The sequence below is a fragment of the Clostridium omnivorum genome (genome assembly GCF_026012015.1).
Taxonomy (GTDB): domain Bacteria; phylum Bacillota; class Clostridia; order Clostridiales; family Clostridiaceae; genus Clostridium_AX; species Clostridium_AX omnivorum.
In genome coordinates, this window is sequence record NZ_BRXR01000001.1 from 1715344 (window position 1) to 1771564 (window position 56221).

73 protein-coding genes (2 of these 73 running past the window's edge) are annotated in these 56221 nt (G+C 31.5%); 60 read left to right on the plus strand and 13 right to left on the minus strand.

Annotated elements, in window-relative coordinates; all coding sequences use genetic code 11:
* Together bsdE14_RS07910 and bsdE14_RS07915 are read left to right on the plus strand one after the other, a co-directional pair.
* Positions 1 to 993 carry the 3' portion of a metallophosphoesterase family protein gene (locus tag bsdE14_RS07910; protein WP_264849388.1) on the plus strand. 24 nt of this gene lie to the left of the window's left edge, so the window shows 993 of its 1017 coding nt (coding positions 25–1017); its start codon lies off the left edge, out of view; the stop codon is at positions 991 to 993.
* Between the two features lie 323 nt (positions 994 to 1316).
* Positions 1317 to 1913 carry a manganese efflux pump MntP gene (locus tag bsdE14_RS07915; RefSeq protein WP_264849389.1) on the plus strand — a complete coding sequence of 199 codons (597 nt, stop codon included), beginning with the start codon at positions 1317 to 1319 and terminating at the stop codon, positions 1911 to 1913.
* Between the two features lie 98 nt (positions 1914 to 2011).
* Here the strand turns inward: bsdE14_RS07915 and bsdE14_RS07920 are convergent, their stop codons facing one another.
* Positions 2012 to 2611, minus strand: a complete 600-nt coding sequence (locus bsdE14_RS07920) for a DUF3137 domain-containing protein (protein WP_264849390.1) — start codon at positions 2609 to 2611, stop codon at positions 2012 to 2014.
* Positions 2612 to 2623: 12 nt separating this feature from the next.
* A complete protein-coding gene (locus bsdE14_RS07925; RefSeq protein ID WP_264849391.1) occupies positions 2624 to 4369 on the minus strand; it encodes a sensor histidine kinase in 1746 nt (581 codons plus the stop codon).
* A 395-nt stretch (positions 4370 to 4764) separates the two neighbouring features.
* On the opposite strand from bsdE14_RS07925, the gene bsdE14_RS07930 reads away from it, so the two are divergent.
* Positions 4765 to 5151: a carboxymuconolactone decarboxylase family protein gene (locus bsdE14_RS07930; RefSeq protein ID WP_264849392.1), complete on the plus strand. Its 387-nt coding sequence runs from the start codon at positions 4765 to 4767 to the stop codon at positions 5149 to 5151.
* A 13-nt stretch (positions 5152 to 5164) separates the two neighbouring features.
* On the plus strand, positions 5165 to 5893 hold the full coding sequence (locus bsdE14_RS07935; RefSeq protein WP_264849393.1) for an HAD family hydrolase: 729 nt from the start codon (positions 5165 to 5167) through the stop codon (positions 5891 to 5893).
* Positions 5894 to 5999: 106 nt separating this feature from the next.
* Here bsdE14_RS07935 and bsdE14_RS07940 read toward each other — a convergent pair whose 3' ends face one another.
* Positions 6000 to 6788, minus strand: coding sequence for a GNAT family N-acetyltransferase (locus tag bsdE14_RS07940; protein WP_264849394.1), 789 nt, complete (start codon positions 6786 to 6788; stop codon positions 6000 to 6002).
* A 693-nt stretch (positions 6789 to 7481) separates the two neighbouring features.
* Here bsdE14_RS07940 and bsdE14_RS07945 point away from each other — a divergent pair.
* From bsdE14_RS07945 to bsdE14_RS08045, 21 genes are all read left to right on the plus strand, one after another.
* On the plus strand, positions 7482 to 8333 hold the full coding sequence (locus tag bsdE14_RS07945; RefSeq protein ID WP_264849395.1) for an MBL fold metallo-hydrolase: 852 nt from the start codon (positions 7482 to 7484) through the stop codon (positions 8331 to 8333).
* A gap of 48 nt (positions 8334 to 8381) precedes the next feature.
* Positions 8382 to 8840: a GNAT family N-acetyltransferase gene (locus bsdE14_RS07950; RefSeq protein WP_264849396.1), complete on the plus strand. Its 459-nt coding sequence runs from the start codon at positions 8382 to 8384 to the stop codon at positions 8838 to 8840.
* Positions 8841 to 8954: 114 nt separating this feature from the next.
* Positions 8955 to 9707, plus strand: coding sequence for a class I SAM-dependent methyltransferase (locus tag bsdE14_RS07955; RefSeq protein ID WP_264849397.1), 753 nt, complete (start codon positions 8955 to 8957; stop codon positions 9705 to 9707).
* 79 nt (positions 9708 to 9786) lie between these two features.
* Entirely contained in the window at positions 9787 to 10401 is a 615-nt protein-coding gene (locus tag bsdE14_RS07960) for an HAD family hydrolase (RefSeq protein WP_264849398.1), read from the plus strand.
* Positions 10402 to 10422: 21 nt separating this feature from the next.
* Entirely contained in the window at positions 10423 to 10935 is a 513-nt protein-coding gene (locus bsdE14_RS07965) for a kinase (protein WP_264849399.1), read from the plus strand.
* Positions 10936 to 11004: 69 nt separating this feature from the next.
* Positions 11005 to 11757, plus strand: coding sequence for a GNAT family N-acetyltransferase (locus tag bsdE14_RS07970; protein WP_264849400.1), 753 nt, complete (start codon positions 11005 to 11007; stop codon positions 11755 to 11757).
* A 409-nt stretch (positions 11758 to 12166) separates the two neighbouring features.
* A complete protein-coding gene (locus bsdE14_RS07975; protein WP_264849401.1) occupies positions 12167 to 12949 on the plus strand; it encodes a class I SAM-dependent methyltransferase in 783 nt (260 codons plus the stop codon).
* Between the two features lie 997 nt (positions 12950 to 13946).
* On the plus strand, positions 13947 to 14585 hold the full coding sequence (locus bsdE14_RS07980; protein WP_264849402.1) for a lactate utilization protein: 639 nt from the start codon (positions 13947 to 13949) through the stop codon (positions 14583 to 14585).
* A 34-nt stretch (positions 14586 to 14619) separates the two neighbouring features.
* A complete protein-coding gene (locus bsdE14_RS07985; RefSeq protein ID WP_264849403.1) occupies positions 14620 to 15825 on the plus strand; it encodes an MFS transporter in 1206 nt (401 codons plus the stop codon).
* A 182-nt stretch (positions 15826 to 16007) separates the two neighbouring features.
* The gene (locus tag bsdE14_RS07990) at positions 16008 to 16889 is read left to right on the plus strand and encodes a LysR family transcriptional regulator (protein ID WP_264849404.1); all 882 of its coding nucleotides are present in this window, start codon (positions 16008 to 16010) and stop codon (positions 16887 to 16889) included.
* A gap of 303 nt (positions 16890 to 17192) precedes the next feature.
* Positions 17193 to 17660: a GNAT family N-acetyltransferase gene (locus bsdE14_RS07995; protein WP_264849405.1), complete on the plus strand. Its 468-nt coding sequence runs from the start codon at positions 17193 to 17195 to the stop codon at positions 17658 to 17660.
* Positions 17661 to 17716: 56 nt separating this feature from the next.
* Complete coding sequence (locus bsdE14_RS08000) at positions 17717 to 18481, plus strand: class I SAM-dependent methyltransferase (protein ID WP_264849406.1); 765 nt, start codon at positions 17717 to 17719, stop codon at positions 18479 to 18481.
* Positions 18466 to 19035 carry a dihydrofolate reductase family protein gene (locus bsdE14_RS08005; RefSeq protein ID WP_264849407.1) on the plus strand — a complete coding sequence of 190 codons (570 nt, stop codon included), beginning with the start codon at positions 18466 to 18468 and terminating at the stop codon, positions 19033 to 19035. Before bsdE14_RS08000 ends, bsdE14_RS08005 begins: the two co-directional genes overlap by 16 nt.
* A gap of 53 nt (positions 19036 to 19088) precedes the next feature.
* Complete coding sequence (locus tag bsdE14_RS08010) at positions 19089 to 19580, plus strand: GNAT family N-acetyltransferase (protein ID WP_264849408.1); 492 nt, start codon at positions 19089 to 19091, stop codon at positions 19578 to 19580.
* Between the two features lie 59 nt (positions 19581 to 19639).
* Positions 19640 to 20158, plus strand: coding sequence for a non-canonical purine NTP pyrophosphatase (locus bsdE14_RS08015; RefSeq protein ID WP_264852243.1), 519 nt, complete (start codon positions 19640 to 19642; stop codon positions 20156 to 20158).
* Positions 20130 to 20684, plus strand: coding sequence for a GNAT family N-acetyltransferase (locus bsdE14_RS08020; protein WP_264849409.1), 555 nt, complete (start codon positions 20130 to 20132; stop codon positions 20682 to 20684). Before bsdE14_RS08015 ends, bsdE14_RS08020 begins: the two co-directional genes overlap by 29 nt.
* Before the next feature lie 35 nt (positions 20685 to 20719).
* Positions 20720 to 21157, plus strand: a complete 438-nt coding sequence (locus tag bsdE14_RS08025; RefSeq protein WP_264849410.1) for a VOC family protein — start codon at positions 20720 to 20722, stop codon at positions 21155 to 21157.
* A 46-nt stretch (positions 21158 to 21203) separates the two neighbouring features.
* Positions 21204 to 21728, plus strand: a complete 525-nt coding sequence (locus bsdE14_RS08030; RefSeq protein WP_264849411.1) for a GNAT family N-acetyltransferase — start codon at positions 21204 to 21206, stop codon at positions 21726 to 21728.
* A 93-nt stretch (positions 21729 to 21821) separates the two neighbouring features.
* The gene (locus bsdE14_RS08035) at positions 21822 to 22313 is read left to right on the plus strand and encodes an NUDIX hydrolase (RefSeq protein ID WP_264849412.1); all 492 of its coding nucleotides are present in this window, start codon (positions 21822 to 21824) and stop codon (positions 22311 to 22313) included.
* A 22-nt stretch (positions 22314 to 22335) separates the two neighbouring features.
* Complete coding sequence (locus tag bsdE14_RS08040) at positions 22336 to 22911, plus strand: GNAT family N-acetyltransferase (protein WP_264849413.1); 576 nt, start codon at positions 22336 to 22338, stop codon at positions 22909 to 22911.
* A gap of 29 nt (positions 22912 to 22940) precedes the next feature.
* Complete coding sequence (locus bsdE14_RS08045; RefSeq protein ID WP_264849414.1) at positions 22941 to 23603, plus strand: Type 1 glutamine amidotransferase-like domain-containing protein; 663 nt, start codon at positions 22941 to 22943, stop codon at positions 23601 to 23603.
* Positions 23604 to 23681: 78 nt separating this feature from the next.
* Here the strand turns inward: bsdE14_RS08045 and cysS are convergent, their stop codons facing one another.
* On the minus strand, positions 23682 to 25094 hold the full coding sequence (gene cysS / locus bsdE14_RS08050) for a cysteine--tRNA ligase (RefSeq protein WP_264849415.1): 1413 nt from the start codon (positions 25092 to 25094) through the stop codon (positions 23682 to 23684).
* A 417-nt stretch (positions 25095 to 25511) separates the two neighbouring features.
* Between cysS and bsdE14_RS08055 the strand changes: the two genes are divergently transcribed.
* Positions 25512 to 26912 carry a sensor domain-containing diguanylate cyclase gene (locus bsdE14_RS08055; protein WP_264852244.1) on the plus strand — a complete coding sequence of 467 codons (1401 nt, stop codon included), beginning with the start codon at positions 25512 to 25514 and terminating at the stop codon, positions 26910 to 26912.
* 57 nt (positions 26913 to 26969) lie between these two features.
* Here bsdE14_RS08055 and dnaB read toward each other — a convergent pair whose 3' ends face one another.
* The 3 genes from dnaB to bsdE14_RS08070 are packed head-to-tail and all read right to left on the minus strand — an operon-like array spanning position 26970 to position 29554.
* Positions 26970 to 28262 (minus strand): replicative DNA helicase, encoded by a 1293-nt coding sequence (dnaB, locus tag bsdE14_RS08060; RefSeq protein ID WP_264849416.1) that lies wholly within the window; start codon positions 28260 to 28262, stop codon positions 26970 to 26972.
* On the minus strand, positions 28249 to 29070 hold the full coding sequence (locus bsdE14_RS08065; RefSeq protein WP_264849417.1) for a DnaD domain-containing protein: 822 nt from the start codon (positions 29068 to 29070) through the stop codon (positions 28249 to 28251). The genes dnaB and bsdE14_RS08065 overlap by 14 nt, the downstream gene beginning before the upstream one ends.
* 1 nt (position 29071) lies before the next feature.
* Entirely contained in the window at positions 29072 to 29554 is a 483-nt protein-coding gene (locus bsdE14_RS08070) for a hypothetical protein (RefSeq protein ID WP_264849418.1), read from the minus strand.
* Positions 29555 to 29815: 261 nt separating this feature from the next.
* Here bsdE14_RS08070 and bsdE14_RS08075 point away from each other — a divergent pair, with 261 nt between their 5' ends.
* The 17 genes from bsdE14_RS08075 to bsdE14_RS08155 all read left to right on the plus strand — a co-directional run bounded on the left by bsdE14_RS08075 (position 29816) and on the right by bsdE14_RS08155 (position 40782).
* Positions 29816 to 30448 (plus strand): HAD family hydrolase, encoded by a 633-nt coding sequence (locus bsdE14_RS08075; RefSeq protein ID WP_264849419.1) that lies wholly within the window; start codon positions 29816 to 29818, stop codon positions 30446 to 30448.
* Positions 30449 to 30490: 42 nt separating this feature from the next.
* Entirely contained in the window at positions 30491 to 31099 is a 609-nt protein-coding gene (locus bsdE14_RS08080) for a LysE/ArgO family amino acid transporter (RefSeq protein ID WP_264849420.1), read from the plus strand.
* A 95-nt stretch (positions 31100 to 31194) separates the two neighbouring features.
* Positions 31195 to 32100, plus strand: coding sequence for an alpha/beta fold hydrolase (locus bsdE14_RS08085; RefSeq protein WP_264849421.1), 906 nt, complete (start codon positions 31195 to 31197; stop codon positions 32098 to 32100).
* Positions 32101 to 32184: 84 nt separating this feature from the next.
* Positions 32185 to 32361 carry a hypothetical protein gene (locus bsdE14_RS08090; RefSeq protein ID WP_264849422.1) on the plus strand — a complete coding sequence of 59 codons (177 nt, stop codon included), beginning with the start codon at positions 32185 to 32187 and terminating at the stop codon, positions 32359 to 32361.
* Between the two features lie 23 nt (positions 32362 to 32384).
* On the plus strand, positions 32385 to 33566 hold the full coding sequence (locus bsdE14_RS08095; protein ID WP_264849423.1) for a GNAT family N-acetyltransferase: 1182 nt from the start codon (positions 32385 to 32387) through the stop codon (positions 33564 to 33566).
* Positions 33567 to 33629: 63 nt separating this feature from the next.
* Complete coding sequence (locus tag bsdE14_RS08100; protein WP_264849424.1) at positions 33630 to 33872, plus strand: YugE family protein; 243 nt, start codon at positions 33630 to 33632, stop codon at positions 33870 to 33872.
* A 79-nt stretch (positions 33873 to 33951) separates the two neighbouring features.
* The gene (locus bsdE14_RS08105; protein WP_264849425.1) at positions 33952 to 34743 is read left to right on the plus strand and encodes a flavodoxin family protein; all 792 of its coding nucleotides are present in this window, start codon (positions 33952 to 33954) and stop codon (positions 34741 to 34743) included.
* 87 nt (positions 34744 to 34830) lie between these two features.
* Positions 34831 to 35364, plus strand: a complete 534-nt coding sequence (locus bsdE14_RS08110) for a nitroreductase family protein (RefSeq protein ID WP_264849426.1) — start codon at positions 34831 to 34833, stop codon at positions 35362 to 35364.
* A 72-nt stretch (positions 35365 to 35436) separates the two neighbouring features.
* Entirely contained in the window at positions 35437 to 35931 is a 495-nt protein-coding gene (locus bsdE14_RS08115; protein ID WP_264849427.1) for a DUF4830 domain-containing protein, read from the plus strand.
* 157 nt (positions 35932 to 36088) lie between these two features.
* On the plus strand, positions 36089 to 36637 hold the full coding sequence (locus bsdE14_RS08120; protein WP_264849428.1) for a GNAT family N-acetyltransferase: 549 nt from the start codon (positions 36089 to 36091) through the stop codon (positions 36635 to 36637).
* Between the two features lie 350 nt (positions 36638 to 36987).
* Entirely contained in the window at positions 36988 to 37296 is a 309-nt protein-coding gene (locus bsdE14_RS08125; protein ID WP_264849429.1) for a hypothetical protein, read from the plus strand.
* Positions 37286 to 38191: a MerR family transcriptional regulator gene (locus bsdE14_RS08130; protein ID WP_264849430.1), complete on the plus strand. Its 906-nt coding sequence runs from the start codon at positions 37286 to 37288 to the stop codon at positions 38189 to 38191. The genes bsdE14_RS08125 and bsdE14_RS08130 overlap by 11 nt, the downstream gene beginning before the upstream one ends.
* 62 nt (positions 38192 to 38253) lie before the next feature.
* Positions 38254 to 38658 carry a hypothetical protein gene (locus bsdE14_RS08135; RefSeq protein ID WP_264849431.1) on the plus strand — a complete coding sequence of 135 codons (405 nt, stop codon included), beginning with the start codon at positions 38254 to 38256 and terminating at the stop codon, positions 38656 to 38658.
* 66 nt (positions 38659 to 38724) lie between these two features.
* Complete coding sequence (locus bsdE14_RS08140) at positions 38725 to 39075, plus strand: DsrE family protein (protein WP_264849432.1); 351 nt, start codon at positions 38725 to 38727, stop codon at positions 39073 to 39075.
* 78 nt (positions 39076 to 39153) lie between these two features.
* Positions 39154 to 39669 carry a GNAT family N-acetyltransferase gene (locus bsdE14_RS08145; RefSeq protein ID WP_264849433.1) on the plus strand — a complete coding sequence of 172 codons (516 nt, stop codon included), beginning with the start codon at positions 39154 to 39156 and terminating at the stop codon, positions 39667 to 39669.
* Positions 39670 to 39701: 32 nt separating this feature from the next.
* Positions 39702 to 40253 carry an AAA family ATPase gene (locus bsdE14_RS08150; protein WP_264849434.1) on the plus strand — a complete coding sequence of 184 codons (552 nt, stop codon included), beginning with the start codon at positions 39702 to 39704 and terminating at the stop codon, positions 40251 to 40253.
* Between the two features lie 58 nt (positions 40254 to 40311).
* The gene (locus bsdE14_RS08155) at positions 40312 to 40782 is read left to right on the plus strand and encodes a pyridoxamine 5'-phosphate oxidase family protein (protein ID WP_264849435.1); all 471 of its coding nucleotides are present in this window, start codon (positions 40312 to 40314) and stop codon (positions 40780 to 40782) included.
* On the opposite strand, the gene bsdE14_RS08160 is transcribed toward bsdE14_RS08155, so the two are convergent.
* From bsdE14_RS08160 to bsdE14_RS08170, 3 genes are read right to left on the minus strand one after another with little or no spacing between them, the layout of a single operon-like run.
* Positions 40779 to 40919 carry a hypothetical protein gene (locus bsdE14_RS08160; protein ID WP_264849436.1) on the minus strand — a complete coding sequence of 47 codons (141 nt, stop codon included), beginning with the start codon at positions 40917 to 40919 and terminating at the stop codon, positions 40779 to 40781. The genes bsdE14_RS08155 and bsdE14_RS08160 overlap by 4 nt on opposite strands.
* 1 nt (position 40920) lies before the next feature.
* Positions 40921 to 41358 (minus strand): DUF3955 domain-containing protein, encoded by a 438-nt coding sequence (locus tag bsdE14_RS08165; RefSeq protein WP_264849437.1) that lies wholly within the window; start codon positions 41356 to 41358, stop codon positions 40921 to 40923.
* Positions 41355 to 41831, minus strand: coding sequence for an RNA polymerase sigma factor (locus bsdE14_RS08170; RefSeq protein WP_264852245.1), 477 nt, complete (start codon positions 41829 to 41831; stop codon positions 41355 to 41357). Before bsdE14_RS08170 ends, bsdE14_RS08165 begins: the two co-directional genes overlap by 4 nt.
* A 363-nt stretch (positions 41832 to 42194) precedes the next feature.
* On the opposite strand from bsdE14_RS08170, the gene bsdE14_RS08175 reads away from it, so the two are divergent.
* From bsdE14_RS08175 to bsdE14_RS08250, 16 genes are all read left to right on the plus strand, one after another.
* Positions 42195 to 42596, plus strand: coding sequence for a hypothetical protein (locus tag bsdE14_RS08175; protein ID WP_264849438.1), 402 nt, complete (start codon positions 42195 to 42197; stop codon positions 42594 to 42596).
* A 272-nt stretch (positions 42597 to 42868) separates the two neighbouring features.
* Positions 42869 to 43231, plus strand: coding sequence for a hypothetical protein (locus bsdE14_RS08180; protein ID WP_264849439.1), 363 nt, complete (start codon positions 42869 to 42871; stop codon positions 43229 to 43231).
* A 54-nt stretch (positions 43232 to 43285) separates the two neighbouring features.
* A complete protein-coding gene (locus tag bsdE14_RS08185; RefSeq protein ID WP_264849440.1) occupies positions 43286 to 43900 on the plus strand; it encodes a YdcF family protein in 615 nt (204 codons plus the stop codon).
* Between the two features lie 44 nt (positions 43901 to 43944).
* The gene (locus tag bsdE14_RS08190; RefSeq protein WP_264849441.1) at positions 43945 to 44418 is read left to right on the plus strand and encodes a MarR family winged helix-turn-helix transcriptional regulator; all 474 of its coding nucleotides are present in this window, start codon (positions 43945 to 43947) and stop codon (positions 44416 to 44418) included.
* Between the two features lie 227 nt (positions 44419 to 44645).
* On the plus strand, positions 44646 to 46082 hold the full coding sequence (locus bsdE14_RS08195; RefSeq protein WP_264849442.1) for an MFS transporter: 1437 nt from the start codon (positions 44646 to 44648) through the stop codon (positions 46080 to 46082).
* A 407-nt stretch (positions 46083 to 46489) separates the two neighbouring features.
* Positions 46490 to 47293 carry an alpha/beta fold hydrolase gene (locus bsdE14_RS08200; RefSeq protein ID WP_264849443.1) on the plus strand — a complete coding sequence of 268 codons (804 nt, stop codon included), beginning with the start codon at positions 46490 to 46492 and terminating at the stop codon, positions 47291 to 47293.
* A gap of 46 nt (positions 47294 to 47339) precedes the next feature.
* On the plus strand, positions 47340 to 47963 hold the full coding sequence (locus tag bsdE14_RS08205) for a class I SAM-dependent methyltransferase (RefSeq protein ID WP_264849444.1): 624 nt from the start codon (positions 47340 to 47342) through the stop codon (positions 47961 to 47963).
* A 38-nt stretch (positions 47964 to 48001) separates the two neighbouring features.
* Entirely contained in the window at positions 48002 to 48481 is a 480-nt protein-coding gene (locus bsdE14_RS08210) for an NUDIX hydrolase (RefSeq protein ID WP_264849445.1), read from the plus strand.
* Positions 48482 to 48950: 469 nt separating this feature from the next.
* Positions 48951 to 49193, plus strand: a complete 243-nt coding sequence (locus bsdE14_RS08215; protein ID WP_264849446.1) for a hypothetical protein — start codon at positions 48951 to 48953, stop codon at positions 49191 to 49193.
* 296 nt (positions 49194 to 49489) lie between these two features.
* Positions 49490 to 49846 (plus strand): hypothetical protein, encoded by a 357-nt coding sequence (locus bsdE14_RS08220; protein ID WP_264849447.1) that lies wholly within the window; start codon positions 49490 to 49492, stop codon positions 49844 to 49846.
* A 260-nt stretch (positions 49847 to 50106) separates the two neighbouring features.
* Entirely contained in the window at positions 50107 to 50625 is a 519-nt protein-coding gene (locus bsdE14_RS08225; protein ID WP_264849448.1) for a nucleotidyltransferase domain-containing protein, read from the plus strand.
* Between the two features lie 167 nt (positions 50626 to 50792).
* Complete coding sequence (locus tag bsdE14_RS08230) at positions 50793 to 50966, plus strand: hypothetical protein (RefSeq protein ID WP_264849449.1); 174 nt, start codon at positions 50793 to 50795, stop codon at positions 50964 to 50966.
* Between the two features lie 121 nt (positions 50967 to 51087).
* Positions 51088 to 51951: a YitT family protein gene (locus bsdE14_RS08235; RefSeq protein ID WP_264849450.1), complete on the plus strand. Its 864-nt coding sequence runs from the start codon at positions 51088 to 51090 to the stop codon at positions 51949 to 51951.
* Positions 51952 to 52267: 316 nt separating this feature from the next.
* Positions 52268 to 52441 carry a DUF2281 domain-containing protein gene (locus bsdE14_RS08240; RefSeq protein ID WP_264849451.1) on the plus strand — a complete coding sequence of 58 codons (174 nt, stop codon included), beginning with the start codon at positions 52268 to 52270 and terminating at the stop codon, positions 52439 to 52441.
* Positions 52441 to 52815 (plus strand): type II toxin-antitoxin system death-on-curing family toxin, encoded by a 375-nt coding sequence (locus tag bsdE14_RS08245; RefSeq protein WP_264849452.1) that lies wholly within the window; start codon positions 52441 to 52443, stop codon positions 52813 to 52815. Before bsdE14_RS08240 ends, bsdE14_RS08245 begins: the two co-directional genes overlap by 1 nt.
* A gap of 350 nt (positions 52816 to 53165) precedes the next feature.
* A complete protein-coding gene (locus bsdE14_RS08250) occupies positions 53166 to 53639 on the plus strand; it encodes an NUDIX hydrolase (RefSeq protein WP_264849453.1) in 474 nt (157 codons plus the stop codon).
* A gap of 37 nt (positions 53640 to 53676) precedes the next feature.
* Here the strand turns inward: bsdE14_RS08250 and bsdE14_RS08255 are convergent, their stop codons facing one another.
* From bsdE14_RS08255 to bsdE14_RS08265, 3 genes are all read right to left on the minus strand, one after another.
* Complete coding sequence (locus bsdE14_RS08255; protein ID WP_264849454.1) at positions 53677 to 53799, minus strand: hypothetical protein; 123 nt, start codon at positions 53797 to 53799, stop codon at positions 53677 to 53679.
* A 15-nt stretch (positions 53800 to 53814) separates the two neighbouring features.
* A complete protein-coding gene (locus bsdE14_RS08260; protein WP_264849455.1) occupies positions 53815 to 54387 on the minus strand; it encodes an HD domain-containing protein in 573 nt (190 codons plus the stop codon).
* A 158-nt stretch (positions 54388 to 54545) separates the two neighbouring features.
* On the minus strand, positions 54546 to 55193 hold the full coding sequence (locus bsdE14_RS08265; protein WP_264849456.1) for a Crp/Fnr family transcriptional regulator: 648 nt from the start codon (positions 55191 to 55193) through the stop codon (positions 54546 to 54548).
* Positions 55194 to 55378: 185 nt separating this feature from the next.
* Here bsdE14_RS08265 and bsdE14_RS08270 point away from each other — a divergent pair, with 185 nt between their 5' ends.
* Positions 55379 to 56221 carry the 5' portion of a pyridoxal phosphate-dependent aminotransferase gene (locus bsdE14_RS08270; protein WP_264849457.1) on the plus strand. The gene runs 345 nt beyond the window's last position, so 843 of the gene's 1188 nt are visible here — the first part of the coding sequence; its start codon is at positions 55379 to 55381; the stop codon falls past the right edge of the window.

Consider the following 56221-nt stretch of genomic DNA (forward strand, 5'->3'; position numbering starts at 1 on the left):
TTCTTAATATTATTTATGTCCACTATCCTTAGCTCCTGTATTTTTAAAAAGCCCAACACAAAAACAACTCCACCTAACCCATCGAGTCCAGTTCAACCTCAGCCTTCTAAGGATAAATCTATCGAGGAAGATACCTTACGCTTTGTAGTAATGGCCGATAGCCGGGGCTCAGATGGTGGAGTTAATTCAGAAGTTATTATAAAAACCCTAGAAAAAATTAAGACTCTTTCTCCCCAGCCATCCTTTGCTGTTATGCCTGGGGATTTAGTCACTGGTGCTAGTAGTTATTCTAAAGTTAAAACTCAGCTTGAGAATTTTAAAAATATAATTACCAAATATTATCCTATTGAGTTCTTTTACCCTGGCTTTGGAAATCACGAGGCCACAGCTGGAATAAAAGCAGAGCAGGCTTTTCAAGAGGTTTTTTCAGAGTTTAATGCAAATTTTTTAGATGGGTATTCCAAAACTGTATATTACTTCGATAGTGGAAATGCACGCTTTTACATGCTTAATTCCAATCATCCAGGTGAAGAACATGAAATATCAGATAAGCAGTTGGACTTCATAACGGCAAATATGGATTCTAGTAAAAAGCATAATTATTATTTTTTCCATGAACCAGCCTATCCAACAGGCACTCATATAGGAGACTCCTTGGATGCAAACAAGCTTCAAAGGGATAAATTTTGGTCTTTAATTGATGCCTCAAATAGCCCAATAGCCTTTTGTGGCCATGAGCATAACTATACAAGGAGGCATATAAATTCTGACTTCAATGAGGGTCTAAGAGGTGAGAGTTTCAAATTTAATAAGACTGTATATCAGATTACCACCGGCACCTTTGGTGCACCAATTTACAAGGGCTATGGTGATAGTAAAAATGTTGATGTCCCTCCCATATCAGAGTATCACTTTGCAGTAGTAGATATGTCAGAAGCTAAAACTATAGTTACTGTTTATAATCTAGAGGGTAAAGTAATTGATAGCTTTTAGCAGTAAGGCTAGTTATATCCTTGTCACTTTATAAGCTTAATAAATTATTGACAGTATATGTATTATTTTATATACTTGATAATATGATAGGGGAGTAATTAGCATAATAAAGATTATGTAATAAAGTCAACATACTGATAATATTTATCTGGCTTTATTTTAAATAATGAGACTTATCTGCAGAAAAGCACTGCAGATAGGTCTTTTTTTGTACTTTATTAGTGATAAGGAAAGTTAAAGTGCTAGGTGGATTTTAACTGATAACTTGTGAACGAAGTGAACAAGTTAAGTTACCCCTTGTTTCAACTATAAGGAGGAAAAACATGAGTTTACTTGAACTATTTATTATTGCAGTTGGCTTATCAATGGATGCCTTTGCAGTAGCAATTTGCAAAGGGTTGTGCCTGAGAAAGATTAACTTTAAAAAAGCAGGAACTGTAGGACTATACTTTGGACTGTTCCAAGCAGGAATGCCTCTCATTGGATATTTTCTAGGAGTTCAGTTTCAAAATAAGATTACATCTATTGACCACTGGATATCATTTTTTTTGCTTGCAATCATCGGTATTAACATGATCCGAGAGTCTATAGAAAGCAAAAATGAAGTTGGAATCGAATGTGCAGTGGATGAGAATATAAATGATGAAACTCTAGCTTTTAAAAATATGATTGGTTTAGCAATTGCAACAAGTATTGATGCTTTAGCAGTAGGAGTTACCTTTGCATTTCTAAAAGTAAATATTCTTTCTGCGGTCTCCTTCATAGGTATTGTTACTTTTACATTATCAATGGTAGGCGTTAAGATAGGAAATGTATTTGGCACAATTTATAAATCTAAAGCAGAATTTGCTGGTGGACTTATTTTAATTCTTATGGGACTTAAGATTTTGCTTGAGCATTTAGGAATGATTAATTTCTAAAGCTCTACATTTTATTCTAAAAACAAGGCTGCTGAAGAATGATCAAATCATCCTTCAGCAGCCTTGTTTTTTTATAAAAATCTCTCTAACATTTAAAATTACAAAACAATATCAGGTGTTTCAGGGCTTGCTATACCTATATTGCATAATTCTCTCAGTACTTCAGCAAATAACTCGTATAGCTCTTTGAGTTGCTCTATATCCTTTATTACCCCTGTAACCATAAAGCATAACTCATCTACTCCCTCAGGAAAGTGAGTGCTAAAATATCCTTCATCATCCTTTATTTCTAGATTAATATGTGGCTGATCTTGTATTAGAGCTCTTATGTTATCATTAGAAAACAGCTGCTTAACCTTTTCTTCATTATTGCTTTTAATAACAAAGGCTTCATCAAAGTACTCATAGCCAATACTTATATCCTGCATACCGAGCTTCTTTCCAAGTCCGCTAAACATTCCACTTCTGTATATTTTAAAGTAGAAGTTTTCACGGTTTACAAATGGAACTCTCATTCTTGTATAAGTTATAGCAGATTTTCCTGTAGACACTACATAGGTATCCAATACAACAATCCAGTTATCTACTCTAGCTTCAACCCTATCTCCTTTCCAAATGCCTCCATCAACATAATTAGCTTTAATTTCTTCAGCCAACTTATGCCATATTTCTTTTTTACTTGGCCCGAAAAACCCCATAAAAACGCCCCCTTATTTATATATATCAGAAAACTCAATTGTTATTTTTTCTTCATAATCATTAATCTTATCTGCAGCCAGTTCACACTCAGCAATTCCTTTACTATTCTCCAATACTTTAGCAGGAAGCTTTACCGTAAATTTAGTCCCCTTACCGTACTCGCTTTCTACATTAATAGTTCCTCCTAGCATTTGGACCAAGGACTTTGCAAGGAATAAACCCAGCCCAATTCCCTCACTGTTACGTGTAAAAGACTTGTCTACCTGCCTAAATCTATCAAATACAACCTGAAGCTTTTCTGGTGGAATACCTATTCCTGTGTCCTCTATGGTAATAGTAATATATTCTTCACCGTCAAAAATATTTACTAATATATTTCCCCCATCTGGAGTATACTTCACTGAGTTCGATAGCAAATTTAGTATTATTCTTTCAAGCTTGTCTACATCACAAGCCACTATCTTTTCCTCAATATCAGTATCAAATACAAGGTTCAATTTACTACTGCATAGGTGATTTGCTGCAGCTAATGTAATTTCTTCAATAATGCTAACTATATTACAGTTAACTATATTTAATTCGAATTGATTTGCATCGATTTTTGTAGAGTCAATTAAATTATTTATAAGCCTTAACAGCCTAAAGCAGTTCTGCTTCTCTACGCCAATATTACTAATAATTCTTTCAATATCAATGGGCCTTTCTTTGTTTAAAATATGCATTTCATTAACTTTAATTGCACTTAATATTATATTCAGCGGAGTTCTTAACTCATGAGAGATATTAGCGAAAAACTCAGTTCTCAGCTTTTCCAGTTCAAATGTTTCGTTTTGAAATGCCAGCTCTGCCTTTTTTCTTTCTGTAATATCCCTTACAGTTGCTATAACTATATCCTCCTCATCGATACTTATTATACGTGTATTTACTTCTATCCAAAGTACTGTTCCATCTTTCTTTTTTGCTATAAGCTCTCCTATAGCCGTCTCATTTTCCTTTGCTCTATTTATTAGCTTTTTTATAGTATAGTCATAATACACAGGCTCTTGAACTACAATGTCCTTTACATTTTGGGTTAGTAGTTCCTCTCTTGAATAACCCAACATAGAAATAGCAGTCTCATTTATATCTATTATATTTCCATATATATCATGAATAAATATGGCATCATTCACAGAGTTAAAAATTGTACTTAAATACCTCTTGCCTTCCACAAGTTCCTTTTTTGACTTTTTTAATTCCACCTGTCTTATGCCGCTTTCAGTTAAGGTCATTATTAATCCTTGATAATATGTTAAAATTTGCTCAACTCTTTCCCTTGAATACTTTGGAACCTTGTTAAGTGCTTCAAGATATTCTTTTTCACTGAAACCAAACTCTAAGGCTTGTGCTCGGAAATATTCCATATCAATTTTTTCATCCTCATAAAAAAATTGGCCTAAAAAAATAGTTGCAATATGTTCCCCAGATATGACCATAGGCATAGCAATATCCCACATATTATTTTTACATTTGTATCTAATTGGCTCTCCTTCTTCAAGGTGATTTTTTATATAAAAGTCACTATCCAAGCACCTTTGACATGCCAATGGATGCATTCTATGAAATTTAGTGCATATATCCTGCCAGCCACTTGCTAAAACTATTGTTCCATCAACTTCTATGACCCCAATAGGCATTCCAGTAACTGCATAAATATTGTCTGTAATTTTTTGCAGTTCATTAATATTTACTATTTCAGAAAACCTAACTCTCCCCATAAGCTTCTCCTTAAAATACAGTATATATTTTCTAATTGCTATACTCAAAAGTTTTGTGACAAAACTTGTTTGATATAATTATTGATATATGGCACTTAAATAATAATGTATCCATTATATCATTACAATTATGTAATAAAAAGTTCCATTTTCTTGATTATGGAATATATTTATATATAAAATGTAAAAAATCTTCTCTTTAATCTCTTTACTTTAGTTTTTTAAAAAAATTATTTTTATCCTGCTTATCTTTTGTTTTACAAATTCTCAAGGCTGTTCATAAATACAAATAAAATTGAAGTCAAAACCAATATTGTATATAATTTAATTCATATACATTATTAGTAAACATATTAACCTAATTGGTTTCTAGATAAAACGGAGGTAATTCTATTATGAGCAATTATGAAAGTATCCTTAACTATTATAAAAATGAGTTAAATTGGAATCCACCCTTTGCTGAAGCATTATCTAAATACGCCCCTGATGGATTAAAAGGATATTTAATGATGCGTGAGTCCGTACAAAACGGTCATTTACCTAAAAAGACGAGAGAGCTTATTTTCACTATATTAGACAGCCTAGATGATGAAGTAACTGGCGCGAAGGCACATGCTGTAGCTGCTATAGAGGCAGGCTTGACTATGGAGGAATTGATGGAAGCCTTTGTAATTGTTACTATAGTTAAAGGCATTAATGTACTATGCAAAGCAGGTGTTGAAGCAATTAAAGCAGCTGAGGAAAGACTGCAGCAGTTGAACTCAGCTAATGAAACTAAATAATGGTGGTGTTAAAATGAATAAACCTAAAATGATAATTTTTGATTACGGACAAACTATTGTTAATGAAAAAAGCTTTGACCCCTTAAGAGGTACAAGTGCAGTATTAAAGGAAGCTGCTATTAATCCTAATAATGTCTCAGCTGAAGAAGTACAAGCTTTGGCTTATGAACTGGGTAGGGACATAGGCCGCTGGGGAGTAGATGCTGAAAAGCAAACCTTTTTAGAAGTACATAACCATGTTTTTCAAACCTATCTATATGAATATTTTGATATTGAATTTACAAAACCAATGGCTGAGGTAGAACGTATATTTTTAAACGGAGCTTGCATTGCTGAACCTACAAAAAACATAGTGGAATTTCTAAGCTTTTTAGACAGTAAAAAAATACGAACAAGTGTAATAAGCAACATATCTTTTAGCGGTAATTTATTAAAGGAACATATTAATGGCCTGCTACCATCGAATAATTTTGAATTTATTATAGCAAGCAGTGAGTATATTTTTAGAAAACCTCATAAGCGAATATTTGAGCTTGCTCTTCGTAAAGCAAAGCTTAATGCCTCTGATGTTTGGTACTGTGGGGACAATGCAGTATTTGATGTTGATGGAGCCGCAGCTTCTGGAATATTTCCAGTATGGTACAAAGGAGCAATAGAGAAGTCAAATAAATACACTCCTAAAAGTGACTGCCTAGAGGTTAATGATTGGAATGAGATTATTGAGATGTTAGGAGAATTGTAATACCTCAAATTTATTAACATTAGTCATTTAACTCCTCCTTGGAATATTTTATAATCTCAATTATTGACAAGGAGGAGTCATTTTTGTTCAGTTTACACAAAATTTATTACATGTCCGTCCAAAGACTCCAAAGTCCTAGTTCATGAAATCCAAGTTTCCTATAAATCCTACCCGCCTTTTCATTATCATAAAACAGGCAAGGATATTTTCCTTCTTCTAATAACTTACTGCACAATATAGACATTAACTCTGTAGCATAACCAATTCTCCTATAATCAGGATGAACACATAGTCCGGTAATCATGGCTGAATTCTTATATTCAGCAGATGTCCTAACACAGGCAATAACCTGACTTTTATTATTTAGTATGTGAAATCCTCTTGCTGTTTTATCCCTAAACTCTCTTCTAACTTGATTTTTATTTTTATATTCAATGCCATTATCTTCAATTTTATAAAGTTCAAACAACCCATCTAATGAACTTTCCTCCGTAATAATTACATTGCCATTTAACTTATAAGTTTGAAGTTTACTATCATCCATAAGTTTAGAAAAATACATATTACGCTTATTCTTTACCCTTACCTTATCGATAAACCTATCTACAATATTACTCTTCCCACTTAAGCCTTTAAAATTGTTACTAACTAATATTTTCGAAAATTCATCAACATTAAAAATATTATCTTCACAATAGATTATAAATTCATCATAAAATCTCATTAAAACCGCAATGATTTCGTTATTACTATTAAGCTCTGCAAAGAACTCTAAAAAGTCTTTTTCTAATCCAAAGTTATTAATATCTCCTAATATAAACAGATTATATTCTTCTTCTTTCATTAAATACCTTATCAGCTGGTCTTTATTAGAATTATCCAGTTTTACAATCATCTTATCACCTATAACTAAATTACACTCTTAGACATGTTGTTTTTTAGCAATCCATTTTTCCTCGAGTTAATTCAAGTTCCCTTTCATTGGCATGTTCTATAGTTTCCAAGTCATCAGATGCATTTGCAATAAGTTTTTCCAGAGAAAGACTATCAATTAAATATTTAAAACTATTTCTCTTTGTTTAAGCCATTTTATTTAAGCTTCATCTAACAAAGTACGTTAGTTAGAATTGTAACCTAATTACCATATTTTCCTATTCACTCTATTATATCAAAAATATGTATATTAGTAAAAGGTTCTCCACCTGAAATTAATACATTTTCAACTTTTCTTCCCTTTGGAAATCCTTGAAATAAAAAGTGGAAAATTTCATTTGTAAGTTATACAGAGAACAATAGCATAACCAAATGAGATTTATAGCTTTAGGAATTAATATAAATTGCTTGTGGTTGTTTTCATAACTAAAAATACAGTATCATAAGTAATAGCACTTTTACAAAATATGTTATAATAGAAAAAAGTAATTTAGAAATAAATGGAATGGAGATTTACGGTGTTTACTTTAAATATTTTAAGGAGTGAAAATTGGAAAGATGAAAAATTAACCCAAAAAATTCGTGTTGGAAAGCATGAATATGACTACTAAGTGCTGATTTGTGATGAAAAAAGAAATTATTGGGGGTAAGTTACATGAAATTTAAAGTATTAGGTTCTGGAGGATGTACGTCAATACCTAGAGCAACATGCAGTTGTAGAGTATGTAAGGAAGCGAGGGAGAAGGGAACCCCCTATTCGCGTTTTGGTTGTTCATTATTTCTAGAGGATATCAATTTGTTAATTGATACTCCAGAGGATATTAATATTGCACTAAATAAATTTGATGTAAAGAGTATTGATAATGTGCTTTATAGCCATTGGCATCCCGACCATACTCTAGGGATGAGAGTTTTTGAACAGATAAAAATAAATTGGTGTGAAATATCGGTTGGAATTAAAAATAAGAAACCTATAAATGTGTTTGGATTGGATTATGTAATTGAAGATATAAGATCAATAAGAAATAAATTCGGACCGTATGTTGAAAATTACGAAAAAAACTATAATTTAATAAAAATAAATGTTGTTGATAGAGAACTAAATATAGATGATATAAAAATTACAATCATACCTGTTAGTAATAAGCTTAGCTCAGTATTTGTATTTGAGCAAAAGGATAAAAAAGTTATCTATGCACCATGTAATGTAAAACCTTTTCCAGATGAAGATTTATTTAATAATGCTGATTTATTGATAATCGGAGATACAATAACTTCAGAAGTAGCAAAAGATAATTTCATTATTGGTAACGACAATAAAATGAGAAAAAGTATGTTTGTTATGAATGAAATTGTTGAACTAAAAAAACAGTATAATGTGGATAAGGTTATTATGACTCATTTAGATGAAGACTGGGGATTATCATATGATGACTATTTGGAAAAAGCAAAGAATTATGACAATATAGAATTTGCGTATGATGGATTGGATATAGAAATATGCTAAGGTAAAAAAGTGCGAACTGAAGATTATAAATATAAGGTGGTGCAAAACATGAAAGTAAGAAAAACTGTTAAAGAGGATATTGACCTCCTCATAAAGATTCGTATGGACTACCTGTTTGCTGAAAAAGGTGTGTCTTCTCCGGAAGAAGTGCAAGATATTAGAAGGAAGTTAGAAGAATACTTTACCAAGCACCTTAACAAGGGATTTATTGCTATCATTGCCGAGAATGAAAATGAAGTATTAGGAGTTGCATTTATGTCAATCGTGGAAAGACCTCCGATAATAGCATTTTCATCATATCTTGTGGGTACGGTATACAATGTTTTTACATACCCTCAATATAGAGGAAAAGGCATTGCAACAAAAGTTATGACTGAACTTTTATCGGAAGCAAAGCTATTAGGCGTTGCAGCAGTTGATTTAATGTCCACTGATAAAGGGAAACCATTATATGAAAAGCTTGGATTTCGAGTATCAAATTATACATCAATGAATAAATTCCTCTAACTCCTGGAAAATAAGCATAATCAAAGGTTATATTAATTCACAATATTCTTATCTTGGGACGTAAGAGTAAACTATTGTGAAGTAAGATCATTTATATTAAGTGGAGGTAATCCTATGATCAAAACTGATGTTAGCAATATACATCGCACCAATAAGACTTATTGGGATGAGAATGGTAATGATTTTTTAGAATCTATTGTACTGCCTTATTATGGTTGTAATACTTTAACGGAAAATGAATTAAACTTATTTGGTGATGTAGCAGGCAAAAAATTTTTAGATATTGGCTGCGGTAATGGTGAATCTCTTAAATATCATGGCAATAACAAGGCAGCTGAGCTTTGGGGCATAGATATTTCTCAAAACCAGCTTGAGAAGGCAGCAAAGTGCCTTTCAGAAAGTGGCTACGCAGCAAAGCTGATTTGTGGTGCAATGGAAGATGAACATAAGCTGCCAACAGATTATTTTGATTATGTTTATTCAATTTATGCAATTGGATGGACAACAGATTTACAGGGTACATTTAATAGGGTTGCATCTTATTTAAAGAAGGATGGCATTTTTATATTTAGTTGGTCGCACCCTATCCATATGTGCGTGGCATTTGAAGAAGATAAAGCCTTTTTTAAAAATACCTATTTTGATGAAACATGGTCTCAGCGGGATCTTGATGGGAAAAACATTTTACTTTGCTCCAGGAAGATATCAACTTACGTAAACGCCTTGGCAAAAGCAGGTTTTGTAATTGAGCAGTTGGTTGAGCAGACAAACGACGAAACTTTGCAATTAACAGGTGAGCTTAGCGATTGGACAAAAAAATCGCAAATGGTTCCGTTAACAGCTATTTTTAAAGCGAGGAAGCTGTAGGCAAATACCCTATAATAAGCATAATTAGCAGTAAGCAATTGCAAGCAATAATTACTTTTATAATGGGAAGTGAAATAATATGATTAAGGCAATACTATTTGATTTCGACGGTGTACTAACTACTGATGCAACTGGTTCACAGTCAATATGTAATTACATTTGCAAGAAAATTGGATTAGACATGGAACTATTTAAAAAAGAGTATTACAAATATAATGATAACCTTTTATACGGAAAAATTAATCACGAAAACATTTGGGAGAAATTATGTAAGGACCTTAATACCAAAATTGATATAAATATATTATATGAATCCTTTATAAATACTCCTATAGATAGCCAAATGATACAACTTGTAAACAAACTGAAACATCAAAATTATAAAATTGGTATGGTTACTGACAACAAAAAAGACCGTATAGATGAGATTGTCAAATACTATGACTTAAATAAAACATTTGATTCAATCACTGTTTCGGCAGAGGTTGGTTCTGGAAAAGACAGCAGCGAAATTTTTGTACAAGCTATACAGCATTTGAAGGTAAATGCTGATGAATGTGTTTTCATTGATAATCAAGAAAAGAACCTTATTATTCCTAAAAGCATGGGAATGAATGTTATTTACTTTGACCATAAAGAAAGAAATTATGACCAACTTATTCAAGGATTCAAATTCTTATCAATAATTTTGTAAACTTGGAAGGATATATAACAGATGGATAAAGTAACAAAGTTAATAATACTTAGAGGTAATTCAGGAAGTGGTAAAACCACAACTGGCAAAGCATTACAAAAGAAATTTGGTCACGGTACAATGCTAATTTCACAAGATGTAGTTAGGAGAGAAATGCTATATGTGAATGATGGGCCTAATACCGAGGCTAGTCAATTACTAAATGAACTTGTACTATACGGGAAAAAGCATTGCAGTATTATAATTTTAGAAGGCATTTTAAATTCAAAGTGGTATAAAAAACTATTCAAAAATTTACTTCATGAATTTAACAATGAAATTTATGCATATTACTTTGACATACCTTTTGAAGAAACCTTGAATCGTCATAAACAAAAGCCTAATGCTCATGAATTTGGAGAAAAAGAAATGAAAAGCTGGTGGAATGAAAAAGATCTATTAGGCATCATTCCTGAGGTATACCTACATAAAGAGCTAAGTTTAGATGAAATAGTGGATATGATTTATCAGAATGTTATAAATAGTAATTTGTAGAACAGATTAAATTAATTTAGTGAGGATATATTGTTTGAATAAATGCTAGGAATACAAGGGGGAGAATTTATGTTTACTAAAAATGAGATATTAAATATTGCCAAGAAACAACTATCTTTAGATTTTAGCTGTGAGATTGAAGATTTAGAAAAAGTTGAAAATACTGTGGTTGAGAAACAACATAAAATAGGAAGAAGAATCTACGCTAATGATGGTTGTTCACTTAAGATTCTTTGCTTCGGAAGAAGAGCTGTAGTTTCTACTACACCAGAAATTATGCCTTGGTTTCAAAAAAAATTAAATGATTATGATACTAACTGGTTATTTCTATTTCCTGTACTTAGAAATATAGACAAAATGCTTAATGATTTTGGACATGAGGTAGCTGATATTCATCATTTTTATTTACCATTAGCACCTTTAGAAGAGGTAGCGCCTATCACAGATATTAGATGGTATGAAAAGGATGATATTATCCAATTTAAAAATGATGATAGATTTGATGAAGCTTTTGCTTTTGATGATAATTATCCAGATGTTTTAGCTATTGCTGCTTTAGATGGATATGAGATTATTGGTATGGCTGGGGCAAGCTGTGATTGCGAAGATATGTGGCAGATTGGTATTAATGTTATGGAAGGATACCGTGGAAAAGGGATAGCCACAAATTTAGTTTCTTTATTAAAGAATGAAATTATGAAGAGAGGAAAAATTCCATTTTATAGTACCATTGAATCTAACATATATTCTCAAGGTGTTGCTATTAAATCAGGATTTATACCAGTTTGGGCAGAGTTATACTCTAGAGAAAAAACACTTTGATATCTTACCATTGTTGATGCAGTTACCTTATACTATAATTCTCTGTTTAATTATAGGTCTTGCAACCAAAAACACTAAGTCAAAAGACTCAATTATAAATTAAACTAAAGGATAAAAAATAATTTATTATTTGGGTAAGAACTAATAGGTAAAAAGTAAGAGTTTATAAAAAAGTTCAGCAAGGCTGAATTTTAACCACAACTATTACTTCTTAGCTCTTACCTCTTACTTATCTACAAATTCCAATTTGAAGAAATGAGATAACATTATTTTAGTTTCAGTTATGTCACATCTTTCTTATAAAATGTAGCACTAGCAAGTTAATGCGATGGTCTATATAAGAATATAAGCAAACTCAATTAATAGTAATTTATCGAGGATATTATTTATACTTTGGGAGGGTTTAAAAATGTCAATAATTAAAGGTCTAGAAACCACATTTAACTCTATTTACACTAAATATGACAGGTGGCGTCCTACTTATGTTAAAGAACTATATGATGATATTTTTGATGTAAAAGCAATAAATCCATCAAGCGATGTACTTGAGGTTGGAATAGGAACTGGACAAGCAACATTGCCAATACTTGAAACAGGTTGTAGTTTAACTGCAATTGAATTAGGTGACAAGCTAGCAGACTTTTCAAGGTACAAATTTAAAAATTATGAGAAATTTAATGTTAAGAATATGGCATTTCAAGATTTTCAGTGTCCTCCTGATTCATTTGATCTCATTTTTTCAGCATCAGCCTTTCACTGGATTCCCGAAGATATAGGGTATACCAAAGTATTTGATATGCTAAAAAGCGGTGGTGTTTTTGCACGATTTGCTAATCATCCATATAAAGACAAAGAACGCAATAACATAAATATCGCATTTGAAAATATATATGCAAAGTATATGCCTGGTTCATTAGTTGGAGATGAATATAGTGAGGAAAATGCCAAAATTAGAGCAAACATAGCTTACAAATATGGATTTGTGGATATAAGCTACAAGCTTTATCATAGAACGAGATCCTTTACAGCCGATGAATATACATTATTATTAGGTACCTATTCAGATCATATTGCTATTGAGGAAACCACAAGAATAAAATTTTTTGATGAAATAAGAGAAGCCATCAATGATAACGGCGGCATTATTACTTTATACGATACAATCGATTTACAACTTGCAAGAAAACCATAGCTTCCTGCTATAAGTTTAATATGCAGCTGCTAAATTCCAATTTATTATCGAGATTAGCATAATCTTTACTTCACAATTTTCTTATATTGTAACTTAACAACAATTGTTAAATAGTCTGTATTCATAATGAGTACAGGCTTTTTTATTGATAATTAATTACCATAAGTTGTATAATTAACATATTAAAGTAATACGGACTTGTAAAAAATAGTGAACTATAGATGTTTTTTAAGATAGATGGGATATATTTCATATGTTAGATGATTCTTTTCCATTAGAGGTATTAGAAATGTTGATAACCATATTTTAAATCTTAAAAAATGGTTGGATATAAACCCAATATTTTAAGTTGCAATAGAATTGAGCATAATTTAATTTGTAACTTTCTTTTAAAACGACATATGAACGAAGCAAAACAATTCAATAAATAGTAATTTAGGGAGGAGGATTTCAAATGAACATTGCTCTTTGGATTGCAATAGGTGCCGCTATTTTAGGTGCTATTGTTACTATTAGTATTAGTAACAATAATAGAAAGGATAAAAACAATAAGAGATAAATTCCAATTTATTATTGAGATTAGCATATTCTTTACTACACAATTTTCTTATAGAAATTAATATTAATACAACTTTGTAATATATTGTTTAACAACTAAAAAAGGCATTCTTGCCTTTTTATTTTTATGCTATAAAAAATACTGACTATATAATTAAAAAGTTGTAAGCCCACATTTTGCTTGAGGTACCCCATTAATGAATAAACTAGTTTTACACTGAAGGAAAATGTTATGTTACCAAATTACGCATCAATCAATTTTTTCGAATGATGTAATCAAAACTATCAATTTTACTAATGCCATCCCCCATGATATCATGAATATGCAAAGGAGAGCAATTAATTATATAAAGATTAAAAATATCTATATTATTGTTAAAATCACTTGGAGTACATGACAATAAGTTAATAAAAATGCATATAATCGGGAGGAATAATAATGGAAAATAAAAAATGGCATGATAAAGTAATGGGAGAACTGGTTGTGGAGTCTCTAAAAGAAAATTTCTTTGATGCAATTTATTTTGAAACTTCAGTGGAGGCAGCTTCATATATTATGGATTACATCAAAGAAGGAGATAAAATCGGTTTTGGCGGTTCAGAAACAATTTCTGAAATGGGAATTGAAAAAAAGGCATTAGATAAAAAGGCAATTGTCCTAAATCACAATAATCCTGCACTTTCCAAAGAAGAAAAACTAGCTATAAGAAGGCAGCAGCTTACTTGTGATTTGTTCCTTTGTAGTAGCAATGCAATAACATTGGGTGGGGAATTGGTAAACATTGATTGTGTTGGTAATCGGGTTAGCGCAATGACCTTTGGTCCTCAAAAGGTTATAGTAGCTGTTGGAGTAAATAAAATATGCCGTGACATTGAAGATGCATTTAATAGAAATGAAACTACGGCTGCACCATTAAACATAAAAAAATTAAATTGGGATAATCCTTGTGTTAAAACTGGAGTTTGCATGGATTGCCATAATAGTTCTAGGGGGTGCAGGGTTTATTCTGTCATAAAACGAAAGCCACTGCAAAGCAATATAACCGTATTAGTTATTGGAGAAAACCTAGGGTATTAATACTCCATAGCTTATAATGATCGAGGAGATACAAATGTTTAATTTTATAAAACTTTACAAAGGACTACCAAAGAACGTATATATATTATTTTGGATTCAATTAATAAATAGACTTGGTGATTTTGTTGTCCCATTTTTAGCAATGTTTCTAATTAATAAATTACAATTCAATTCAAAAACAGCTAGCATACTGGTAACTTGCATAGTTCTACTGCAGATTCCAGGTTCTATGCTGGGAGGTATTATCTCTGATTATTGGAGTCGAAAGAGCACATATATTTTATCTCAAACATTATCGGGGTTATGTATATTATCATGTGTCGTAATAAGTAACAAAATATGGATCGTTATTTTGCTTTTCCTATCGGCTTTCTTTAGCGCCTCTGTTAAACCAACAGTAAATACAATGTTATATGACTTTTTACCTCCAAATAAAAGAAAAACTGGACAATCCCTTTTGTATTTAGGGGTGAATTTAGGTGTATCCATTGGAACACTTTTAGCTGGGTTTATGTTTAATCATTATTTGAAATTGTTTTTTATTTGCGATGCTGCTACTTCTTTTGTTGCAGTGGGTCTAGTGGTATTTAATATAAAAGATGAAGGAGAAAGAAATTTAAAAGTTAACACCCAAAATAAGCCAGGCTTTATACATGAGTTAAAAACAAACTATAGAATCACATTCTTTCTATTTTTATATTTAATGTATAGTTTTATCTACGCACAAAATAGTTTTTCATTACCACTTATGCTAAATAGCTTATTCGATGGTAAAGGTCCCGTATTTTTCGGTTACTTGATGAGTATTAATGCAATTACAGTTGTTTCACTAACAGCCTTAATAACCTATTTAATGAGAAAAAAATCCTCTCTTATTAATATAACTTTTGGAGGTGCTTTATATGCTATTGGTTTTGGAATGATAGGTATATCTAAGTATTTTCCTCTTTTCATATTGTCTACAATATTTTGGACTATTGGAGAAATACTAAATTCTACAAACTTTGGAGTATATCTTGCAAACAATAGTAATGAAGAAATGAGAGGACGTTACTCCTCCCTAATGTTCATTTGTTACTCACTAGGAAGAGCTATTGGCATACTTTCCATGGGGGGATATATAAATAAATTTGGTATAACTGCAGTTTGGCCTTTTATAATGCTAATCGCTTGTTGCATAAGTTTAACGATGTTCTTATTTCATATTAGTTCTAAAAAAAGTAACAGCTTAAATTTTTAATCATTCCATTGTACAATTGTTTCAATAAAATTAGTGAAAATCTAATAAAATCCATGACCTTATAAATGTTCTTATGATCATGGATTTTTTTCTAAGGCTATGTTATTATGAGCATATTAATTAGTTTAGTGAATAGTTTGTACAATTATAATCAATAATTTCGATAACAAAGGGTGAAAAATATGGATATGAAACAATTAGTAACCTTTACAACTGTTGCAAGATTGAATAGTTTTACTCAAGCAGCAAATTTACTAGGATATGTACAGTCAGCCATTACTTCTCAAATTCAGTTACTAGAAAAAGAATTAGGTATTCAATTATTTGAGAGAATTGGCAAAAAAATATCCTTAACCTCTGAAGGAAGAGAATTTCTTTTATATGCCAAACAATTGCTCAATCTCTGGGAAAATGCTAAAGGCATTGCCTCTGATTCAGATATTATCAAAGGAACACTTTCTATTGGCGTGGTTGAATCTATTTGCGGATTCAAACTTCCTAAAATCCTAAAAGAATACAATGAACTTTATCCAGAGGTTGAAATTGTTCTAAAAACCGGTAATTCACGGGAACTACAATCATTATTGCGGGATAACCAAATTGATGTAGCAATATTACTGGATTCGGCAATATCTCATTCTGAATTTGTTATAAAATCCAGTCAAGAAGAACCAGTATCGTTATTAGTTGCTCCTAACCACCCTTTACTACTGAAGGACAGTGTTTGTTCCGAGGATTTGTCTAAGCATCCACTGGTACTTACCAGACAAGGATGCTTCTTCAGAAATATTTTCGAAAAAATTTTATCAGATACTAATGTTGCATCTAAAATAACCTTAGAAACTAGCAATATTCAAACAATTAAACAGCTTACTATTTTAGGTTTTGGCATAACACTACTTCCACGGTTTACTGTTCTTAATGAATTGGATAGCAAGCAGTTAATAGAACTTAATTGGAATGGACCAGCTTTTGATATTATGACACAAGTTATTTGCCATAAGGACAAATGGATTTCTCCATCATTAAAATCCTTCATAACGTTAATACAAGAGAGGACTTAGTGCTGCCGGTTTAAGCTATTAAACTACAGCTTTGAAGTATCAGTTTAAGAAAAGTATAATTGAATTTTAAATGCATATAGATAGTTGAGATTATTATTAAGAGATAGCATTTAACCATATAAACAATAGTTAAGTAGTCTGTATTCATAATGAGTACAGGCTTTTTTATTGATAGTTAATTACCATAAGTTGTATAATTGATATATTAAAGTAATACGGACTTGTAAATTAAGTCGAACCACAGATTATTTATATTAGGTAAGCAATCGGGAGGATTAATACATGAGTATTAAATTTAAAAAAGTGAGCGACTTCAATAGGGGAATACTATTTCAATTGTTAACAGATGCGTATTCATTTGATTGCAAATTTGAACAACGTTGTAGTTCTGATTGGAAAGCTTGTGACAACTTTTTCTTTGACAATTTACAGATAGCAGATAAATGTGGGTTTATAACAACATTAAACAACGAAGCTATCGGATTTGTTTTATGGGATCCGAGAAATATGCCTGAATATGCGGAAATTGGACACAATTGCATTGCCTCAAAACACAAAGGTAATGGTTATGCTAAAATACAGCTTCAAGAAGCTGTCAATAGAATTATTCAAAATGATGTGAGAAAAATAATAGTAACCACAAATGATGGACTAATTCCTGCTCAACGAATGTATGAGAGTGTTGGATTTAAGATATATCAAAGAAGGAAAAATGAAAGTATCTCAGATTTTGCTGGCGAATACATCGATTATGCATATTTTTTATCGTAAGCCTATTCTTTTAAAATGTCACATTAGTAAGGCAATGCTATGTTTTAGGAGGGAATATGGATCTTAACTTAAAAAACTATTATGATAACATTAGTAAACCTTGGGGAAAATTATTTTACCATTGCGTATGGAATCAACTTGGTTATTTAGAAGATAAGTTAATTCTAGACTTTGGAAGCGGCTTTGGTGTAACTGCAAATTATCTGGCCAAATATAACAATGTGGTAGCAGTAGAGCCAAATGAAGAAATGATAATGAATAGGTATAATGATAATGAGTATATACAAATTAATGGTAGTTTTGAATGGTTGATTCATGAGCCTGACAATAAATATGATTGCATAATCTGCCATAATGTAATTGAGTATATGGACAATCGATCTGAATTACTACAAGAATTTGGCAGGATACTTAAGCCAAATGGATTTGTTTCAATTGTAAAACATAATAGAATGGGTAAAATAATGCAGAAAGCAGTTTTCGAATATAATATTGAAGAAACAGAGGCACTACTTAAAAATAGAGATATTAACTCTCAGAACTTTGGTGTTATAAAAGAGTATGACAATAAAATGCTTGAAGAATACTCCAAAGGTAAACTGATAATTGACAGATGTTATGGCATTCGAACTTTTTATGGTTTACAAAACAATAGTGTCAAATCAGACCCTAAATGGATGGAAAACATGCTAAAACTTGAACTTGAAGTATCAGAAAATCAGCCTTTAAGAGAAATAGCCTTTTTTCATCACATTATTATGAGAAATAGTCAATGTTACGAGAATAATACGAAGGAGGAAGAGTTATGCCAAATAACGTGAAAAAGAGAAAAATAATTTTAGATTTAGCAATTACTTTAGATGGCTTTATTGAAGGGAAAAATGGAGAAGTTGATTGGTGCATTATGGACCCTGATATGGGGTTCACTAATTTCTTGAATGAAATTGACACTATTTTATATGGTAGAAAAAGTTACGATTTATGGGGACAATATATTCCCCAAGATGAAGCTTCTGATAATGAAAAAGAAATTTGGAATTTGGTACATAGTAAAGAGAAATATGTGTTTTCACGAACACAAATAGCTGCTAATAATAATGCAATTTTTATAAATGAAAATATTCTTGATGAAGTAAATAAATTAAAGAATAAACCTGGTAAAGACATTTGGCTATATGGAGGAGCAAGTCTCATTACAACTTTTATAAATTTAGGGCTTGTTGATGAATTTAGATTATCTATTCACCCAGTTATTTTGGGAGAAGGAAAACCATTGTTTATTGATATAAAACAGAGAATGAATTTAAAAATGGTTAATACCAGAACCTTCTCTTCTGGCGTTGTACAACTAATCTATCATTGGAATGGTAATTAATTTTTAACTAGTTAAACTTCAGATAATATATATTATTCAGGGGGTAATGCAGTATGATAGATAACTTTAAAGTATTAAAGGGAGAAGTTGAAGCTGCAATCAATATAATGAAAGAAGTAACAAAATGGGGGCGTTCAGTTGGGTTAAATGTTTGGAAGGACGAGCACCTTACAAGAGAAAAGTTATTGGTTGGTATTAATGAGGATAACTTCTATATAGGACAGGTTTCAAATGATAATGCTTGCTGTATGATATTGCAATGGAATGATACTTTGTTTTGGCCCAAAGCAAAAGATAACGAAGCAGGATATATACATAAGTTATGTGTCAGAAGAAAATATTCAGGCTTAGGATTATCACGAAAAATGGTTGAGTTTGCTATAGAAGAATGTAAAAAAAGAAACATTAAATATTTAAGATTAGATACAGGGTTAAATAAGAAGAAGTTATGTAATTTATATGAAAGTTTAGGTTTTGAATTGGTTGGAAAAATTAAATTGGATGACAGAGGACAATTTGCCCTATTTGAGATGAAAATACGGTAGTATGAAAAGACAAATTAAAGATATTTCTGAGTACTTTAACAAACAAAAAATTAATTGGTATAGCCACTAAAAACCTAGGGAAATTCAAATCTTTCTGTGAGCTATTAAATGAATTAGATTTAGAAGTTGTGTTTTTAAATGAATTGAAAACAGCAGAAGAAAGCGATTCGGCAAAAGAAAACGCGATTCAAAAGGCTATTGTCGCTAGCAGCCAAGTTAATATTCCAGTTTTATCTACAGATGAAAGTATGTCTCTCTCCTTTTTAAAAGATGAGGAACAACCAAAAGCCAGAATCAAAAGAATTGTAAATGATAATCCGACGGATGAGGAAATGATAGAATATTACCTCAAGATACTCGAAAAACTAGAGAATAAAACAGGATTTGGGATTATTGAAACATATAGTGTGATTGCTTATAAAAGCGAGGTATGCGATATACTATACGAAAAGGACAAGTGTTTTTTCAAATATCCTGGTTCAAAAATTTTAATAATAGGAAGGCCCCTCGCATCATTAATTTATTATAAAGTCATAGGAGAAGTACATTATGAGAGAATTTTTTTTAACTACAGATAGATTGGGATTTTCAGTATGGAACGAAAATGACACCTTTGATGCTTTAGAACTTTGGGGTAATCCAGAAGTAACAAAATTTATCGTTGCAGATGGTAAAATGTTAGAAGAACAAGTGCATCAAAGACTTAAAAATGAAATTGAAACTTACAATAATGCTAAGATTCAATATTGGCCAATATATTTAATAGAGACCCATGAGAATATAGGGTGCTGTGGCCTGCGCCCATATGACTCCAAAAAGAATATTCTTGAAATGGGAATACATTTAAAAGATAAGTATTGGGGAAAAGGATTTGCACAAGAAGCCTGCTTAGCTGTGATAGACTACGCTTTTAATACACTTCAGGTTGATGCACTCTTTTCTGGACATAATCCTAAAAACACAGCTTCTGCTAGGTTGCTTAAAAAGCTTGGATTTACATACACTCACGATGAATTTTACCCACCAACAGGATTATATCATCCTTCATATTTAATGACAAAGCAAGACTACATGGATAAAAAGGCTGAAGTAAATGAAATTTAAGAATAAAATATACAAGCATTAAGGGGGGATATATAATGCAAAATAACAAAGTTAAACTAACTAATGCATGTCCAGTTTTCGTATCTAAAGATGTGAAAAAAACCGTAGCTTTCTATGTCGAAAAACTAGGCTTTAAGTTTGCAGCACATTATGATAAAATTGATAACTTTGCAACGGTCTACAGGGACTCTATAGAATTTGTAATTGTACAAGCAAAGTCTGGAGAAATTCAATCAAATACCGAGAGATATGGTGCAGGCTATGATGCTTATATTGATACGGATACAGTTGGTGGAGTTGATATAATTTACGAAGAGTTTGTTTCTAAAGCCGTTAAGGTAGTTTCAACACCACATAAAACAGATTACGGCAGCTATGAATTCGTTATTGAGGATATTGATGGAAGATTAATTGGTATAGGCCTTATTTACAGCAATGATACCTATTTCGAAAACTCAAACTATCTAGACTAATAAAACATTATAAAATTTACAACTTTAATAAATTAGGAGGAATAAAATGAACAGATTAAAATTGGTTTTACCAACGCCTGAATATAAAGATGAAGTCATGGATTATAAAAGAGAGTTCATTGAAAATGGGGATAGCATAGATGGTTCTGCAGGCCTGAAAAACGCTGATACCTTTGAAGAATGGTACAGTGCCTTGTGTGATAATTCAAAAGAAGAGACTGTAAGAGAAGGCTTAGTACCATCAACTACATATATGGCAATTTCTATTGAGAATGGCCGTTTAATTGGAATGATTGATATAAGACACAGATTAAATGATTTCCTATTAAACTATGGGGGCAATATCGGCTACAGCATTAGAAAATCAGAAAGACAAAAGGGTTATGCAACTGAAATGCTAGGATTAGCCTTAAAAGAATGTGAACGAATTAATATTAAAAGGGTTCTAATCACCTGCGACAAGGATAATATTGCTTCTGCCAAGACTATGGTTAATAACGGTGCTAAACTGGAAAATGAAATACCAGAAGGAAATAGAATTACACAAAGGTATTGGATAGAACTAGATTAAAAATGATAACTTGATATTTAACTGTATTTTCAAACAAACTGCATCATATCTCATATGAAGGAAATTTTAATAGGATTAATAGGGGGCTAAATAATGAAAAAAGAAGATTTATTATTAAAAACAAATAGCGGTTTATTTAGTTATAGAATTGCTGGAGTATTAATTCGAGACGGTAAAGTACTAATCCAGCGTGCTTTAGGTGATACTTCTTATTCCTTTCCAGGCGGACATGTCTCTTTTGGAGAAGTAAGTGAGGAATCTCTTATAAGAGAGTATAAAGAAGAAATGAGAGCTGATATTTCTATTGAAAGATTGCTTTGGGTACAAGAGAACTTTTGGAAATGGGGAAAAAGTGACTGTCATCAGTTATGTTTATATTATTTGATTAAACTGTGCGATGAAACTCAACTACCTTTAGAGGGTACTTTTACTTTTAAGCCTCAAATAGAAACCGAAAACTACACTTTAGAATTTTCATGGGTAGAGCTGTCAAAGATTAAAGATTTAAAATTCTATCCTGAATTTGCAAAAGAAAAGATATTAAACCTTTCTGATCATATTGAACATTTCATAGTAAGACAATAATTATATTTAGTACGAGAGGGGCATGATAAATTTGAGTAAAAATCCATATGAACAATTCCCGCATATTGTAACGGACGAAGTAACATTAAGAAAAATTGTAGCTTCTGACCTTGACAATCTTTTTGAAATATATAGCAATGAAAAACTTTTTCAATACTCCCCTGTAATGCTTAAGAAGAATAAAGATACAGTTGCCAATATGATAGGACATTTTGAAAGAGATTTTCATAAAAGAAAAGAGATATTTCTTGGAATATGCTTGAATAGCACCCCTAACAATATTGTAGGTGTAGCTGAAATATTTGACTACTCTCAGGATGTAAATATGATAACAATAGGTTACAGACTGAATGACAGCTTTTGGGGTAAAGGAATTGCTACAAAAACTGTTAAAGCAATGACAGATTACCTTTTTAATGATATCGGCATTAACCGCATACAAGCCTTTGTCATGCCAGAAAATATTAAATCGCAAAATGTATTACAAAGAAACGGTTTTGTTAAAGAAGGCATAATTCGGCAAGGGCATGTTTGGAAGGGTAAAGGTGTTGTTGATTTGATATTGTATTCCTTATTGAAATCTGATACTGCACAATAAGTATAATATGTTTTTCGGGGAGGATCAAAATGAATATTTTACTGGACAAGCTTGACTTCCATGAAGCCTGGGCATATGACACATTGAAGGATATTATAAAACCAGAATATAGAATTTGCATAATTCCCTTTGCCTTTCATGAAGAATGGATAAAAAACAGTGAGGAGTGGGAAAAATGGTATAATAAAATTGATGGTGACCAGTACAAAGGTATAGCCGCTCCTTTTTATGCATACGGAATTAATGATGATAATATTTCCTTGGTTAACTATTTTGAAGATAATAGTGACAGCGCTAAAGCAAAGATTAATTCAAGTGACATCATCTTTTTTACAGGCGGCTTTCCAGACAAAATCATGGACAGAATGGCAAATTGGGATTTAGTCAATACCATTGAACAGCACCAAGGAATAAAAATGGGCTGGAGTGCTGGTGCAGTAATGCAGTGCTATGATTATTTTCTATCTCCTGATGAAGATTATCCAGAGTTTGTTTATTTGAGAGGGTTAAAGTGCATAGAGGATTTTGCAGTTGAAGTTCATTATAAAAATACTGAATCGCAAAATGAAAGCATTGAAAGATATATTCGTGAAAGAGGAAAAGTGGTATATACTTCTGAGCCTCACAGCGCAATAATTGTTGATGGCACTAAAGTTACCTTGCTTGGAAATGCAAAAGCTTATGAAAAATAATCACTCTTAGACACGTATTTGAAAGCTGCATTAAAGTCCTCACTTATGAAATGAGGACTTTTTTATGCAGCCTCTCCCCTATTTAACTTTCCAGGTAGTACCTTCTTTAGTATCAACCAATTCAATATTGCTTTCTAAAAGCATATTTCTAATCTCATCTGCTCTTGCCCAATTCTTCTCAGCTCTAGCCTTGTTTCTTTCCAGAATTAGGCTTTCAATATGCTGCTCATCAATATTACTGTTTTCATTTAAAGCTTCCTCTTCCGCAAGATTTAAGGAAAACACCTTATCAAAATCTTTTATTAAGTATAGCTTTTCAGTATTATTTAGCTCCTTAGCTTTTATAACCTCTGATAAAACCGTAAAGGCATTTGGTATATTCAAATCGTCGCTTATTTGAGCTATGAATTTATCTCGGTATACTTGAAGCTTGCCCTTATCTAATGTTTCATCTATTTGGTGGCCCTCAGCAATATTTTTTATTCTGCTCTTTAATTTTTTTAATGATTTTTGAGCTTCTGTAAGGCTTTCAAAGCTGAATACAAGCTGCTTTCTGTACCTAGACTGAAGGCAAAAATATCTATAATCTAATGGACTGTAACCTTGTTCCACAAGCCTTGAAACTGTTAAAAAGTCTCCTGTGGATTTTGACATTTTTTCATTGTTCATTACTAGAAACTCTCCATGCATCCAGTAATTTACCCACTTGTGTCCTAGAGCACTTTCAGATTGAGCTATTTCATTTGTATGGTGTACTGGAATATGATCTACCCCTCCGCAGTGAATATCTATCCTTTCTCCAAGGTATTTGGTTGACATAGCTGAGCACTCAATGTGCCATCCTGGAAAACCCTTGCCCCAAGGTGATTCCCACTGCATAATCTGATTTGTAAACTTGGAGTTTGTAAACCAAAGCACGAAATCAAGAGGGTTCTTCTTAAATGGATCTACCTCTACCCTGCTGCCTGCTTCAAGCTCATCTATACTCAAATTTGCAAGCTTCGTGTAGTCTGGATATTTTTCTATTGAGAAGTATACATTGCCATTAGCTATATAAGTATAGCCCTTCTCCTCTAATATTTGTATAAACTTAATCATATCCTGGATATGCTCTGTAGCTCTGCAAACCACTGTGGGCCTTACTATATTCAGCAGCTGGAAATCTTTTAAAAAGGCCTCTTCATAAAATCTTGCTATTTCCCATACAGTTTTCTTTTCTCTCATAGCACCTTTAGACATCTTGTCTTCCCCTGTATCGGAGTCGGACTCCAAATGACCTACATCCGTTATATTCATAACATGTTTAACCTTAAAGCCCACATACTCCATGGATTTTTTAAGAGCATCCTCAAATATATAGGTTCTTAGGTTACCTATATGAGCATAATTGTAAACTGTGAGCCCACAGGTATATAGCTTAATCTCCCCTTCCTTAAGAGGTACTATTTCTTCCTTTTTTCTTGACATGGTGTTATAAACTGAAAACTTCATACTATTCCTCCTTTTTAGCAAAAAATAAAAACTGCAGGCAAAAACCTGCAGTAAACAATCCTAAGCTTAAATATAGGGCTATCTCAAAAAATATGCAGACTTGTTGCTATTTAAATCTAATAATATTAAATTAGTTAAACAACAACAGCAACAGACTTTCATTACGATAACCTCCATACATTAATATACAATCATTATATACCACATAATGTATGGTGTATACTCTTTTCTTCAACTAAGCCTCCTCTCTCAGGCATTTTTCGTTCTAACGCTTTCTATTTTTACTCCTTTAAGTTTACTGGTGCCGTCAATACTACTGTAACATGTTTACATGTATTTTTATTAATTTCTATGCTATAATTTCTCTAATAATTAATCTGCTTTTATAATCATATAGGAAAGGAGCACTATTTGGCTATGTATATTGATGATAATAACACTATTTTTTTTCAACTTATAGATGCAATTCCTAGTCCAGTATTCTATAAAGATGTTAATAGAGTATATAAGCTATGCAATAATGCCTTTTCTGAATATTTAGGTATAAAAAAAGAGAACATTATTAATCATACTGTCTACGACATCAGCCCAAAAGAACTGGCGGATATTTACGACACTGCAGACTTGGAGTTAATTAAAGCAAAAGATAAGCAATACTATGAAACTCAAGTTAAATTTAATGATGGCTTATATCATGATGTAAGCTTTTTAAAAGCAGCTATACTGGATTCCAATGGGGCTGTAGAAGGCATAGTAGGAGTAATGCTTGATATTACGGAACGTAAAAAATCCGAAAATAAGATTACAAGACTGCTTAAATTAAGGGACTCCATGCTAGATATAAATCATGCCCTTATGCATATAGACAATATAGATGAATTACTTGATTTAATATTGGAAAAAGCTCTTATATCTATTGATAACGCCACTACGGGGTGTATTTTTGTACTAGATGAAAAAAAACAATTAAGAATTGCTTCACAAAAGGGACTGGAGTCAAAGAAAGCAGAAAACTTCACTATGAATTTTGAAGATTCTTTCAGTATATATGGTACAGAAGCTACAAACTACAAAACCATGATAATTAATGATGTCCAAAAGCTGGACAGTGAAAATTATTCCTATCCCTTGGATAATAATCATACCTATAAAATTAATTCCCTCATTAATTCTCCTATTATTATTGACGAGAAGTTATATGGTTTTTTAAATCTGCATAGTCCAATTAACAACATTTTTAATAATACAGATACAGAACTGCTGGAATATACCGCTCAGGAAGCTGGAAAAGCCATCAGCAAGTATATGTTATATGAACAGACAATTCATCAAGCAAGGTACGATAAGCTTACCAATTTGTACAATGTAAGACACTTTGAGCAGCTATTTAGTGAATTACTAAAAAAATCAGCAAGCTTAAATGAAAACTTTTTATTAGTGATGTTTGACTTAAATGGCTTAAAGAAAACAAATGACACTTACGGCCATTTAGTTGGTGATGAATTATTAAAGGCATTTTCTTGTAAGCTCAGTGAACTTACTGCTTCATCAGACATTCTTGCAAGGCTAGGCGGCGATGAATTTATAGCTATTTTTTTCCACACTTCTATTGATAGCCTAACTAGAAAGTTTGAGGATTTATTAAGCAATTTTAGAATTAATCCAATAATGTTTGAAGAAAATAAACTTACTTGCAGCTTTAGCTATGGCTTTGCCTCCTACCCAGAAGATGGGGTTAGCTATAGTAAGTTATTAACGGTTGCAGACCAAAATATGTATAAGTATAAAAGAGATTTTTATAAGCACAGTATAGAATAAAGCTCTATTTTGCTTTTAAAAACAACAGGCAAAAGCCTGTTGTTTTTAATTCTACCTTCAAGCCACCACTCTCTGATACTTCCCCTGCCATCTAGCTTTAATAGTTCCAGTCTCACCGTTCCTGTGCTTAGCTATAATAAATTCTATAAGTCCAGCGTCCTCACTGTCCCCGTTATAATATTCATCTCTATAGAGAAACATCACCATATCCGCATCCTGCTCAATAGAACCAGAATCCCTTAAGTCTGAAAGGTGCGGTCTATGATTATTCCTTGCCTCTGGTGCTCTTGAAAGCTGAGAAAGTGCTACTACTGTGATATCCAGCTCCTTAGCCAACAGTTTAAGTCCCCTTGAAATCTTGCTCACATTTTCATTTCTGCTCTCAATATCGCTGCCATTTTCTATTAGCTGAAGGTAGTCCACAAAAACAACATCCAAGCCATTTTTCAGCTTCAGCCTTTTGCATTCCGAGCGTATATCCCTTAGTGAATAAACATCATCATAAATATTCAGTCCAGAACTCTGCAGGCTGTTGGTTTTATATACTACCTCTCCCCATTCTTCATCAAGAAGCTCCCCCTTTTTTAACCTATCCATAGGTACAGCTGCCTTATTGGCAATTATCCTTTCAAAGGTAGACAGTTGATTCATCTCCAGCTGAAAAACTGCTACCTTAAGGTCATTATCTAGTGTCATGTTAGCAGCCATATTCAGTGCCACAGCTGATTTTCCCATGGAGGGCCTTGCTGCAAGGATAATCAAGTCCTGCTTTTGAAAGCCCCCTGAAAATTTATCTATTAGCTTTAACCCTGTAGCATATCCCCCTGTTACTCCCTGATTTTTGCATCTCTGCTCTAAGAGCATAAGGTACTTTTCTGCCGTTTCTTCTAGTTTTCCGTCCCTCTTAGTCTCATAGGCTTCTATGCTTTTAAATTGATTTTCAAGTCTTTCAATAAGCTCATCATTTTTAGTGTCAGTGTTTTTCACATCTAGAAGGCATTGATTTAGGGCAGAATAGAGCATTCTCCTTCTAGCTTTATACTTAACAATACTGCAATGGACTAATACATTGCTGGCACTGATGCTGCTGCTTACAAGCTGTGATATGTAAGTTATACCGCCAACTTCGGAAACACTTTCCCCTAGTTCATGAACAATTGTGGTAGTGTCTATTGGTGTACCCGCTATGTAGAGTCTGCACATGGCACTATATATAATTCCGTGAGCCGTATTATAAAAGTCCTCAGGCTTTAAAATATCTATAATATCCTTCATAACCACATTATCAATAAATATTGCACCCAATACTTCCATCTCTGCATCAGTATTTACAAACTTACTCTTCTCCATTTGCTCCTACCTCCGCCACTACCTTATAAGCGCCAGCATTGTTATACCCCTCATTTACCTTTGGCTTTTTACCGCTCTTTTCCTGCCAGCTTTTCATAAATAACTTTACATCCTCCACCCCTTTCAAGCCCTCACTATGCCAATTTATAAGAATTCCACTTATATATTTTATGTTTCTTGCATTATTACGCACAGCTTCATCAATTGCCATAATTACAATATCTTCATTAAGCTTGCCGCACCAATCCTTTAAATCCTCCAGCTCTATGGGTGTTATTAAATGAATATTGGTACTAAAATGCTTAACTACATCTGCCATGGTAGCTTTTTTATCTGCTGCACCCTCTTTTCCTGCTGGTTCTATGTCTTTCTTTGCCTCTATTGGCTCTCCCACCTCTATTCCATTAAAGATAATCTCAAGAGGATATCTTTTTAGCTTGCACAGCTCATAAAATCTTTTAATAAACTCCTTATTTTTTACCTCCTCCAGCTCCCTATTTACACATATAAGGGTGTTTCTGCTGGTGTTTAGATTATACTTGTACCAATTTAATATCATAATCTCTTCATTTTCAGTATCATATAAGATCTTTCCATACTGAACAAACTTGTTTATAAGCTCCCTAATTCCCTCTTCACTGCAGCCTAATTCAATAGCAGAAAAGGTTATAGAAAAATTATAAATACCGCATTGATTTGTCCTAGAATTAGTCAATATGTAGCTGTAAAAGCTCTTTTCTATAAGTGGCAGCTTAACTATAAAATTATCTTGCCAAAAGCTAGTTTGAATACTTCTATACCTCGCCATACTATCTCCCCTGCCCTTCTATTTTTCTATTATCAGAAAGCAACTTGTCTATAACTACACCCTCTGACTGAAGTTTATGTATGTCTATAATAGCTGACCTGTACATGGACCTTTCTCTTAAATTCTCCTCATGATAAAACATAACCGGATAACTGCTATCTATACAATAAGCCTTAGTTCTTAGCTCCTTTCTGAAGCTGTCAGCCTCAAGCCAGCTCGGACTTATATAATCCTCATAGCTCTCAAAATGCTCTTGAAGTTCCTTCATGTCTTTAGCTAAGTTCATATTCTCAAGCATATGAGCCACTGCAGCAGATGAATAATACTCAATAAGCCTGGTCATAAACTTTCTATAGTTTAGTCTCAAAACATAGCTGCCCCTTTGATCAATATATGTATCATAGTGAACCTTCCAAAGAATCCTTTCCCTATCAGCAAGCTTATTTAAAACATTAAAATAATTCTCAAAGCTCCTCTTATCCATACTTCTTCCCACTCCCCCTGAAATACAAATTGCTATTACAATCTGTAAATATGCAAAATGTAAAAAAGTTACCCTTAGAGAAAAAACTTTTTTTATAGTTGTTTTTCTTTTTGTTTTTCTTTTTCTTTTTTATAGTTGAAGGACCTTACAAGGGGCTTCATTTATTAGTAATATGGTATATAATGGTAGGTAAGCAGTTTCGTATTTTACTACTTCTTCTGGAGGACATATATGTCTATTTTAAAAAAAAGAGGTTAAGTAATGGAAAATATAAAATGTATTTTTTTCGATATAGGTGATACATTGGTTAATGAGGATGCTGTATGGGAGCAAAGATGCATAGAGCAAGCAGAAATGGAAGATGCAAAGAAGCTTGGTCTCTCTGCTAAGCAAATATATGAAGAAATTATTAATGCATCTTTAGCATACAAGCCTCAATACAGGACAGTTGTAAAGAAGTTTGGTTTTTCAAAATCTGCCCCCTACCGCCATGAGCTTGAAAAACTATACAATGATGTTGATCTAGTTTTACAAGCATTATCACAAAAATATAAGCTTGGCATCATTGCTAATCAAACGGATGGACTTGTAGACAGGTTAAATTCCCTTGGGATTTTAAAGTATTTTTCATTTATCATTTCGTCCTGGGATTATCAGATTATGAAGCCCGATATGAAACTCTTTCAAATAGCTGTTGAAAAGTCAGGCTGCAAGGTCTCTGAAACAGTTATGGTTGGAGATCGTTTAGACAATGATATCTTTCCTGCAAAATCCATTGGCATGAAAACAATATGGGTTAAGCAAGGCTTTGGTGGAATGCAAAGACCCAAAACAGAGTACTATGTTCCAGATAGAGAAATTACAAGCTTAAGCGAATTGTTGTATATATTGTAAATCTAAATTTAAAGGATATTTGTAGAATGGAGTAAACAAAGGATGAAGTATTTATTACAAGGACTATTATTTGGACTTGCCTATGTAGCACCTATAGGAGCGCAAAATTTATACGTAATTAATACAGCAACAAGTCAAAGCAAATTAAGAACGTATCAAGTCGCGCTTATAACTGTTTTCTTTGACATTTCACTTGCTATTTCATGTTTTTTTGGAATAGGCTTGTTGATTGATAAGTGTCTTTTACTAAAAGAAATAATACTTTTACTTGGGAGCGTAATTGTAACTTACATAGGTATTGGGTTAATACGTTCAACTTCAAAAGTATCAGACAGCAAAAATGGAGATGATTCTTTAATTAAAATTATTGCTTCATGTTTTGCAGTAACCTGGCTTAATCCTCAAGCAATAATTGATGGTTCTTTATTATTAGGAGGATTTAAGGCTTCACTACCTTCAGAAATGTCAAAGTATTTTATATTAGGAGTTTGTATTGCTTCATTTGTTTGGTTTAATTCACTAGCAATTCTAGTATCAAAGTTCCGCAGCAAATTTAATAAGCTGATAAAATGGATTAACGTAATTTGTGGAGTAATATTAATATTTTATGGTGTTAAATTAGGATATTCATTTATTCAACTAATTAAATAATATTAGAGTATTACTATATAATGCTCATTAATAGTAATTTGTTATTTAGTTAAGAACTAAGAGGTAAAAATTAAGGGTTAAGGAGGTACAAGCATATGGGGATGTATATATTATTAATTTTCATTGCACTTGGAATTATTATAGCAATACAATATGCTATTGATATTCATGCTGCATATAAAAGACTGAATCATTATACTGTCAAAGCTATTAATACTGAGTATGGTAAATTAAGTTATATGGATGAGGGTTCAGGAGAAGCAATACTCATATCTCATGGTATCTTTGGAGGATATGACCAGGGGTTAGTATCATTAGATGGGCTTGTAGGCAATGGCTATCGGAAGATAGCACCATCACGTTTTGGTTACCCTAGTTCTGATTTGCCATCCGAACCAACACCAAAAAATCAAGCAAAAGCATTTTTAAACTTGCTTGATAATCTTGGAATTCAAAAGGCATATGTTCTTACTACATCCGCTGGAGGAGCAGCAGGAATTTCATTTGCAATTGAGTATCCTGACCGGGTAAAAGGACTAATTCTTCTTTCATCTGGAATGCCTGCCGGGAAAAAGACACGGGAAGAAATAAAAGGGCTGCAGGGACCACCTGCACCAATAGTTAATAATTTCCCAATGTGGCTTTCTACAAAGTATTTCGGTTTTATCTTCAAATCCATGTTTAACTCTGACATTAACAATGCTGTATATAGTACTATGCTTCCAGTAAAACCTCGTAAAGAAGGAATAATGGCAGATGAAGCAATAACAAATTTAGACATGGATATTAATTTTGATGACTATAAAGTTGAAAAAATTACAGCCCCTATTTTAGTTGTTCATGCAAAGGATGACCCCATGGCAAAATATGAGAGTGCTAAAAAATTCATTGCACGTACAAATGCCAAAACAGCCATCTTTGAAACTGGAGGGCACCTAATAACAGGCCATGGAGAGGCGGTTTCTATAGCAATAAAAAAATTTATTGATGAAACAAAATAATGCAGATGCATTGACATGTGGGGAATTAATTCACAACATTCTTTTTTGCTCAAATAACCAGTACATATCAAAGGAGTGATCTATATGGAAATTAACATTCTTACTGTTATTGCTACTCTCATTAATTTTGCCTTAATAGTTGCTATTATACTAGTAATATACAAAGCAATAATAGGTATTAAAAATTATATAAATAAAAGTAAAGAGCTAGATAAAAAGGTGGATATTATTTTAAACAAATTAAACGGAAAAGATAACTGATAAAGAAAGGGAGGCTAAAGCCTATGGAATATGAAATTATACATTTACCAAAGGAAACGTGGAAGGGAACCATAATTCCAATAAGGTATAAAACAAAAAAGTATTATGATGTTATAGTAAATAAAAATGATAACGGCTTTGCTATTGAAATAGAAAAGAAAGACTTTACAGAGCCTGTAACTCATACACCAGAAGAATATGATTTCCCAGATAAGTTATATGAAGACCACTGGGAGAATGCCTATGCTTGGGGAGTATTAGATAAAGGCGAATTAGTTGCTGCAATTGAAACTGATCCAGAATTATGGTCTAACCGTCTAAGAGTTACAGAGCTATGGGTAGCAGAAAAATATCAAAAGCAAGGAATAGGCCATACGTTAATTGAAATGGCAAAAGAACAAGCAAGAAGAGAACGTCGTCGAGCTATTATACTAGAAACTCAATCCTGTAATGTTAATGCAATTGACTTTTATCAGCATGAAGGCTTCACCTTCATTGGTATGGATACCTGTTGCTACAAAAACAATGACTTACAAAGAAAAGAAGTAAGGTTAGAACTGGGATGGTTTCCAGAAAAAAAGAGAAGAATTAGTGCTGAGGAAATAGAAATTAGAATGGAAACAAAGGACGATTGGTACAATGTAGAGTTAATGGCACAGCGTGCATTTTGGAATAAACATCATCTTGGCTGTGACGAGCATTACCTTGTGCATAAATTACGTGAAGATAAAGACTACCTTCCAGAGCTAAGCAGAATTGCAGTTAAGGATGGTAAGGTAATAGGTTGTATAATGTATTCAAAGTCACGAATTGTTGATGGTGCAGATACTCATGAAATTATAACCTTTGGACCTCTTTGTGTAGAACCTAAATGGCAAGGCTGTGGAGTTGGCGAGCTGCTACTCCGTGAAACCATGAATTTAGCTACAAATAAAGGTTATAAAGGCATTGTAATCTTTGGAGAACCAGATTATTATCCTCGAATAGGCTTTAAAACCTGTGACAACTTTAATATTACAACTGCTGATGGCAGAAACTTTGATGCCTTTATGGGAATTGAATTAACTCAAGATGGCATGAAAGGCATAAAAGGAAAATTCTATGAATCAGAAGCTTTTGAAAATCTTCCAGAAGAAGAAGTAGAGGAATATAATAAAAAATTCCCTAAGCTTCAAAAATTAAGATTTCCAGGGCAATGGGATTAATTCACACTTTTCTTATCTTGCGTCTTAACTGTAAAAAAGTACGAACTATAGGAGGTTCTTATTATGAATAAAGTTAAAAGTATTATTGACGAATGGGACCCCGCAAATTTGTTATGTATTTATTGCCCTGATAATGAATATGATGATGAAATACATGAGATTATCAACGCTCTACCTAATATACAGGATGTTGAAGAATTAGCAATTGTTATACAAAATGTATTTACTGAATTCTTTGGTGAGCAAAGACCTAAGTGGGATTATACCCAATGTCTTATTATTGCCAAGAAGATATTTAGTTCGTAAAGTTCTATTAAAACGTCGTATTGGTAAAAAAAGACGAAGTAAATAATATATATTTAATAATATAATGGAGATATGTGAAATGAAAATATTGATAATCAATGGTAGTCCACATAAAGGAAATACATGGCTTTTAACGGAGGAAGTAAAAGAGCAAATAGCAGTTATAGATAATACAGTAAAATTTGAGGAGATACATTTAAGTGAACTAAATATTCCATTTTGTATAGGCTGTAGCATGTGTTTTAGAGAGGGGCTTATTTTTTGTCCTCATAATCAGTATATCCAGCCTATTATGGATAAAATTGAAGGTTGTGATGGGGTAATTTTTTCTGTTTCCTGTTTTCAAGGTGCTGTTACTGCCATTACTAAAAATTTTACCGACCATTTAGCATTTTTACTTCATCGCCCCAGATACTTTTATAAAAAGGCTTTGATTATTTCAACTACAGGCGGTGTTTCTGCAAATAGTGTTACACAATCTCTAGCTAATACCTTACCAGGCTGGGGATTTAATAAATGCTATCAATTGCCTATTGTTGCATTGAGTTGGAATGCCTATAAACCAACTGAAAAGCATAAAAAAAAGGCATTTAAAATATCTAAGGCGTTTTATATGGATTTAAAATCAAAAAAACTTCATTCTCCGAAAATTGGAGTTTTAATTCCTTTCAACTTATTCCAAGCCATGTGTAAGGAATATACACCTGGATCAGAATACTCAACACAAGACGGAGTTTTTTGGAAAAAGTATGTTGGTATGAGATATGCTCCAGGAATTCCATTACCGATATACAAAATGGCGATTGGGAGGATTATCTTTCAAATAGGGAAATATCTTTCACCAAAGATGATTGTAACATACAAAAAATGAATATAACCTTATAATTACATGTTTCGTAATTTTCTTTTAAGGAAAATTTATAGCTATAAAATATTTTGTGATATGGAGAACAAAAATATGATTAAAGAAATTGAAATGCGTAGAAGCATAAGAAAGTATATTGATAAACCAGTTGAAAATGAAAAAATAACTGAAATACTTGAAAGTGCAAGATTAGCTCCTTCAGGTAATAACACACAACCATGGCATTATGTAGTAGTAGAATCTAAAGAAATGAGAGAGAAAATAATGGAGGCTTCCCATAATCAAAAGTGGATGTTAACAGCCCCTGTCTTTATAGTATGTGTTGCAGATGTACGATGTAGAATAAAAGAAGATATATCAATTGATGATAATAGTCCACAAGATGAAGTAAAACGGATAATCAGAGATACAGCGATTTCAGTAGGATATATGCTCCTACAAGCCACTAATTTGGGACTGGGAACTTGCTGGGTTGGGGATTTTACACAAGAAGAAATTAGACCGGTATTAAATATACCTTCTGATAAATATGTAGTTGGGGTTATAACAGTTGGTTACCCTAATGAGACTCCTAAACCCAGGCCAAGAAAGAATTTAGAGGATATAGTTCATCATGAATTATGGTAATGGCTATGATAGGGAAACTTTATAATTTATATAATGGTAAAATATAAAGCATAACCATTTTGGGGGAATTTTATGAGGAAGTTCTCATTTATCCTATTCACTTTAATACTTTTTATTTTTAGCGGATGTACTCGAAAAATTACTGGAGATGAAAAAACAGCAGAAGACTTTGTCAAATCTAAAGGCTATAAGATAACAGCTAGAAAAGGACAAATAGAAAAATATGTGCTAGAAAAAAGTAAACTTTATGGTGGAACAGAGACAATCCCCTATCGACAATGCTGGGGAGTACAAACAGTAGAGCCCGATGATTATTTTGGCAAAGAAATAACGGTATATGGTTTTACAGTAAAAAATCACCCTATGCTAAAACAAGATAAAAATGCTAAAAGCGGCGTAAACATATACATTATGATGACAGATAATAAAATTATTGGAGGATACTCTTATCCAAATGCTAATGTGGATGGAGCATACAGTTCATTAGATGGTAAAACATTAGAAGAAGTAACAGGATTAAGTTTTAAGCAGTGGCAGGATAATTGGAAAAAGAAATACGGCAATTAAGAAATTTTCTTAATGCAAAATTTTTCTTTTATAAGGTTGTATTGGCAAATAAATAAAACAAGAAAAATTCACCCTGCCCACGGCAATTCATACACTATAATCTAGTAGACAGCTACAATATATGAGAAACTAAATATATAGTATAGGAGGAAGAAACATGTTTACTTTCAATCCTTTTCCGATCATAGAGACAAAAAACTTATTATTAAGAAGAATTACACATGATGATACTTATGATATTTTTCAATTAAGAAAAGATCCCCGAATGAGTGAATACACTGATTCAAGGTTGGATGAAAACCAAGAAGAAACAAAAGCATATATTAATAAAATGAATAAAGGTATTGATGAAGGTAAATCGATTATTTGGGCAATTGAACATAGGCAGTCAAAAAAAGTGATTGGCTCTATTTGTATTTGGAACATTAACTTGGAACAAAAAAGCGCCGAACTTGGTTATGGAATTACTCCTGACTATCAAAATAAAGGCTTAATGAAAGAAGCATTATTAAGTGTAGTAGATTATGGCTTTAACGCAATGAATTTAAGTGCATTAGAAGCATATACAGAAGAAAAAAACATAAAGTCTATTAAACTTTTAGAAAGGTGCAAATTTATAGAAGTAAATAGGGTTGATGATGAAGGATACTACAGTGACCGAATTTATCATATGATAGTATATAGACTGGAAAAAATCAATGGCTAGTACATATTCTTTTAATATATCGTCTTATTGTTAATTCATCACAGCCCAACTATACAATTAAATATATTTAACATTAGTTTTATTTAAAGTAAGCCTTGGATTAAGAATTAAGGCTTACTTTTTTATATGTATTAGAAGTTTGTTTTCCTTCTATGTTTTATATTATACATACTAATTATTGCAAAAGTATCAAGGCTTTGTTTGAAATCAATGTGATTTTTATAAGCTGGTATAACACGAGATTTGAAATTAATTTAACTAATAGTGTATAGGAAAAAATATACATTGTATAGTATAATTACCTTAAGGTGCGTTAGTAACCTTTTATAAAATAAAAAGGAGTAAAATTTATGAGATTTATTACTGATTTTCTTATCTGCTTGGTATTTGTTATTGTGTCTTCACTTATATTTAGCCTAATATTTAATATATTAAATAAAAGTATATTAAAAGTATTTGCTAGAGTTCAAGAATTCATGGACAAGCTTAAACGGAGAACATTAGCGAGACTTATTATTATGGTTATTAGTGTTGCTTTATGCGTTGAAATTAAAGATTTCTTTAATTTCAATTATATTGGCTTGGGAATATTAATAGGTTTTTTTAATACTTTAACCGATGTAATTTTTAAAACAGGAGTTCGCTTTAATGAAAACTAAAGATGAATTTATAGATGAAATTAAGGAGCTTGAACAAGTTTCATTAGGTATTCAAATTCTAAAAACGTTAGCATTAAGTGGACCACTTTTATGGCTTCTTTTTAATATTATTAATAAGAAATACGACTTTATTGGAATAAATATTATACTAACTATAATAAGTATAATTTTACTTACCTTATCTTGGAATAGATTTTTAAAACAGCCTAGTAAAAAGATTAAGGGTACAGTAACTCTGCTATCAAGTATTTTGGTTTCATTAATACTAACCATGGCTGTTTTTGCAGGGATATCAAAGCTGCAAGAAATGCTTTTTGCTCCAAGAGATTATTTAATGTATATGTTTAAACCACCATATAGTTACCTTGTTTTCTTTTTTGAGATAGAAATCATTGGATTTCTATGTTCAATATTATATAAAAAGGTTGAAAATTCTGAATTGAAGTGGGCATATAAGCTTGTTGAGTATGTTAAAAAAAATATAGCTGCAGCTATTCTCCTTAATATTATTTTATTATATATGTGTATTACTGCTGTTACCGTGGTAACAGAAAATAAAATTATTGACTATAGCTTTTATAATCCCCTAGGTAAAACATATTCATATAGTGATATTTCTAATGTTCAAACTGGATTCAAAGGAAAATTACTTAATACATTTAAAAAGAATGCAGGAGAATTCTACTATATTGTAACCTTTAATAATGGCAAAAAAATAAACTTTTATCAGGCAAACAGTAAATTTGAGGATACTTACTTAGAACTTGAAGTATTTGATAACTTAATTATGAAAACTGGTAAAGTAGAAAAAGTATCCTCTTCAGATAACTCTGAGTACTGTGATCTTGATGCAAGATATGTAAACAGGTTTTTAAGGATAATTGACCACCGTTAATTTGAATCACAGGCTATTAAGATACAGCATAATAATTAATACGGATGGAGGCTAAAAGCCATATGAAGAAATCATATAAGAGAACTTATATTTTGATTATGCTTTGCATAGCTATGCTTGTATATTTTATAGGAATATATAATTATAGAAAGCCAATTATAGTACACAAAACATTTAATAATGTAACTGTATTAAAACCAGGCACAGAAGAGAAAGTAACCGCTAAAATAGATGCCAAATTATATAGAGGAATATATCAAGGATCAATAATTGGCTTTAACCTACATTTTACAAACCGAATAGAAGGTACCATTATAGTAGATGGTAAGGAATACAAATTTGAAGGATTTAATGGAAGGTCTAAACCCGTAAATATAATAGGTTCTGTATATGAATATAATCACAATTCTTCACGTGCTTTCATATTTAAAATGGCTGATTTGGATTCCTTAGAATTATTAGTGTAAAAAAGCATAGTAAAAATAATTTTCTCAATAGATTATAAGGTTATAAAAAGAAAGGTTGTGAACATTATGCCAGAATATAAGGTTATATTTCACATTGATGAGCTTAATAAGTGGAAGCTTCTATTAGGAAACGTTAGCAATCTAATAAATAGTATGGATAATGATAAGCTTTATGTTGAGGTTTTAGCTAATTCAGAGGCAGTTAAGTATTATGATGCAAGTCAAGATTTAAATGCAGACATTAATACTATGGAAAGCTTAAATAAAAAGAGTGTAAAATTTGTAGCTTGCAACAATGCTTTAATGGCATTTGATATAAAAAAGGATAATATTTTTGACTTTATAGATATTGTCCCTGCTGGGGTTGTTGAACTTGTTAAAAAGCAAAGCGAAGGATTTGTTTATATAAAGCCATAGATAAGCTATACTGTCAGAAAAATCATAATTGATAATTTATCTAATCAACTATAATAGTAAAAAAAGTGAGGGATTGAAATGAACAAAGTCATAAAGACAAAACGGTTAGAGATTAAACCCTTTCAAGATACTGATCAGGCTGCAATGATTGAGTTATTAACAAATGAAGAAATCAAGGAAAGTTTTATGATTCCTGATTTTCAAACTGAAGAAAAAGCTATAAGTATGTTCAAAAAGCTACAAGCCTTCTCCTATTCTGACGAGCACTATGAACGCGGTATCTATTTAAATCAGCAATTGATTGGATTTGTAAATGATGTAGAAATTGGTGACGGAGTAATTGAATTGGGATATGTTATCCACCCCATGCAAAAGAACATGGGGTATGCTTCAGAGATGCTAAAAGCAGTTATAGACGAGTTGTTTCGTAAAGGATTTCACCAAATAGTAGCAGGTGCTTTTGAGGATAACGCTGCTAGTATTAAAGTAATGCAAAAATGCGGTATGGCAAAAATCGCAAAAGAAGATGATATTAACTACCACGGGATAATGCACCATTGCTATTACTACGCAATTTCTAAAGGTCATAATTAGAAGCAGCGGCTTTTGAGTTTAGGAGGGATTTTTTGAAGTTAGTATTTTTAATTGGAGATGCAGCCGTAGGAAAAATGACAGTTGGACAAGAACTTATGAAAATTACAGATTTACGCTTATTTCATAACCATTTAACCATTGAACCAGTTATTGAAGTGTTTGGCCATTTTCATGGAAAAGCAATAAGTAGAATGAGAGAGGTTATTTTTGAAGAATTTGTAGCCTCAGAAAACTATGGATTAATATTTACATATATGTGGGCTTTTGACCAAAAGTCTGATTGGGATTATATTGAACATGTAACCAATATTTTCAAGAAAAACGGTGCTGATGTTTATTATGTGGAACTTGTTGCATCTCAAGAAATAAGATTGCAAAGAAATACCACTGAAAATCGGTTAAAGCATAAGGCTTCAAAAAGGGATATTGAAGTCTCTAATCAAAGGCTTATCAATGATGACAAAAGATATAGATGCATTAGTAATGATGGTGAAATACAGTTTGATAATTATATAAAAATTGATAATTCCAATGTTTTAGCAGAGCATGTTGCAAAAATGATAAAAGAACGCTTTGACTTATGATTTTATAAACAAAATAAACATAAAATTTCAATGTAATGTTCTTAAAGGAGATGTAAAAATGAATACCTACGAAAAAAGCTTAAATGTCTTAAAAGAATTATTTGCAAAAGATTATCAATTTGCTTTAGCAACATCAAGTGATAATATTCCCTCAGTTAGGTTTGTAGACACCTTTTATGATGACGGTGCTTTTTATATTGTTACTTATGCAAAATCACAAAAAGTACAAGAAATCGAAAAAAATTCAGAAGTATCAATGTGCAATAAGCTTTATCGTTTTAGTGGAACTGCCTATAATATTGGACATCCATTATATGAAAAAAATCATGAAATAAGAGAAAAGTTGATAAAAGTATTTGATCCCTGGTATTTTGCCCACAATGACGAAAATGATGAAAGTATGTGTTATGTAAAAATAGAATTAAGGCAAGGCTTTTTTTACAAAGATGGAACTGGCTATAAAGTTGATTTTAAAAATAAAAAAGCTGAGGAATTTCCTTTTGCTTTTGATATTGTAATGGTGGATTAATCTACAGGTGCATTTTTTAGGCTCTGTTTAGGAACAGTGCTTTTAAATAACATTTTTAAAGGAACTCCTTCAATGAAGAGTTCCTTTAATTCATCTTTTAAGCATATGTAAATTAGCTTAACTTCACATATGCTCATTTTACTTAGTGTTAATTTTACGCTTCTTTAAAAATACAAAGTTGCATATTAGTGAAATGATAAACACTAAAACAAATATATATGCGATTGGTATTAATGCGAATGGCTCAACCAATGTGCCATCTGGCAAAACTTTTGAACCTATAACATTAAAGGCAATTATACAAGTCATAGCTGCTAAGGCCGAAACCAACATAATACCTTTTGTGAACGAAATCCTCTTATCCTTTTTCCATGTGTCTGAAATATTTTTCATTACTTTTATCCCCCCATCTGAAATAATTGGTTTTTCTAAATCCACTTTAAGTTTTTGCAATTCATCTAAACATTGAGGGCAGCTTGCTAAATGTTCTTCTACCAACGAAGAACTGTCTTTACTACAAACTTTATCATAATACAATGGTAGCAAATCTCTAATTACTTCACATGATAATCTCATATTAACTTCTCCTTTAATTTTATTCTTGCACGATGATAAGTGACTCTTGCCCAGCTTTCTGTTTTACCAAACAATTCAGCTATTTTTAAAAACGATAAATCTCCAAAAAAACGCAATGTAAATACTTCTTTATATGGTTCTTCTAAATTATGGAGTAATTTATGAATTTCAAATGCACTTTCATCGTCAACTAATATTTGTTCTAAATCAATGTGAAAAACATCGGTTATATCTTCAACTCTTTCAACATTATTTTGTTCTTTCTTTAAATATGAAAAATATGAGTTTTTAGCTATTTGGCATAGCCAAGCACTCATCTTACAATTCCCTTTAAAGCTATCAATATTTTTTAATGCTTTAAAAAATGTTTCTTGTGTTATATCCTCTGCAATACTTTCATTTTTAGAAAGACATAACATATATCTATATACATCCTTAAAATACTCGGAGTATACAGCTTCAAATTCCGTCACATTCTCACCGCCTTTCATATATAAGACTTTCAAAATCGTATTTCGTTACAATATTCTACAAAATTAAGCAGCTCAATTTAAAATATATAAACTTTATTTCACATAATGTACAATTATCCATTTAGTCTATTATATACCACGTAATTGTGCAATTTAAATTTTAACATAGTTACATAATTTTATTGATCTCTAAATAGAAAAGCATATGTGGAAAGTGGAAACTCTTAATTTATATATAGGAAAAAATATACATTATATAGTATAATTACCTCAAGAGATGTTTATCATAAGAAAATTACTCGTGAAGTTTCACGTGTTTTAGACATAAAGCGAAGTCAAAAATAATTAAAAAGGAGAAGGTTTATGAGAATACATAATAAAAGCATTATAGTTTCTTTTATAATAATTTTATTTATTTTGCTATTATGTCTACCGAATATTATTGACTTAATTCCTTCGAGAAAGGTAAAGTATGTAATCACAGTAGTATTTTGTTTACTAGTTTTTCTCTTTCTTGTATACATAACTTATAATGATATAAGAAAAAGAGAGTATACAACTACAGTATATATAGTATTATTAGAAATTATAGGAATTATTGCTTATGTAATTGGCTCCTATACTTATTTCCATAAAACAGGTGTATCAGATATTGAAGTTTTATTGCGAAGAAACAATATTCAGGCAGCATGTTTATTTTATATACTTTGTGAATCAATAGTAATAACTTTTCTTAAAAGGGATAGTTTTAAGAAAAAACAATAAATTGTTTAAACGTAATCTCCTTTTATAACGCTACCTTGTTAAGAAAGGATGTGGCTATCATCAAATCTAAAAAGTACTTATTACTTTTCATACCAGTAATTATTCTAATTGCATTCATAATCTCTCCTAAAAGAATTATAGTTTCAAATTGCAGCAATCCCCCATTAAAATATAATTTTGCCTTCAGTAATATTGGTAAACTTGATAAATTGCTAAGTAACCAGAAATTTAATTATTCTACAGATATTAATAGAAAATATATATCCGTTATCTTGCTTGAAAACAACACCGCATATGTTGAAGAACATATAATTACTGATGGTGGAGCTACAGATATAACCATCCCACAAAACACTAACTTCATAATTTCTCTTCATGCAAACAGCACTATAGCATATACCTGGAACATTAAAAATAAATTTAATACTGCTACAATTGATTTTATTAAGAAAACTAAAATCTCTATTCCTAAATATTTATTTAAACCTAGAACTGACGGTGATGACTATGATAGAGAAAATTTATATTTTAAATCTTTGAATAAAGGTAACGAAAAATTAGTATTGCGCTATGAGCACAAAGAAGGACAGACCGCTCAGTTCTTTGAATCAACCTTAAATATCAATATAAAATAACCTGAATAAGGCTATATTCTATCCGATATATAAACACACATAGGAGACATACATATGAAGATTATAGATGATATATCAAACTTTATTTTTATTGAAGATATGCCACAAAAGGCAGATATAATTTTTATTCCTGGAGGTTCTTATCCTGAAATTGCAGAAGAAGCTGCAAGACTATGGCATGAAGGATATTCTAATATAATTCTTCCTTCAGGAAAATACAGCGTAAAACGTGGATACTTTCCTGGGGCTCTTTCAAAAGCAGCTGAATATAATGAGAAATACAATACCGAATGGGAATTTTTAAAAGCTGTTCTTGTTAAAAACGGGGTTGATGAAAAGGCTGTGCTAAGAGAGGATGAGGCTCAATATACATATGAAAATGCCCTATTATCCAGAAAGATCACAGATAATCATAACTTGGAAATTAAAAAGGCTATTATAAGCTGCAAATCCTTTCATGCAAGGCGCTGTTTAATGTATTATCAGATTGCATATCCTCAAACTGAATTTATTATATGCCCTTCAGGGGTTAACGGGATTACTAAAGCTAACTGGTTTAATTCTGAAGAAGGTATCGATAAGGTAATGGGTGAAGTTTCAAGGTGTGGAAGCCAATTCAAGGATATTTTTATGTCAGCTTTTAGGGATGGAACCATAAAAACCTTTTGATATTTTATATTGACAATAGCGTATAGGTACTATACACTATTCATATGATGAATTTAGATAATATAAAAGAAGTTAAAATCAGTTATCTGCTTTTGGCATTAACTGAGAAAGTTTTAGAAATTGATAAGAAAGCCCGTTATTATGGAACTGATACCCCATTATTTCATTCTGAAATTCATATGATTAAGGCAATAAAAGAAAATAAAGGGATTCATATAACTAGACTGGCTGAGAATTTGGGAGTTACGAAAGGAGCAGTGTCACAGATTGCAATTAAGCTACAAAAAAAGGGCTTAATAGTTAAAGAGCGAGATATAAATAACGCCTCTAAGTTTTTATTAAAATTATCTCCCATGGGTGAAATAGCATATGCTAACCATCAAAAATTTCATCAAGATCTCGATCAGATACTGGCTGAGCTATTAAATGGTGAATCAGAAGAAAAAATCAATTTTCTAAAGGAATTTTTAGCAACCTTAGAAAGCGAATTAAATATTTTTGAGGATAAAGGATTTTAAACTCAACTATTAACTTATACATGGTGAAAAAGTATTGAGGATTCACTATTTTGACACATGTATAAGTTAAACTTTGTAATTTAAGGCCTTTAAGATAGAAATATTTTTTTGCCCATAGTGTATAGTACCTATACACTATAAAATAACATAATGGCATGTTTAAATTTCTGCTTTATATTGCAATGAAAAAAATATATTAAATTTTCATAACACTGGAGGTAGCAGCTATGATTAATAATGAAACTAATATAAGTATAGACAGCAAAGCAAATGATCCATCACGCCTATCATTACGCTTGCGAATTATTTTAGCAATTGTTCTTATTGCAAATACTCTTGACTTAATGGACTCAACAATAACCAATATTGCAGCTCCATCAATTGTTAATGATATCGGAGGTGGACAATCACTGATAAAGTGGCTAGGTGCTAGTTATGCATTGGCAATTGGTGTTTTGCTTGTTATTGGAGGCAGATTAGGGGATAGGTATGGTAAAAGGAAGATGTATTTAACAGGCATAGCCGGCTTTACAATTGCTTCTGCAATATGTGGCCTAGCAGTTAACCCAACAATGATTATAGCGGGAAGGCTCATTCAGGGCAGCTTCGGGGCATTACTTATTCCTCAGGGAGTAAGTATTCTAATGGCTACCTTTTCTCGCGAACAATTGCCAAAAGCTTTTAGTGCTTTCGGACCTATTATGGGACTCGCATCGATTTGCGGACCTATTGTTGCTGGATTAATTATCGACGCTAATATCGGTGGCCTTCACTGGAGGCCCATGTTCCTTATTAATATCTCCTTTGGCATAATTGGCTTTATTGCAGCATTGAAAGTGCTGCCCCATGACAAAGCCAACTCTGATGAGAAGCTTGACATTATAGGCTCCCTATTATTAGGCCTTATGATGCTTGGACTTATTTACGGATTAATTGAAGGCTCCACTAATGGTTGGAGGGCTCTACCAATTACATGTATTATTGGAGGGATTGTAATGTCTGTGGCTTTCGGGTTTCGTCAAAAATATGCCGCTAATCCTTTAATAAAACCAACCCTTTTATCCAACAAGGGATTTACATCAGGGTTATTGATGGAACTTGGGTTTTTCGCTGTTTTAAATGGATTTGTATATGTAATATCTCTATTTTTTCAACTAATACTTCACTTCACTCCATCCAAAGCAGCAATTGGTATGACGCCAATAGCAATTGGAATTATTATTTCTTCTTTAATTTGCAGGCCGCTGCTCACTACTCTTGGACGTAAACTTGTGGCCTTAGGACTGTTAACTACTTTAGCCGGCACTCTTAGCCTATTTGCAATAATTTCTATTAAAGGTGCCACAGTAAGTATCTTGATAGGTGTCCCTGCTATTTTCGTTCTAGGCCTCGGTATGGGAGCATGCATTAGTAGTATTTATGATATTGCTATTGGTGATGTCTCACAGGAGGAAACAGGCAGTGCAAGTGGTTCCCTGAGCGCAATACAGCAGCTTGCAGCTGCTATAGGTTCAGCCATAATAACAACCATATTTTTTAATGTTTCTGAAAAATCAGGAGGGGCTAGTGCAATGACTACATGCATCTTGGTAGTTGCCGGCATTATTGTACTTTGTTTGGGACTTGTAGGTTTGCTGCCTAAAACAAAAGCTAAAGAGAAGTAAATCAATATGCTGCTTAACTGAGTCAACTAAAAATGATTGTCCAATCACTAAATAGAAAAGCATATGTGGAAAAGGGGGAATCCGCATATGCTTACTATTTTTTGATTCTATATTAAAAGGGGGAACTTTTAATTTATATGTGTATCAGAAGTTTTACTTCCTTCTATGTTTTAAATTATACATATGGATTATTGCAAAAATATCAAGGTTTTGTGTGAAGTTAATGTGATTTTTATAAGCAGCTATAACCTAGGAGTTAATATAAATTTAATCACTAGGCTTTAGGAAAAAATATACATAGTATGGTATAATTACCTTAAATTATATTTGCTAAACTATTATGAATCAATTAATGGTTTATTTTTTTAATTTTAAATACAATCCAAAAGAATTAATGGGGGGGTACAATGTTTATAAAAAAGAAAAAATTAAGTTTAATAATTCTTTCAACTGTACTATTAATTGGCATATTAGTTATATGCTCAGTATTTGGTGTATTTAAGCCCAAGGAATCTATATTAGATACAAGAACTATAAATGGTAAGATTGATATTGGTGGATATGGTTTAAATGTTAATTGTGTTGGAAAAGGAAAGCCAACTGTACTATTTGAATCAGGTCTAGGTAAGTACAATTTAAACTGGGATTTAGTACAGCCAGAAATTGCAAAAATTACAAGAACATTTTCTTACGATAGAGCTGGACTTGGATATAGTGACCCTGATGAAAATAACCTACACAAAACCAGCTTAGATCAAGTTCATGAGCTACATACCCTTTTAGAGAAGGCAAATGTTAAGGGTCCTTATATTATAGTTGCGCATTCAATCGGAGGCTATAATGCAAGATTATTTGCTGGTACATATCCTGATGAAGTTAGTGGTATTTTATTTCTTGACTGCACACCTTCAGATAAGTATGATGTTTTTAACAAAGAAGAATCAGGGTATTTAGCCGACCTAGCTAAACTTGAGCCCCATCTAGATGTTGTAGAAAGTGGCAATCAAGTAAAAGAAATAACAAAAAAAGACACACTTAGAAATGTTCCAATAACAGTAATTTCAGCCGTAAATTCTTCATTAGAATATCTGGATTTATCAGATAAAAGCAAACTAGTTTCAAGTGATGGCAGTGGTCATTACATACAGATAGAAAAAGAATGGATAGTAATCGATGCTATAAAAGATCTAATTAAAACTGTACGTAAATAATTTATAAATTACTAAATAGAAAAGCATTTGTGGAAAGGAAGTAAAAATGGAAGTTTTAAACAAGGGTGCAATATATGATAAGATAGTCCAAGAAAAATCAGGAGATGAACTTGGATTATTTGATAAATATGAAGACACCTTCTTAAAGATAAGAGGAAAAATAATAGAACATGATATAAAAAACATAATTGATTTTGGGTGTGGCACAGGTAATTTATGCGGTCCTCTAAGTGAAAAAATCAATGTTATAGGAATTGATAAGAATTCTGAAATGCTTCAAGAAGGTAAAAGGAAATACCCTAAAATGAATTTTATTGAAAATAGCATTTTAGATATATCAAATATAAAAGAAAAAGCTGACATTGTAGTATCCTCCTATGTGTTACATGGGCTAACTGAAGAAGATCAGCAAAAGGCACTCCTTAATATGTTTTTACTTAGCAAAAATAAAAGGGCTATATTAATAGACTTTATGTTTGAAAATATGAAATCAAAACAACAATGTACAGCAAATCTATTAAAAAGTAACAGAGAAGATTTATGGAGCTTCATAGAAAGCAAACATTTTTTTATTGTAGAAGATTTAAAAGAATATATAGCTAAGCTTAATTTAAAAATTACATTTGAACATGTTGTAAATTTCACATGGATTGCAGAAATCTATAAATAGGAATTCTAAAAAAATCTAAATAAAAGGAGTATTATATTATGAATTATCCAGTACATATTGTTGCTGTTGGTGGATTAATAGAAAATGAAGAAGGCCAAATTCTTATGATAAAAAGTCCTGATAGAGGATGGGAAATTCCAGGAGGACAAGTAGAAGCTGGTGAAACTCTTACCGATGCATTAAAGAGAGAAGTAAAAGAAGAGACTGGCATAGATATTGAAGTTGGTGATTTAAGGGCAGTTCATTCTAATATAACAAAGAGAGTTCAGCCTGATGGAGTTAGCCCTATTGGATCAATCGTAAGCTTTGGTTTTACCGGTAGAGCTGTTTCAGGTGAATTAACCACAAGTGATGAAAGTCTTGAAGTGACTTGGGTAAATCGAGAAAAAATATTAGACCTAATCGATGAAGATTTTATGAGAGATAAGGTTAGATATATGCTAAATAACGATGGTAAAGTTGCTTATGTTGTTTTTTCACGTAATCCATATATTCTTCATGAAGTACAATATCTTTAAGATTAATACTAGATAGGAAAAATTTGAAATGTTGAATAAGTCATTAGAAGAAAATACTGAAAAGAACCTTATTAATCAAAAATAGAAAAGCATATGTGGAAAGGGGGAATCCAAATATGCTTACTATTTTTTGATTTTATATTAAAAGGGGGAACTTTTAATTTTTATATCTCTTAGAAGTTTGTTTTCCTTCTATGTTTTAAATTATACATATTGATTATTACAAAAGTATCAAGGTTTTATGTGAAATTAATGTGATTTTTAATTGCTGCTGCAATATGGATTTCGATATAAAATTAATTAACGAACTCCAGTAAAAAATATACATTATATAGTATAATTACCTTAGAGCATGTTGGTTTAAACAAATTGGATGGAACAACATAGAAATGTAAGCTACAGATTATTTATATATTAGGCATATATAAATTCTAAATAAAAGCAATCTTTAAGAAAAAGGAGAAAAAAAATGATACCACTAGGAAACGCACTTATTCTTTTAGCACTTGTAATGGCTCTATTTTTATCTGTTATTGCAATAATACGAGGGTATAAAGGCATGAAGATGAGCAAACGTTTTGATACAGCTGATAAGAAAATAAAAGTTGGTTATTGGCTGCTTTCTGCCATACACATGTGGGTGAGCATTTTAATAACTTTGTGTTATTTAATTGCAGGAGTATTGATTTTAAATAAATTAAAAGGGATGTGATAGGATGGGCTTTTTAATTTTTCTACCGTTTATTGGGGCTATAATCGGATTCATTATTTTTCTTATTTGTTTTATAGGAATATGTCTGATAATTATCGGTAGCACAGGTATAGCAATGAATAAAATATACTTGAAACAGATGAAAACAAAAAATAGTGTATCACAATCTTTATTTAATATGAGCTCAATAATTTTAGGAATTATATTTATATTATTCCCTTTAGGGTATGTTTTATCTGGTATTATTTCTTCATTAGCATCAAAATAATATAGGTATATATCAACGGAGGAAACCTATGTCAAGTTGTTCAATTAACGTAATAATCATTATAGCTTTTGCAATCTTGTGCATTATAGCAAATATGCTTTTTTATAAGTGGTTTACAAACTACTCAAACTCTTTTTGGAGCATATTTATTTTAGTTATTACTTGTATAATTATTTTCTTTTTATGGGCTATATTGGATAAGGTTCTCTTACCAGAGTATAGGGATTATTTTTCAAAACAGTGGTACTACAGCTCAAAGCACATTAAACCATTCACTTCAAGCACTATATCTGATAGTATATTTTTCACATTTTTCACTTTAGGCGCAATAATTTCTGTAATTATTCAAAGTATCATTTGGAGATATAAGAATAATAGCAGATAACTAATTAATCTTTAGGTGTTTTTTTCTTACGTTTTCTCCCCTTACTCCATTCTTTCTCCAATCGAAGGTTTTATATAGGCTTTCATAACGCAACTATTAAGGAAGTTAATTAATGGATAAAAAATTATAGCAAGAGGTTTTCAATGAAAAATGAAATAATGGAATTAGAACTATGACTAATTCATAAGTTTCTTTCAAAATGACACGTTAGTAAAGACTTTACATTTGAATATTAGTTTTAGGTTAGAAAGGAAACTATTATGATTAACTTTGAAATAGATTATCCTTCATCGAAATATAGAAATTATATTGAAGCTGTTTATAATTTTTGTAAAAGCAATGGGCTTTCAATGATTTTAAAGGGATCTTTGGCAAAAGGTACAGCAACAAAATTTTCTGATATTGACCTAATAATTTTAGGCAATATTAATAGTTCTAAAGTTGATGAACTTATTTCACTCTATGGCAATCCTGTAATGACTAATTTTACTGAGAATCCTAAAGGTATATTAATCTTAGTTTATCAGGACAATATTTCTGTAGATTTGGACTTAAGAGAAACAATCTCACAACAAGATTTGCAAGACAGTATAGTTATTTTAAAATATGATATAAACTTTATCATAGATAATAAAGAAATTATAAGAAAGCAGGTAAAATCTGAGTATATATCTAATAGACCTGAATGGTATAAGACATTAAGGTTATTGCATAGAGGAATCATTAAGTATCTATCCAATAAAACCGATAGCGCATATGAATTATTAGAGGAAATTTAAGAGAGTCTTACTTCATTACAAATTACTGATTTAAATTTCAATGGTAACTTCGAATATGATATAAAATGTATTTTCAATAAGTTTTGTAATACCTTTGAAGTGGATTCACAAATAAAAATTCTATTTAATAACCTCTTCAAAGAATTTAAGAAGTAAGCTTTTTATAAATGAAAGGTTGTAAGTTTGCTGCTTTGAGTAAAAGCCAAATTGAATTTAAAGACTGGTCAAGTGATAGCAAGCAAATGGTTGTTAGTGCTTCAAGACATTATATACATTTATATTCTCCAGATATAATAAATAAATCAATATTGGATTTACAGATAAATTTAATTATCCACTAAGGTTAGCAATCAATTCTGATTTATTAAAGGCTAACCACTTTGTTATAACTATAGATAAAATACAAAATACTTTAATTATATCTCAGAATTAATTATTCTATAAACCATAGAGGAGATTAGTATGACATTTAATACAATATTTAATAAGCAAAATATTAAGAATACAATTTTAGCCATAGTAGGATGTTTATTATCGGCTATAGGTGTAAACATGTTTTTAGTTAATGCAAAACTATTTAGTGGAGGTGTTTCCGGTATAGCAATTTTAGTACAGTATGCTTTTAAGATTCCTGCTGGATATACGGTGCTGCTAGTTAATATTCCTTTACTAGCATTAAGTTATAAAGAGTTAAATAAAAGGTTTACTGTGTATAGTATAATTGGGACCTTTTCCTTATCATTGTTTTTAGTACTGACTAAAAATTTAAGTAGTATTCTTACTGTACATGATACACTTTTATTTTGTGTATATGGAGGGGTAATAACTGGTATTGGAGCAGGATTAGCATATTCAAACCACGGTTCAGAAGGTGGTATGAATATAGTAGTAATGCTGGTTAAAAAGAAATATGACAGTTTTGATGTAGGTCAATTAGGTTTTATCGTAAACTGTATAATAGTATTTATAGGGATGCTGCTAAATGGAATAACTATTGCATTATACACGTTAATGAGCATGTATATAGCAGGTTTTGTAACAGATAAGTTAATTCATGGTTTATCAAAGAAGAAGGTATTACTTATAATTTCAGACAAAGAGGATGAAATTTGTGAGTATATAGCAAAACACATGCACCGTGAGGCCACCATTCTAGATGGAAAGTCGCTTACTGGTAGTGAAAGAAAAATTTTATATTGCATAGTACATATATCGAGATTACCTGAGTTTAAATATTCAGTGAAGAAAATAGATAAGGATGCTTTGATTTCCATAATAGATGCTGCAGAGGTAGATGGAAACGGATTTGATTCAAGTATTTTATAAGGATTAATAAAAGATGCTCTTATATGTTATACTTCAAAACAAAATATGAGCCTGGATCATTCACTTGTATTGGAATACTGTAAATACATGAAAAGCAAGATAGGATTGTAGCAATATTTAATTCAGGACTCTCTTTCAAAATATGGCATAGATAAAATATAATAAATGAAAAAATTTATTTGAGTGAAAAATGATAATAGAGAATAAAATACGTTATGTCACATTAAAATAAGTTAATACTTATAATTGTGAATGACTTAATATATTATATTAGTGTATAATATAAACAAATAATTTTATGATCGAGGTGAAATAAGTGAGTCTAGCTGAAAAACTTATAAGAGATTTTGAAGAACTGCCAGAAACTCAAAAAAGAGAAGTTATAGATTTTGTTGAGTTCTTGAAAATAAAAAATCAAAAGAGTTTAGAAAAAATGATGGACGAAGTTATAGTTGAAAATAAAGAAGCACTAGATGAACTTGCAAAGTAATGGAACTTTTGGACATAGAAAATATCATATTATTTCACAAAAAAATTGTAAGCAAAACTGGCGGAAGTGAAGGCATAAGAGATTTAGGCTTGATAGAGAGTGCTTTAAATAGAGCACTTATGACTTTTGATGGAAAAGAATTATATGAAAGCCCAGAAATGAAAATATATGTTATTGCATACGGCCTTATAAGTAATCATGGATTTGTAGATGGCAACAAAAGAATAGGCATTGCAGTTATGATATTGTTACTAAAGATGAATGCTATAATGATAACTTATATTCAGCAGGAGTTAATCGTTTTGGGATTAGCTGTTGCAGAAGGTAAATTCAAAGAAAAAGATATTTTGGAATGGATAGAGAGACATAAATAATAAGGTGGTTCTACCTTATTATTTTTTGTTATATAGTTGGGAACTGCAATTAATCAATGTACCTTAAGTGGTCAACTATTATTAAATCTATTTGAGAATATTATCGGTTTTATATAGTCTTTCATCACTCAACTATTAAAAAGGTTAATTTTATGACTTAGTTCTATTAAATGATTTGAAGAGTGAAATATATAAACAAGGAACTAAAATATAATACTATTTTCTTTTATGCAGGGGGTGTATATTTCTTCTTATTATAATTCTCAATCTTCTTTAAACAGTCTATTGAGGAAAATAGAATTGTTCCTAATTCACTAATTAGAACATATACGAAAGGAACCAGCGAGAAAATGAACTATGTAAAATACTTACGGGATAAAATAGGCCATGATGTAATAAATCTTACGGGAGTAAATGTATTAATAATAAATGAAAACAATCAAATTTTGCTTCAAAGAAGGGGAACATACCCATTTAAGTGGGGATTGATTGGAGGAATTACAGAGCTAGGTGAAGCCCTTGAAGATACTGCAATCAGAGAAGCAAAAGAAGAAACAGGATTGGACATCAAAGATTTAAGTCTACTAGGAACAACATCCGGAGAGAAATGTTATATCCATTTTCCAAATGAGGATAAAGCATATTTTATAACTGTTGGTTATATAACTAAAAGCTTTAGTGGAGAGTTAATGGTTGATGGCTTGGAAACTAAGGAATTAAAATTTTTTAGTTATGAGGATTTACCTAATAATATACCTGATAGTCACAGAATATTTTTGGATAAATATTTTAATGGTAAAGCTTCGATTAAAGAAGCAGATTAATATATGAAAGCAGCTCTTTGGAAGCTTAACAAAAGACTTAGCAAGAAACTCTAATTGATAAGCTAGCCTCTAATTTTTCAATCAAAAGGGTATTTTTCTTTCTTACGTTTTCTCCCCTTACTCCATTCTCATCTAAGTCAAATTCATAATCAGCTGCCATTTCAAAAAATGCGGCTTACCCCTTCAAAATAACTTTGGCACTTTCATACTTGTCCTTAATTATTTCTTTAGCTTCAGGACATAATTTATTAAAACTTCTTTCAAGCTTTTTACTTACCCAATCAGCACCTTCACTTATCTCCATTCCCTTATTGCAGTATGCAAGGTGCAATAGTGATGGCACTTGATCTATGTGAGCCATAGCATCAGCACTTGCAAGGCATTCTGATTCTTTAGTAGTTCTTTCTAGAGGCACACTTCCCCTATGCTGGATAATACATTCTTTAACTATATCCATTTTTTCTTCCGGATAATTGAACTCTTTTAAAATTCTTTCAGCCTCAACTGCTCCATAAATATGGTGTTCTTTATACATTGAGTAATCCTTTACTGCTGCATAATCATGTAACAACGCTGCTATTTCTACTATTTCCTCATCAGCTCCAAGCCTTTCAGCCATTAATTTTGAATACTTAACTACTGCAGTAACATGATGAGTCCAGCCACCATACCCGAATACATTAGTTTCTCTCTTATATGCTTCCTGTACAATATTTGAAATTGATTGTATTAGCTCCTCTGAGTTCAAAATAATTCCCCCTCTTTACTTATATTTATTCTATAAGTAAAGTTTACCAAACATACGTTCTTATGTCAAATAAAAAATATTAGGCTTCACCCGGCGGTTCAAATGAAAAAGTAAATTCCAGATGTAAGAGTAAATTCAATGCTCTCACCTCAAGTATACTACTCTAAGAATCCAGATAAACCTTGTCTATCTACTATTATTACTTTTTTATATTTAATCTTAACATAACCAAGCTTACTAAAATGGTTTAATATTTTAGTAGTTGTGACTCGATTTAAGCCTACACAAAGTGCTATTTCTTCATGAGAATAAGGAACACAATCTTCACTTATATTTCTATCTTTACTAGCATTGGCTGTTTCCTGCAGTAAAAAATCAGCAACTTTTTCATAGCGATTATAAAAGTATGACTGATTAAGTAGACTTGCCAACCGGTTACAGGTATTAGAAAGTAATTGAAAAAGTAAAATCGTTAACTCTTTTGATTCACTTAAATAAGGATACATCTCTTCTAGTGAACAAGAAATAAGTTCAACGTCATTAACTGCACTTACAGTAGTTGGTCGTTTTGATTGTTGTATAAAAGATGATTCTCCAAAAACCCTGCCCTTTTCAACTATTTCTAGTGTAGCTTCATCACCATATTTTGAAACATAATATACTCGTACGCGGCCCTTTTTTATTAAATACAGACTTGTTGCATTATCGCCCTGCATATAGATTATGTCATTTTTATGATAGGTTACTGCTTGACCAACTTTTTCAAAATAACAAAACAATTCATCAGGTATTTTTATCATCTTCATATATTCACCTTCTTTTATAAAAATTGTAACATAGGTCACATTTCTATTTCAAGGATTATGTTATCATTAATTATATATAATAACATAAAAGTAAAAATTATACTCACCTATCATACTATACGCATCACTACACAAAAAGCAGATTGGGTATTAATTTTAATCTTCTTTAAAGGAGTGCAAATGTAATGGTATCAAAAGAAATGTATGAGTTAGGAGCAAAACGCTCAGTAATTAGAGAATTGTTTGAGTACGGAAAGCAGCAGGCAGCAGTTGTTGGCAAAGAAAATGTATTCGATTTCAGTCTAGGAAATCCAACAGTTCCAGCACCAGAATGTGTAAAAGATGCGATTCTAGAATTGCTAGCTTCGTCAAGGTCGGAAGAAATCCATGGGTATACTTCAGCACAAGGTGACTTGGAAATAAGAAGAGGACTTGCTGACTATATGAGCAACACATTTAACTGTCAGCTAAAAGCAGAGAATTTTTACATGACCTGTGGTGCAGCTGCTTCATTAAGTATTACACTAAGGGCCCTTACCGAAAGCCCTCAAGATGAATTTATTATTATTGCACCTTATTTTCCAGAGTATCAAATTTTTATTAGATGTGCAGGTGCAAAGGTTGTAGTAATTCCAGCAGACACTGAAAAATTCCAAATTCAAATGAGTTTATTAGAAAAAGCTATCACACCAAACACTAAGGGAATTATAATAAATTCTCCTAATAATCCCTCTGGTGTTGTTTATTCAGAAAAAACCTTAAAGGCTTTGGCAGATTTATTAAAAAAGAAATCCACAGAATATCAAAAACCTTTATATCTCATATCAGATGAGCCCTATAGAGAAATAGTTTATGACAACCTGCAGATACCATACGTTCCAGCTTATTATGAAAATACAATTATATGTTACTCATACAGTAAATCACTTTCACTTCCAGGAGAAAGAATAGGTTATATCTTGGTAGCTGACTCTGTAGAAAATGCTAAAGATATATATACAGCCATATGTGGTGCTGGGCGCTCTCTT

What these genes read in the sequence shown, in the direction of transcription:
- bsdE14_RS07970 (WP_264849400.1), top strand. Translation starts at nt 11,005, where the DNA reads ATGTTTACTAAAAATGAGATATTAAATATTGCCAAGAAACAACTATCT.
- bsdE14_RS08135 (WP_264849431.1), top strand. Translation starts at nt 38,254, where the DNA reads ATGAAGAAATCATATAAGAGAACTTATATTTTGATTATGCTTTGCATA.
- bsdE14_RS08065 (WP_264849417.1), bottom strand. Translation starts at nt 29,070, where the DNA reads ATGGCGAGGTATAGAAGTATTCAAACTAGCTTTTGGCAAGATAATTTT.
- bsdE14_RS07975 (WP_264849401.1), top strand. Translation starts at nt 12,167, where the DNA reads ATGTCAATAATTAAAGGTCTAGAAACCACATTTAACTCTATTTACACT.
- bsdE14_RS08110 (WP_264849426.1), top strand. Translation starts at nt 34,831, where the DNA reads ATGATTAAAGAAATTGAAATGCGTAGAAGCATAAGAAAGTATATTGAT.
- bsdE14_RS07985 (WP_264849403.1), top strand. Translation starts at nt 14,620, where the DNA reads ATGTTTAATTTTATAAAACTTTACAAAGGACTACCAAAGAACGTATAT.
- bsdE14_RS07955 (WP_264849397.1), top strand. Translation starts at nt 8,955, where the DNA reads ATGATCAAAACTGATGTTAGCAATATACATCGCACCAATAAGACTTAT.
- bsdE14_RS07965 (WP_264849399.1), top strand. Translation starts at nt 10,423, where the DNA reads ATGGATAAAGTAACAAAGTTAATAATACTTAGAGGTAATTCAGGAAGT.
- bsdE14_RS08215 (WP_264849446.1), top strand. Translation starts at nt 48,951, where the DNA reads ATGATACCACTAGGAAACGCACTTATTCTTTTAGCACTTGTAATGGCT.
- bsdE14_RS08125 (WP_264849429.1), top strand. Translation starts at nt 36,988, where the DNA reads ATGAGATTTATTACTGATTTTCTTATCTGCTTGGTATTTGTTATTGTG.
- bsdE14_RS08030 (WP_264849411.1), top strand. Translation starts at nt 21,204, where the DNA reads ATGAACAGATTAAAATTGGTTTTACCAACGCCTGAATATAAAGATGAA.
- bsdE14_RS08070 (WP_264849418.1), bottom strand. Translation starts at nt 29,554, where the DNA reads ATGGATAAGAGGAGCTTTGAGAATTATTTTAATGTTTTAAATAAGCTT.
- bsdE14_RS07935 (WP_264849393.1), top strand. Translation starts at nt 5,165, where the DNA reads ATGAATAAACCTAAAATGATAATTTTTGATTACGGACAAACTATTGTT.
- bsdE14_RS07960 (WP_264849398.1), top strand. Translation starts at nt 9,787, where the DNA reads ATGATTAAGGCAATACTATTTGATTTCGACGGTGTACTAACTACTGAT.
- bsdE14_RS07925 (WP_264849391.1), bottom strand. Translation starts at nt 4,369, where the DNA reads ATGGGGAGAGTTAGGTTTTCTGAAATAGTAAATATTAATGAACTGCAA.
- bsdE14_RS08005 (WP_264849407.1), top strand. Translation starts at nt 18,466, where the DNA reads ATGCCAAATAACGTGAAAAAGAGAAAAATAATTTTAGATTTAGCAATT.
- bsdE14_RS08055 (WP_264852244.1), top strand. Translation starts at nt 25,512, where the DNA reads ATGTATATTGATGATAATAACACTATTTTTTTTCAACTTATAGATGCA.
- bsdE14_RS08080 (WP_264849420.1), top strand. Translation starts at nt 30,491, where the DNA reads ATGAAGTATTTATTACAAGGACTATTATTTGGACTTGCCTATGTAGCA.
- bsdE14_RS08265 (WP_264849456.1), bottom strand. Translation starts at nt 55,193, where the DNA reads ATGAAGATGATAAAAATACCTGATGAATTGTTTTGTTATTTTGAAAAA.
- bsdE14_RS08090 (WP_264849422.1), top strand. Translation starts at nt 32,185, where the DNA reads ATGGAAATTAACATTCTTACTGTTATTGCTACTCTCATTAATTTTGCC.
- bsdE14_RS08105 (WP_264849425.1), top strand. Translation starts at nt 33,952, where the DNA reads ATGAAAATATTGATAATCAATGGTAGTCCACATAAAGGAAATACATGG.
- bsdE14_RS08165 (WP_264849437.1), bottom strand. Translation starts at nt 41,358, where the DNA reads ATGAGATTATCATGTGAAGTAATTAGAGATTTGCTACCATTGTATTAT.
- bsdE14_RS08200 (WP_264849443.1), top strand. Translation starts at nt 46,490, where the DNA reads ATGTTTATAAAAAAGAAAAAATTAAGTTTAATAATTCTTTCAACTGTA.
- bsdE14_RS08245 (WP_264849452.1), top strand. Translation starts at nt 52,441, where the DNA reads ATGGAACTTTTGGACATAGAAAATATCATATTATTTCACAAAAAAATT.
- bsdE14_RS08175 (WP_264849438.1), top strand. Translation starts at nt 42,195, where the DNA reads ATGAGAATACATAATAAAAGCATTATAGTTTCTTTTATAATAATTTTA.
- bsdE14_RS08100 (WP_264849424.1), top strand. Translation starts at nt 33,630, where the DNA reads ATGAATAAAGTTAAAAGTATTATTGACGAATGGGACCCCGCAAATTTG.
- bsdE14_RS08195 (WP_264849442.1), top strand. Translation starts at nt 44,646, where the DNA reads ATGATTAATAATGAAACTAATATAAGTATAGACAGCAAAGCAAATGAT.
- bsdE14_RS07920 (WP_264849390.1), bottom strand. Translation starts at nt 2,611, where the DNA reads ATGGGGTTTTTCGGGCCAAGTAAAAAAGAAATATGGCATAAGTTGGCT.
- bsdE14_RS08085 (WP_264849421.1), top strand. Translation starts at nt 31,195, where the DNA reads ATGGGGATGTATATATTATTAATTTTCATTGCACTTGGAATTATTATA.
- bsdE14_RS07915 (WP_264849389.1), top strand. Translation starts at nt 1,317, where the DNA reads ATGAGTTTACTTGAACTATTTATTATTGCAGTTGGCTTATCAATGGAT.
- bsdE14_RS08185 (WP_264849440.1), top strand. Translation starts at nt 43,286, where the DNA reads ATGAAGATTATAGATGATATATCAAACTTTATTTTTATTGAAGATATG.
- bsdE14_RS08160 (WP_264849436.1), bottom strand. Translation starts at nt 40,919, where the DNA reads ATGAGCATATGTGAAGTTAAGCTAATTTACATATGCTTAAAAGATGAA.
- bsdE14_RS08190 (WP_264849441.1), top strand. Translation starts at nt 43,945, where the DNA reads ATGATGAATTTAGATAATATAAAAGAAGTTAAAATCAGTTATCTGCTT.
- bsdE14_RS08250 (WP_264849453.1), top strand. Translation starts at nt 53,166, where the DNA reads ATGAACTATGTAAAATACTTACGGGATAAAATAGGCCATGATGTAATA.
- bsdE14_RS08120 (WP_264849428.1), top strand. Translation starts at nt 36,089, where the DNA reads ATGTTTACTTTCAATCCTTTTCCGATCATAGAGACAAAAAACTTATTA.
- bsdE14_RS08145 (WP_264849433.1), top strand. Translation starts at nt 39,154, where the DNA reads ATGAACAAAGTCATAAAGACAAAACGGTTAGAGATTAAACCCTTTCAA.
- bsdE14_RS08020 (WP_264849409.1), top strand. Translation starts at nt 20,130, where the DNA reads ATGAGAGAATTTTTTTTAACTACAGATAGATTGGGATTTTCAGTATGG.
- bsdE14_RS08205 (WP_264849444.1), top strand. Translation starts at nt 47,340, where the DNA reads ATGGAAGTTTTAAACAAGGGTGCAATATATGATAAGATAGTCCAAGAA.
- bsdE14_RS08235 (WP_264849450.1), top strand. Translation starts at nt 51,088, where the DNA reads ATGACATTTAATACAATATTTAATAAGCAAAATATTAAGAATACAATT.
- bsdE14_RS07950 (WP_264849396.1), top strand. Translation starts at nt 8,382, where the DNA reads ATGAAAGTAAGAAAAACTGTTAAAGAGGATATTGACCTCCTCATAAAG.
- bsdE14_RS08130 (WP_264849430.1), top strand. Translation starts at nt 37,286, where the DNA reads ATGAAAACTAAAGATGAATTTATAGATGAAATTAAGGAGCTTGAACAA.
- bsdE14_RS08095 (WP_264849423.1), top strand. Translation starts at nt 32,385, where the DNA reads ATGGAATATGAAATTATACATTTACCAAAGGAAACGTGGAAGGGAACC.
- bsdE14_RS08230 (WP_264849449.1), top strand. Translation starts at nt 50,793, where the DNA reads ATGAAAGGTTGTAAGTTTGCTGCTTTGAGTAAAAGCCAAATTGAATTT.
- bsdE14_RS07940 (WP_264849394.1), bottom strand. Translation starts at nt 6,788, where the DNA reads ATGATTGTAAAACTGGATAATTCTAATAAAGACCAGCTGATAAGGTAT.
- bsdE14_RS08075 (WP_264849419.1), top strand. Translation starts at nt 29,816, where the DNA reads ATGGAAAATATAAAATGTATTTTTTTCGATATAGGTGATACATTGGTT.
- bsdE14_RS08115 (WP_264849427.1), top strand. Translation starts at nt 35,437, where the DNA reads ATGAGGAAGTTCTCATTTATCCTATTCACTTTAATACTTTTTATTTTT.
- bsdE14_RS08010 (WP_264849408.1), top strand. Translation starts at nt 19,089, where the DNA reads ATGATAGATAACTTTAAAGTATTAAAGGGAGAAGTTGAAGCTGCAATC.
- bsdE14_RS08140 (WP_264849432.1), top strand. Translation starts at nt 38,725, where the DNA reads ATGCCAGAATATAAGGTTATATTTCACATTGATGAGCTTAATAAGTGG.
- bsdE14_RS07945 (WP_264849395.1), top strand. Translation starts at nt 7,482, where the DNA reads ATGAAATTTAAAGTATTAGGTTCTGGAGGATGTACGTCAATACCTAGA.
- bsdE14_RS08210 (WP_264849445.1), top strand. Translation starts at nt 48,002, where the DNA reads ATGAATTATCCAGTACATATTGTTGCTGTTGGTGGATTAATAGAAAAT.
- bsdE14_RS07980 (WP_264849402.1), top strand. Translation starts at nt 13,947, where the DNA reads ATGGAAAATAAAAAATGGCATGATAAAGTAATGGGAGAACTGGTTGTG.
- bsdE14_RS08220 (WP_264849447.1), top strand. Translation starts at nt 49,490, where the DNA reads ATGTCAAGTTGTTCAATTAACGTAATAATCATTATAGCTTTTGCAATC.
- bsdE14_RS08155 (WP_264849435.1), top strand. Translation starts at nt 40,312, where the DNA reads ATGAATACCTACGAAAAAAGCTTAAATGTCTTAAAAGAATTATTTGCA.
- bsdE14_RS08040 (WP_264849413.1), top strand. Translation starts at nt 22,336, where the DNA reads ATGATAAATTTGAGTAAAAATCCATATGAACAATTCCCGCATATTGTA.
- bsdE14_RS08255 (WP_264849454.1), bottom strand. Translation starts at nt 53,799, where the DNA reads ATGGCAGCTGATTATGAATTTGACTTAGATGAGAATGGAGTAAGGGGA.
- bsdE14_RS07930 (WP_264849392.1), top strand. Translation starts at nt 4,765, where the DNA reads ATGAGCAATTATGAAAGTATCCTTAACTATTATAAAAATGAGTTAAAT.
- bsdE14_RS08035 (WP_264849412.1), top strand. Translation starts at nt 21,822, where the DNA reads ATGAAAAAAGAAGATTTATTATTAAAAACAAATAGCGGTTTATTTAGT.
- dnaB (WP_264849416.1), bottom strand. Translation starts at nt 28,262, where the DNA reads ATGGAGAAGAGTAAGTTTGTAAATACTGATGCAGAGATGGAAGTATTG.
- bsdE14_RS08045 (WP_264849414.1), top strand. Translation starts at nt 22,941, where the DNA reads ATGAATATTTTACTGGACAAGCTTGACTTCCATGAAGCCTGGGCATAT.
- cysS (WP_264849415.1), bottom strand. Translation starts at nt 25,094, where the DNA reads ATGAAGTTTTCAGTTTATAACACCATGTCAAGAAAAAAGGAAGAAATA.
- bsdE14_RS08025 (WP_264849410.1), top strand. Translation starts at nt 20,720, where the DNA reads ATGCAAAATAACAAAGTTAAACTAACTAATGCATGTCCAGTTTTCGTA.
- bsdE14_RS08000 (WP_264849406.1), top strand. Translation starts at nt 17,717, where the DNA reads ATGGATCTTAACTTAAAAAACTATTATGATAACATTAGTAAACCTTGG.
- bsdE14_RS07990 (WP_264849404.1), top strand. Translation starts at nt 16,008, where the DNA reads ATGGATATGAAACAATTAGTAACCTTTACAACTGTTGCAAGATTGAAT.
- bsdE14_RS08225 (WP_264849448.1), top strand. Translation starts at nt 50,107, where the DNA reads ATGATTAACTTTGAAATAGATTATCCTTCATCGAAATATAGAAATTAT.